This window comes from Erwinia sp. HR93, from assembly GCF_034555055.1.
Lineage (GTDB): Bacteria > Pseudomonadota > Gammaproteobacteria > Enterobacterales > Enterobacteriaceae > Apirhabdus > Apirhabdus apintestini.
In genome coordinates this window covers 1-52,818 of the sequence record NZ_JAXUDP010000002.1, presented here as the reverse complement: position 1 = coordinate 52,818, position 52,818 = coordinate 1, and the positions used below count along the sequence as shown (strand labels likewise).

At 51.6% G+C, this 52,818-nt stretch carries 70 protein-coding genes, 4 tRNA genes and 2 pseudogenes (1 of these 76 only partly in view); 45 read left to right on the top strand and 31 right to left on the bottom strand.

What is annotated here, in order from left to right:
* Positions 1-803: the 5' portion of an MFS transporter gene (locus SFA31_RS18680; RefSeq protein WP_322839468.1), read on the bottom strand. 412 nt of this gene lie to the left of the window's left edge; the window shows 803 of its 1,215 coding nt (coding positions 1-803); the start codon lies at positions 801-803; the stop codon falls past the left edge of the window.
* Positions 804-998: 195 nt separating this feature from the next.
* On the opposite strand from SFA31_RS18680, the gene ushA reads away from it, so the two are divergent.
* Positions 999-2,654 (top strand): bifunctional UDP-sugar hydrolase/5'-nucleotidase UshA, encoded by a 1,656-nt coding sequence (gene ushA, locus SFA31_RS18675; protein WP_322839467.1) that lies wholly within the window; start codon positions 999-1,001, stop codon positions 2,652-2,654.
* A gap of 224 nt (positions 2,655-2,878) precedes the next feature.
* On the opposite strand, the gene ybaK is transcribed toward ushA, so the two are convergent.
* Together ybaK and SFA31_RS18665 are read right to left on the bottom strand one after the other, a co-directional pair.
* Positions 2,879-3,358 carry a Cys-tRNA(Pro)/Cys-tRNA(Cys) deacylase YbaK gene (gene ybaK, locus SFA31_RS18670; protein WP_322839466.1) on the bottom strand — a complete coding sequence of 160 codons (480 nt, stop codon included), beginning with the start codon at positions 3,356-3,358 and terminating at the stop codon, positions 2,879-2,881.
* 105 nt (positions 3,359-3,463) lie between these two features.
* Complete coding sequence (locus SFA31_RS18665) at positions 3,464-4,273, bottom strand: TraB/GumN family protein (protein WP_322839465.1); 810 nt, start codon at positions 4,271-4,273, stop codon at positions 3,464-3,466.
* Positions 4,274-4,377: 104 nt separating this feature from the next.
* Between SFA31_RS18665 and SFA31_RS18660 the strand changes: the two genes are divergently transcribed.
* Genes SFA31_RS18660 through SFA31_RS18650 form a run of 3 tightly spaced genes read left to right on the top strand, consistent with a single transcriptional unit; the run spans position 4,378 to position 7,239 of the window.
* Positions 4,378-4,935 carry a hypothetical protein gene (locus SFA31_RS18660; RefSeq protein ID WP_322839464.1) on the top strand — a complete coding sequence of 186 codons (558 nt, stop codon included), beginning with the start codon at positions 4,378-4,380 and terminating at the stop codon, positions 4,933-4,935.
* Complete coding sequence (locus SFA31_RS18655) at positions 4,826-6,517, top strand: hypothetical protein (RefSeq protein ID WP_322839463.1); 1,692 nt, start codon at positions 4,826-4,828, stop codon at positions 6,515-6,517. The genes SFA31_RS18660 and SFA31_RS18655 overlap by 110 nt, the downstream gene beginning before the upstream one ends.
* Positions 6,487-7,239: a DUF3142 domain-containing protein gene (locus SFA31_RS18650; RefSeq protein WP_322839462.1), complete on the top strand. Its 753-nt coding sequence runs from the start codon at positions 6,487-6,489 to the stop codon at positions 7,237-7,239. The genes SFA31_RS18655 and SFA31_RS18650 overlap by 31 nt, the downstream gene beginning before the upstream one ends.
* 223 nt (positions 7,240-7,462) lie before the next feature.
* On the opposite strand, the gene SFA31_RS18645 is transcribed toward SFA31_RS18650, so the two are convergent.
* A complete protein-coding gene (locus SFA31_RS18645; RefSeq protein ID WP_322839461.1) occupies positions 7,463-8,656 on the bottom strand; it encodes a lysozyme inhibitor LprI family protein in 1,194 nt (397 codons plus the stop codon).
* 204 nt (positions 8,657-8,860) lie between these two features.
* A complete protein-coding gene (gene copA, locus SFA31_RS18640) occupies positions 8,861-11,371 on the bottom strand; it encodes a copper-exporting P-type ATPase CopA (RefSeq protein ID WP_322839460.1) in 2,511 nt (836 codons plus the stop codon).
* A 96-nt stretch (positions 11,372-11,467) separates the two neighbouring features.
* Here copA and SFA31_RS18635 point away from each other — a divergent pair, with 96 nt between their 5' ends.
* On the top strand, positions 11,468-11,722 hold the full coding sequence (locus SFA31_RS18635) for a hypothetical protein (RefSeq protein ID WP_322839459.1): 255 nt from the start codon (positions 11,468-11,470) through the stop codon (positions 11,720-11,722).
* A 38-nt stretch (positions 11,723-11,760) separates the two neighbouring features.
* A complete protein-coding gene (gene cueR, locus SFA31_RS18630; protein WP_322839458.1) occupies positions 11,761-12,171 on the top strand; it encodes a Cu(I)-responsive transcriptional regulator in 411 nt (136 codons plus the stop codon).
* Between the two features lie 419 nt (positions 12,172-12,590).
* Here cueR and SFA31_RS18625 read toward each other — a convergent pair whose 3' ends face one another.
* The 4 genes from SFA31_RS18625 to SFA31_RS18610 form a co-directional block, all read right to left on the bottom strand.
* Complete coding sequence (locus SFA31_RS18625; RefSeq protein WP_322839457.1) at positions 12,591-13,043, bottom strand: NfeD family protein; 453 nt, start codon at positions 13,041-13,043, stop codon at positions 12,591-12,593.
* Positions 13,040-13,957, bottom strand: a complete 918-nt coding sequence (locus SFA31_RS18620) for an SPFH domain-containing protein (RefSeq protein WP_322839456.1) — start codon at positions 13,955-13,957, stop codon at positions 13,040-13,042. Before SFA31_RS18620 ends, SFA31_RS18625 begins: the two co-directional genes overlap by 4 nt.
* Positions 13,958-14,542: 585 nt before the next feature.
* Entirely contained in the window at positions 14,543-15,397 is an 855-nt protein-coding gene (locus SFA31_RS18615) for a co-chaperone YbbN (RefSeq protein WP_322839455.1), read from the bottom strand.
* A 143-nt stretch (positions 15,398-15,540) separates the two neighbouring features.
* Positions 15,541-16,311, bottom strand: coding sequence for an SDR family oxidoreductase (locus SFA31_RS18610; RefSeq protein ID WP_322839454.1), 771 nt, complete (start codon positions 16,309-16,311; stop codon positions 15,541-15,543).
* 592 nt (positions 16,312-16,903) lie between these two features.
* Between SFA31_RS18610 and SFA31_RS18605 the strand changes: the two genes are divergently transcribed.
* Positions 16,904-18,073, top strand: a complete 1,170-nt coding sequence (locus tag SFA31_RS18605) for a porin (protein ID WP_322839453.1) — start codon at positions 16,904-16,906, stop codon at positions 18,071-18,073.
* A 226-nt stretch (positions 18,074-18,299) separates the two neighbouring features.
* On the opposite strand, the gene mnmH is transcribed toward SFA31_RS18605, so the two are convergent.
* From mnmH to ppiB, 6 genes are all read right to left on the bottom strand, one after another.
* Positions 18,300-19,430 carry a tRNA 2-selenouridine(34) synthase MnmH gene (gene mnmH, locus SFA31_RS18600; RefSeq protein WP_322839452.1) on the bottom strand — a complete coding sequence of 377 codons (1,131 nt, stop codon included), beginning with the start codon at positions 19,428-19,430 and terminating at the stop codon, positions 18,300-18,302.
* A 98-nt stretch (positions 19,431-19,528) separates the two neighbouring features.
* Complete coding sequence (gene purK / locus SFA31_RS18595; RefSeq protein WP_322839524.1) at positions 19,529-20,632, bottom strand: 5-(carboxyamino)imidazole ribonucleotide synthase; 1,104 nt, start codon at positions 20,630-20,632, stop codon at positions 19,529-19,531.
* A complete protein-coding gene (gene purE, locus SFA31_RS18590; RefSeq protein WP_322839451.1) occupies positions 20,629-21,129 on the bottom strand; it encodes a 5-(carboxyamino)imidazole ribonucleotide mutase in 501 nt (166 codons plus the stop codon). The genes purK and purE overlap by 4 nt, the downstream gene beginning before the upstream one ends.
* Before the next feature lie 132 nt (positions 21,130-21,261).
* Positions 21,262-21,507, bottom strand: a complete 246-nt coding sequence (locus tag SFA31_RS18585) for a DUF1158 domain-containing protein (protein ID WP_322839450.1) — start codon at positions 21,505-21,507, stop codon at positions 21,262-21,264.
* A gap of 62 nt (positions 21,508-21,569) precedes the next feature.
* Positions 21,570-22,292, bottom strand: coding sequence for a UDP-2,3-diacylglucosamine diphosphatase (gene lpxH, locus SFA31_RS18580; RefSeq protein WP_322839449.1), 723 nt, complete (start codon positions 22,290-22,292; stop codon positions 21,570-21,572).
* Between the two features lie 2 nt (positions 22,293-22,294).
* On the bottom strand, positions 22,295-22,789 hold the full coding sequence (ppiB, locus tag SFA31_RS18575; protein WP_322839448.1) for a peptidylprolyl isomerase B: 495 nt from the start codon (positions 22,787-22,789) through the stop codon (positions 22,295-22,297).
* 174 nt (positions 22,790-22,963) lie between these two features.
* On the opposite strand from ppiB, the gene cysS reads away from it, so the two are divergent.
* The gene (cysS, locus tag SFA31_RS18570) at positions 22,964-24,349 is read left to right on the top strand and encodes a cysteine--tRNA ligase (protein WP_322839447.1); all 1,386 of its coding nucleotides are present in this window, start codon (positions 22,964-22,966) and stop codon (positions 24,347-24,349) included.
* 939 nt (positions 24,350-25,288) lie between these two features.
* Complete coding sequence (locus SFA31_RS18565) at positions 25,289-25,978, top strand: DUF3592 domain-containing protein (RefSeq protein WP_322839446.1); 690 nt, start codon at positions 25,289-25,291, stop codon at positions 25,976-25,978.
* Positions 25,979-26,156: 178 nt separating this feature from the next.
* Here the strand turns inward: SFA31_RS18565 and ybcJ are convergent, their stop codons facing one another.
* Together ybcJ and folD are read right to left on the bottom strand one after the other, a co-directional pair.
* The gene (gene ybcJ, locus SFA31_RS18560) at positions 26,157-26,369 is read right to left on the bottom strand and encodes a ribosome-associated protein YbcJ (RefSeq protein ID WP_322839445.1); all 213 of its coding nucleotides are present in this window, start codon (positions 26,367-26,369) and stop codon (positions 26,157-26,159) included.
* Between the two features lies 1 nt (position 26,370).
* Positions 26,371-27,237 (bottom strand): bifunctional methylenetetrahydrofolate dehydrogenase/methenyltetrahydrofolate cyclohydrolase FolD, encoded by an 867-nt coding sequence (gene folD / locus SFA31_RS18555; protein ID WP_322839444.1) that lies wholly within the window; start codon positions 27,235-27,237, stop codon positions 26,371-26,373.
* A gap of 251 nt (positions 27,238-27,488) precedes the next feature.
* Between folD and SFA31_RS18550 the strand changes: the two genes are divergently transcribed.
* A tRNA-Arg gene (locus tag SFA31_RS18550) sits at positions 27,489-27,565 on the top strand.
* A 15-nt stretch (positions 27,566-27,580) separates the two neighbouring features.
* Here SFA31_RS18550 and SFA31_RS18545 read toward each other — a convergent pair.
* The 13 genes and pseudogenes from SFA31_RS18545 to SFA31_RS18485 all read right to left on the bottom strand — a co-directional run bounded on the left by SFA31_RS18545 (position 27,581) and on the right by SFA31_RS18485 (position 34,411).
* Positions 27,581-28,744 (bottom strand): site-specific integrase, encoded by a 1,164-nt coding sequence (locus SFA31_RS18545; protein WP_322839443.1) that lies wholly within the window; start codon positions 28,742-28,744, stop codon positions 27,581-27,583.
* A 131-nt stretch (positions 28,745-28,875) separates the two neighbouring features.
* A pseudogene (locus tag SFA31_RS18540) lies at positions 28,876-28,971 on the bottom strand (helix-turn-helix domain-containing protein); the annotation flags it as partial.
* A 2-nt stretch (positions 28,972-28,973) separates the two neighbouring features.
* Positions 28,974-29,147 (bottom strand): hypothetical protein, encoded by a 174-nt coding sequence (locus SFA31_RS18535; RefSeq protein ID WP_322839442.1) that lies wholly within the window; start codon positions 29,145-29,147, stop codon positions 28,974-28,976.
* Between the two features lie 158 nt (positions 29,148-29,305).
* Positions 29,306-29,473 (bottom strand): annotated as a pseudogene (locus SFA31_RS18530) (DUF2737 family protein); the annotation flags it as partial.
* Between the two features lie 66 nt (positions 29,474-29,539).
* On the bottom strand, positions 29,540-30,022 hold the full coding sequence (locus tag SFA31_RS18525) for a siphovirus Gp157 family protein (protein WP_322839441.1): 483 nt from the start codon (positions 30,020-30,022) through the stop codon (positions 29,540-29,542).
* The gene (locus tag SFA31_RS18520) at positions 30,022-30,912 is read right to left on the bottom strand and encodes a RecT family recombinase (protein ID WP_322839440.1); all 891 of its coding nucleotides are present in this window, start codon (positions 30,910-30,912) and stop codon (positions 30,022-30,024) included. Before SFA31_RS18520 ends, SFA31_RS18525 begins: the two co-directional genes overlap by 1 nt.
* Positions 30,909-31,205 (bottom strand): hypothetical protein, encoded by a 297-nt coding sequence (locus SFA31_RS18515; protein WP_322839439.1) that lies wholly within the window; start codon positions 31,203-31,205, stop codon positions 30,909-30,911. Before SFA31_RS18515 ends, SFA31_RS18520 begins: the two co-directional genes overlap by 4 nt.
* 63 nt (positions 31,206-31,268) lie before the next feature.
* The gene (locus SFA31_RS18510; RefSeq protein ID WP_322839438.1) at positions 31,269-31,466 is read right to left on the bottom strand and encodes a hypothetical protein; all 198 of its coding nucleotides are present in this window, start codon (positions 31,464-31,466) and stop codon (positions 31,269-31,271) included.
* Positions 31,467-31,768: 302 nt separating this feature from the next.
* Positions 31,769-32,428, bottom strand: a complete 660-nt coding sequence (locus SFA31_RS18505; protein WP_322839437.1) for a hypothetical protein — start codon at positions 32,426-32,428, stop codon at positions 31,769-31,771.
* A gap of 77 nt (positions 32,429-32,505) precedes the next feature.
* Positions 32,506-33,102 (bottom strand): hypothetical protein, encoded by a 597-nt coding sequence (locus SFA31_RS18500; protein ID WP_322839436.1) that lies wholly within the window; start codon positions 33,100-33,102, stop codon positions 32,506-32,508.
* 2 nt (positions 33,103-33,104) lie between these two features.
* Positions 33,105-33,296, bottom strand: coding sequence for a hypothetical protein (locus SFA31_RS18495; RefSeq protein WP_416208364.1), 192 nt, complete (start codon positions 33,294-33,296; stop codon positions 33,105-33,107).
* Between the two features lie 74 nt (positions 33,297-33,370).
* Positions 33,371-33,502: transfer RNA gene (locus SFA31_RS18490), tRNA-OTHER, on the bottom strand.
* A gap of 246 nt (positions 33,503-33,748) precedes the next feature.
* Positions 33,749-34,411 (bottom strand): LexA family protein, encoded by a 663-nt coding sequence (locus SFA31_RS18485; RefSeq protein ID WP_063855083.1) that lies wholly within the window; start codon positions 34,409-34,411, stop codon positions 33,749-33,751.
* Positions 34,412-34,529: 118 nt separating this feature from the next.
* Here SFA31_RS18485 and SFA31_RS18480 point away from each other — a divergent pair, with 118 nt between their 5' ends.
* The 20 genes from SFA31_RS18480 (at position 34,530) to SFA31_RS18390 (ending at position 43,499) form a co-directional block, all read left to right on the top strand.
* Complete coding sequence (locus SFA31_RS18480) at positions 34,530-34,745, top strand: helix-turn-helix transcriptional regulator (protein ID WP_063855084.1); 216 nt, start codon at positions 34,530-34,532, stop codon at positions 34,743-34,745.
* A 102-nt stretch (positions 34,746-34,847) separates the two neighbouring features.
* Positions 34,848-35,138 carry a CII family transcriptional regulator gene (locus SFA31_RS18475; RefSeq protein WP_322839434.1) on the top strand — a complete coding sequence of 97 codons (291 nt, stop codon included), beginning with the start codon at positions 34,848-34,850 and terminating at the stop codon, positions 35,136-35,138.
* Positions 35,139-35,181: 43 nt separating this feature from the next.
* A complete protein-coding gene (locus tag SFA31_RS18470) occupies positions 35,182-35,442 on the top strand; it encodes a hypothetical protein (protein ID WP_039266263.1) in 261 nt (86 codons plus the stop codon).
* A 62-nt stretch (positions 35,443-35,504) separates the two neighbouring features.
* On the top strand, positions 35,505-36,413 hold the full coding sequence (locus SFA31_RS18465; RefSeq protein ID WP_322839433.1) for a replication protein: 909 nt from the start codon (positions 35,505-35,507) through the stop codon (positions 36,411-36,413).
* A complete protein-coding gene (locus tag SFA31_RS18460) occupies positions 36,413-37,747 on the top strand; it encodes a replicative DNA helicase (RefSeq protein ID WP_151413775.1) in 1,335 nt (444 codons plus the stop codon). Before SFA31_RS18465 ends, SFA31_RS18460 begins: the two co-directional genes overlap by 1 nt.
* A 3-nt stretch (positions 37,748-37,750) precedes the next feature.
* On the top strand, positions 37,751-38,200 hold the full coding sequence (locus tag SFA31_RS18455; protein ID WP_322839432.1) for a transcriptional regulator: 450 nt from the start codon (positions 37,751-37,753) through the stop codon (positions 38,198-38,200).
* Positions 38,197-38,385 carry a hypothetical protein gene (locus tag SFA31_RS18450; protein ID WP_322839431.1) on the top strand — a complete coding sequence of 63 codons (189 nt, stop codon included), beginning with the start codon at positions 38,197-38,199 and terminating at the stop codon, positions 38,383-38,385. Before SFA31_RS18455 ends, SFA31_RS18450 begins: the two co-directional genes overlap by 4 nt.
* 27 nt (positions 38,386-38,412) lie before the next feature.
* Positions 38,413-38,694 carry a hypothetical protein gene (locus SFA31_RS18445; protein WP_322839430.1) on the top strand — a complete coding sequence of 94 codons (282 nt, stop codon included), beginning with the start codon at positions 38,413-38,415 and terminating at the stop codon, positions 38,692-38,694.
* A gap of 11 nt (positions 38,695-38,705) precedes the next feature.
* Positions 38,706-38,966, top strand: coding sequence for a hypothetical protein (locus SFA31_RS18440; RefSeq protein WP_322839429.1), 261 nt, complete (start codon positions 38,706-38,708; stop codon positions 38,964-38,966).
* A gap of 15 nt (positions 38,967-38,981) precedes the next feature.
* On the top strand, positions 38,982-39,431 hold the full coding sequence (locus tag SFA31_RS18435; RefSeq protein ID WP_322839428.1) for a DUF1367 family protein: 450 nt from the start codon (positions 38,982-38,984) through the stop codon (positions 39,429-39,431).
* A gap of 7 nt (positions 39,432-39,438) precedes the next feature.
* A complete protein-coding gene (locus SFA31_RS18430; protein WP_322839427.1) occupies positions 39,439-39,996 on the top strand; it encodes an NUMOD4 motif-containing HNH endonuclease in 558 nt (185 codons plus the stop codon).
* The gene (locus SFA31_RS19125) at positions 39,990-40,160 is read left to right on the top strand and encodes a protein NinF (RefSeq protein WP_416208363.1); all 171 of its coding nucleotides are present in this window, start codon (positions 39,990-39,992) and stop codon (positions 40,158-40,160) included. The genes SFA31_RS18430 and SFA31_RS19125 overlap by 7 nt, the downstream gene beginning before the upstream one ends.
* A complete protein-coding gene (locus SFA31_RS18425; RefSeq protein WP_322839426.1) occupies positions 40,141-40,602 on the top strand; it encodes a hypothetical protein in 462 nt (153 codons plus the stop codon). Before SFA31_RS19125 ends, SFA31_RS18425 begins: the two co-directional genes overlap by 20 nt.
* On the top strand, positions 40,599-41,171 hold the full coding sequence (locus tag SFA31_RS18420; protein WP_322839425.1) for a phage N-6-adenine-methyltransferase: 573 nt from the start codon (positions 40,599-40,601) through the stop codon (positions 41,169-41,171). Before SFA31_RS18425 ends, SFA31_RS18420 begins: the two co-directional genes overlap by 4 nt.
* The gene (locus SFA31_RS18415; protein WP_322839424.1) at positions 41,168-41,425 is read left to right on the top strand and encodes a hypothetical protein; all 258 of its coding nucleotides are present in this window, start codon (positions 41,168-41,170) and stop codon (positions 41,423-41,425) included. The genes SFA31_RS18420 and SFA31_RS18415 overlap by 4 nt, the downstream gene beginning before the upstream one ends.
* Positions 41,422-41,802, top strand: a complete 381-nt coding sequence (locus tag SFA31_RS18410; protein WP_322839423.1) for a hypothetical protein — start codon at positions 41,422-41,424, stop codon at positions 41,800-41,802. Before SFA31_RS18415 ends, SFA31_RS18410 begins: the two co-directional genes overlap by 4 nt.
* On the top strand, positions 41,802-41,987 hold the full coding sequence (locus SFA31_RS18405; protein ID WP_322839422.1) for a hypothetical protein: 186 nt from the start codon (positions 41,802-41,804) through the stop codon (positions 41,985-41,987). Before SFA31_RS18410 ends, SFA31_RS18405 begins: the two co-directional genes overlap by 1 nt.
* Positions 41,988-43,115, top strand: a complete 1,128-nt coding sequence (locus SFA31_RS18400) for an HNH endonuclease signature motif containing protein (RefSeq protein WP_322839421.1) — start codon at positions 41,988-41,990, stop codon at positions 43,113-43,115. It begins immediately after the preceding gene.
* Between the two features lie 229 nt (positions 43,116-43,344).
* Positions 43,345-43,419 (top strand) — tRNA-Asn (locus SFA31_RS18395).
* Positions 43,420-43,424: 5 nt separating this feature from the next.
* Positions 43,425-43,499 (top strand) — tRNA-Thr (locus SFA31_RS18390).
* A 494-nt stretch (positions 43,500-43,993) separates the two neighbouring features.
* On the opposite strand, the gene SFA31_RS18385 is transcribed toward SFA31_RS18390, so the two are convergent.
* Entirely contained in the window at positions 43,994-44,542 is a 549-nt protein-coding gene (locus tag SFA31_RS18385) for a helix-turn-helix domain-containing protein (RefSeq protein WP_322839420.1), read from the bottom strand.
* A gap of 184 nt (positions 44,543-44,726) precedes the next feature.
* On the opposite strand from SFA31_RS18385, the gene SFA31_RS18380 reads away from it, so the two are divergent.
* The 15 genes from SFA31_RS18380 (at position 44,727) to SFA31_RS18305 (ending at position 52,745) form a co-directional block, all read left to right on the top strand.
* Positions 44,727-44,963: a helix-turn-helix domain-containing protein gene (locus tag SFA31_RS18380; protein ID WP_088208398.1), complete on the top strand. Its 237-nt coding sequence runs from the start codon at positions 44,727-44,729 to the stop codon at positions 44,961-44,963.
* A 1-nt stretch (position 44,964) separates the two neighbouring features.
* A complete protein-coding gene (locus tag SFA31_RS18375) occupies positions 44,965-47,037 on the top strand; it encodes a Mu transposase C-terminal domain-containing protein (RefSeq protein WP_322839419.1) in 2,073 nt (690 codons plus the stop codon).
* Between the two features lie 10 nt (positions 47,038-47,047).
* On the top strand, positions 47,048-47,968 hold the full coding sequence (locus SFA31_RS18370; RefSeq protein ID WP_322839418.1) for an AAA family ATPase: 921 nt from the start codon (positions 47,048-47,050) through the stop codon (positions 47,966-47,968).
* Between the two features lie 243 nt (positions 47,969-48,211).
* On the top strand, positions 48,212-48,391 hold the full coding sequence (locus SFA31_RS18365; RefSeq protein ID WP_322838233.1) for a hypothetical protein: 180 nt from the start codon (positions 48,212-48,214) through the stop codon (positions 48,389-48,391).
* Positions 48,392-48,622: 231 nt separating this feature from the next.
* On the top strand, positions 48,623-49,267 hold the full coding sequence (locus SFA31_RS18360) for a DUF3164 family protein (protein WP_322839417.1): 645 nt from the start codon (positions 48,623-48,625) through the stop codon (positions 49,265-49,267).
* Positions 49,268-49,270: 3 nt separating this feature from the next.
* Positions 49,271-49,492, top strand: coding sequence for an ANR family transcriptional regulator (locus tag SFA31_RS18355; protein ID WP_322838231.1), 222 nt, complete (start codon positions 49,271-49,273; stop codon positions 49,490-49,492).
* Between the two features lie 261 nt (positions 49,493-49,753).
* Positions 49,754-50,005: a hypothetical protein gene (locus SFA31_RS18345; protein ID WP_322838230.1), complete on the top strand. Its 252-nt coding sequence runs from the start codon at positions 49,754-49,756 to the stop codon at positions 50,003-50,005.
* Positions 49,992-50,453, top strand: coding sequence for a hypothetical protein (locus SFA31_RS18340; RefSeq protein ID WP_322838229.1), 462 nt, complete (start codon positions 49,992-49,994; stop codon positions 50,451-50,453). The genes SFA31_RS18345 and SFA31_RS18340 overlap by 14 nt, the downstream gene beginning before the upstream one ends.
* A 206-nt stretch (positions 50,454-50,659) precedes the next feature.
* Positions 50,660-50,890, top strand: coding sequence for a hypothetical protein (locus SFA31_RS18335; protein WP_141177817.1), 231 nt, complete (start codon positions 50,660-50,662; stop codon positions 50,888-50,890).
* A gap of 2 nt (positions 50,891-50,892) precedes the next feature.
* Entirely contained in the window at positions 50,893-51,195 is a 303-nt protein-coding gene (locus SFA31_RS18330) for a hypothetical protein (protein ID WP_141177816.1), read from the top strand.
* Positions 51,188-51,364: a hypothetical protein gene (locus tag SFA31_RS18325; RefSeq protein WP_322839416.1), complete on the top strand. Its 177-nt coding sequence runs from the start codon at positions 51,188-51,190 to the stop codon at positions 51,362-51,364. The genes SFA31_RS18330 and SFA31_RS18325 overlap by 8 nt, the downstream gene beginning before the upstream one ends.
* The gene (locus tag SFA31_RS18320) at positions 51,351-51,554 is read left to right on the top strand and encodes a hypothetical protein (RefSeq protein WP_322839415.1); all 204 of its coding nucleotides are present in this window, start codon (positions 51,351-51,353) and stop codon (positions 51,552-51,554) included. The genes SFA31_RS18325 and SFA31_RS18320 overlap by 14 nt, the downstream gene beginning before the upstream one ends.
* A 47-nt stretch (positions 51,555-51,601) precedes the next feature.
* The gene (locus tag SFA31_RS18315) at positions 51,602-51,922 is read left to right on the top strand and encodes a hypothetical protein (RefSeq protein WP_322838228.1); all 321 of its coding nucleotides are present in this window, start codon (positions 51,602-51,604) and stop codon (positions 51,920-51,922) included.
* A gap of 130 nt (positions 51,923-52,052) precedes the next feature.
* On the top strand, positions 52,053-52,331 hold the full coding sequence (locus SFA31_RS18310; protein ID WP_322838227.1) for a hypothetical protein: 279 nt from the start codon (positions 52,053-52,055) through the stop codon (positions 52,329-52,331).
* A gap of 18 nt (positions 52,332-52,349) precedes the next feature.
* Entirely contained in the window at positions 52,350-52,745 is a 396-nt protein-coding gene (locus SFA31_RS18305) for a regulatory protein GemA (protein WP_322838226.1), read from the top strand.
* Positions 52,746-52,818 lie beyond the last annotated feature (73 nt).

Below are 52,818 nucleotides of genomic sequence, written 5' to 3'. Positions count from 1 at the left end.
ACAAACAGATGAATTTGCGCGTTCTGTATAGTCAGGCCAAATTTTTCAATTAAATAAAAGGTGTAATAACTGCTAATGCTGGCCAGATAAAAATATTTTGAGAAAATCAGAATTAATAAAACCGCAATGGCCTGAGCGACTTTTCGCCGGGATAACGGCGACTTCAGCGCGGGAGCCGGGCCCGAGGCGCGCGCGATGCGGTGCTGGGACGCATACCAGCGGCTCACCTGTAGCAGCACAATAATCGCCAGCAGCGCAGCCAGCACAAACCATGCGACATTCCCTTTGCCATAGGGAGCAATAATGAGCGCGGCTAATAGTGGGCCGAGCGAGCTGCCGAAATTGCCGCCCACCTGAAAAAGGGATTGAGCCAGGCCGTGGCGCCCGCCGGATGCCATTCGGGCGACCCGCGAGGATTCAGGATGAAACACAGACGAGCCGGTGCCTACCAGCGCGGCGGCCAGTAACACCGCAGGAAAACTGCTCGCCAGCGCCAGCAAAACTAGCCCGCACAAGGTGAAGCACATGCCGGCGGGCAGCGACCACGGCATGGGATATTTATCCGTGTAGTAACCCACTACTGGCTGCAGCAGCGATGAGGCCAGCTGAAAGGTTAGAGTAATTAACCCTACCTGCACAAAGCTCAGTGAGAATTCGGCCTGCAGGAGCGGATAAAGCGCCAGTAGCAGCGACTGAATCATATCGTTCAGTAGATGTGAAACACTGATTGCGCCAAGAATGCCAAACGCGGTGCGCGCTTTTGGCGGCGGCGTTAGCGTAGGGGATTGTTCACTCATTGCCATAGTCACCTGAAAAATAGGGGTATTCTCAACCAAAAGGTTGTGGGGAGATATCCGGTAATCGTTACGACTCTGCTACCATATACGTCATGTGGCGCGGAGAAAAGCGATAGTCAGTGCGCCCTTTCTATTTCGGGCGAGCCATTTTACACGAGAGCGCCGGGTGCGAAAGCGTATGTTTTGTCATAGGGAGAGTCTATGAAGCATTGGAGAATTACGCAGGCGATAACAGGAACGCTAATTGCGCTGAGCCTGTTCAGCGCGCCGGCGTTTAGTTGGGAACAGGATAAAACGTATTACATCACTATTTTGCACACCAACGATCATCACGGTCATTTTTGGCGAAATGAATATGGAGAATACGGTCTGGCCGCGCAAAAGACGCTGGTAGATCATATTCGTAAAGAGGTGAACGCTGAGGGCGGTTCGGTTTTGGTGCTGTCCGGTGGCGACATTAATACCGGCGTACCGGAGTCCGATTTACAGGATGCAGAGCCTGATTTCCGCGGTATGAACCTTATCGGTTATGACGCGATGGCGGTGGGCAACCATGAATTTGATAAACCGCTCTCGGTACTGCGCCAGCAGGAAAAACTCGCCAAATTTCCTTTTCTTTCGGCCAATATTTACCAGCAAAGCACCCAACAGCGCCTGTTTAAGCCCTGGGCTATATTTCGACAGCAGGGGCTTAAAATTGCCGTTATCGGCCTGACGACGGACGACACGCCTAAACTCGGCAATCCCGGTAATTTTAACGATATTGTTTTCCGTAAGCCCGCCGATGAAGCGAAGCTGGTTATCCAGGAGCTTCAGCAAACGGAAAAGCCTGATATTACGCTGGCCGTTACCCACATGGGGCACTATGACAATGGCGAACACGGTTCTAATGCTCCGGGCGATGTAGAAATGGCGCGCAGCCTGCCCGCTGGCTCACTGGCAATGATAGTGGGTGGTCACTCTCAGGACCCGGTATGTATGGCTGAGGAAAATAAAAAGCAGCCCAATTATATTCCTGGCACGCCCTGCGCGCCGGATAAGCAAAATGGTATCTGGATAGTTCAGGCCCATGAATGGGGAAAATACCTTGGACGCGCCGATTTCGAATTTCGCAACGGTGTTATGACACTGAAGCGCTACCAGCTTATCCCGGTAAATCTGAAGCGAGAAGTGGAGTGGGATAACGGTAAGCGCGAGCGAGTCCTGTATATGCCGCAGATCCCGGAAAGTCCGCAAATGCTGGCACTGCTTTCTCCCTTCCAGCGCAAAGGTCAGGCGCAAATTGCGACGAAAATTGGCAGCGTGAACGCACGGCTGGAAGGCAGTCGTAATAAAGTGCGCTTTGAGCAAACTAACCTCGGCCATCTTATCCTGAGCGCATTTATGGCACGCAGTGAGGCAGACCTCGCCGCCATGAGCGGCGGCGGCATTCGCGATAGTATGGAGGCGGGCGATATTCGCTACAAAGATGTACTTAAAGTACTGCCGTTTGGCAATACGCTTGCCTATATCGATATGTCCGGCAAAGACGTCAGTGAGTATTTACGGGCGGTGGCACAAATGAAACCGGATTCAGGCGCTTACCCGCAGTTTGCTAACGTCAGCTTTACGCTGCGCGGTGGCAAACTGGAGGCGCTTATGATTAACGGCGCCCCCGTTGAACCGGAAAAAGTCTATCGGCTGGCGACGCTGAATTTTAACGGCTCCGGCGGTGATGGCTGGCCCGCGCTGGATAAGCGCCCGGGATATATGAATACCGGGCTGATTGATGCTGAAGTCTTTAGGAAGTACATCAGCGAGCACTCACCGCTGGATGCCGCGGCCTATGCGCCTCGCGCTGAAGTAAACTGGCAGTAGCGCGGCGCTAATATTCACATATATATCGATGCGCAGTGGATACAGGCACTGCGCATCGGCTTTCAACCCATTTCCCTGCAGCCCGCTTCGCCACCGTAGCGGGCGCGGCTGATGCTGATGTTGCATCGTGGCCTGGTTTCTCTAACTGGCTGATGATAGAAAAGGGTTAATGCGCCTGCCGCGGGAACACGCGCCCACCTTGTCACGCTTTAGGGTAACCCCGCTTATTCGCTGCGGGCGATATCCGCAAAACGGGCATTGAGTAAGGCCGCGAGATCGGTTGCCGCCAGTTCAATATCCAGCCCGCGCTTGCCGCCGGAAACAAAAATCGTAGCGAAATTTTGCGCCGGTGCGTCAATCACCGTGGGCAGGCGCTTTTTCTGCCCCAGTGGGCTAATGCCGCCAACCAGGTATCCCGTGGTGCGCTGAGCGACGGCGGGATCGGCCATATCCACTTTTTTGACGCCGAAAGCTTTTGCGACGCGCTTCAAATCCAGCGGCCCGGCGACGGGCGTTACGGCAACGGCCAGATGCTTCATATCGCCATTTAAAGCCACCAGCAGCGTTTTATACACGCGGCTGGCATCCAGCCCCAGTTTGCGGACAACTTCATCGCCAAAATGGGTTTCCAGGGGATCGTGTTCATAGCTATGCAGTTGAAACGCGACTGCACTTTTTTCAAGTAGTTTGACTGCGGGTGTCATCGCAAAATACTCATGGAAAATAAATGGAGGCGCTGCCGCGCTAAGCGGGCGGAAGCGGTGAATTTCATCATCATAAAATACGGGGCTGGCGGGGGCCAGCGCTCATTAAATTGGCGGCCCCCGACGCAGTAGCAAGGGCAAGTTTCCTTCGCCGTAGAGGTGCAGCGCCCCCACGGCGACCACGTAGTACCCGGGAGGCAGTGCATATAAAAATCTATGCCACTGGCGATTCCTTTCTGTCATCAGCGTGTCGTACAAATCCTGGCTAAAAGTCACGGGTAACGCTGCGAGCGGCCTGCGCGGCGGGGCGTTAAGCCACCAGCTCATTAACGTTTGCAGCAGTCGGGCATTGGTATGCCAGTGGGTAAGCGTATCTTCCAGCAGGCGAAAACCTTCGTCAGGCAGTGTTTTTAAGAGCGATAATTGCCGCTGTGCGCCCTCCAGTTCGGCGACCGGACAGTTCGCTCGCTGCGTATACTCAAGCAGTTGATAATCGATACCGAACTCCGGGCGTAAGCCAAGATGCTGCGCCTGACGCGCCTGCAGCAGCAGCGCTATCTGCCAGAATGGCAGAACATCAACCGTTTCGGTCGCCAGACCTATCTCCTGCGCCCGTTTGGCGGTCTGGAGCCACAGCGCCTCGTCAAGACGCGCTTGCAATGGCGCTCGCGGGGGTTCTTCGGTAAATGGCGATGCGCTATCGCGAATATCGGCCTCAACAATCAGTGCGTCGGCTTGGTGCAATTTGCGCAATAGCCCTGCCGGCAACGGCGCCATATTGGGCGTCCCCATATGAATACTGCCCACCAGATGCAGTTTGCGGCGGCCGGGTAGCGTCATATCTAGCGCAGGCCAGCCGTAACTGGAGGTGAGCGGGCGGAAAATGGTCAACCACAGGCGTTGAATCAGGCGCATATATCTTTCCGCAGCGGAAAGTTCTATGCTAACGCGGCAACGCTGTGCGGTGCAAATCAGGGACGAGCGCCGGGATGCGGCTGTTAAATTACATAAGGATAACGATGAAACCACGTGTCTTTTTCTTGATGGCGCTGTTGGCGGGTAGTATTCCCATTAACGCTCAGGCATCAGGCGACTCAAACTACTGTCTCGGCGGCGGTTTTTACTGTTCAAACGTGGGGGAGCCCTGGCTTAGACCTGAAAATGACTCCCGCACCAATCTGCTACTCTACGCTGCCACGCGTAATCAAATAGAGATGCTGGCATCGTCTGCTCAGGCCAACTGGCCGATATCGCGCGATTATTTCTTTACCCCCTGGCCTGAGCGGTTGGACTACATCAAACCCGAAGAAAAAAGCGACAACGGCGTGCGCGATACGCTGGTGCAGCAGATCCAGAGGCTGGGTCTAACGCTATCACCGGATGAACTTACGGCGACTCGCTATACCCAGGGGCGCTTTGTGTCCAATTCCACCGCTTCTGTCATGCAGTTTTTCGCCGCGCTATTAGATGACGATGCACTCAGCGCCGACGAACGTCGGACTCCTTGCCAATCTGCGGGCGGCGTCATTTATACAGCAACACGCACCGGGGCAATCTGCCGCGATTCCACCGATTGAGATTCAGCCCGGCTCGCACGCCGATGATTTTGTGCGCTATTTGCAGGGCGCGCGGGCGTTTTACCAGGGCGATTATCCACTGGCAGAGACGGAGTTTTCGGCGCTTCGGCAAAGCGCACAGCCTTGGGTTGCGGAAACTGCAAGCTATATGCAATTTCGCGTGGCGCTAAATGCAAGCAGTGAACGGGCGACGGATGAATACGGCTGGCTTGAACGACGTAACATTGACGATGCACAACTGCAAACGGCGCGCCGCTACCTCAATGATTACCTCGTACGCTGGCCGCAAGGGCGCTACGCGCCATCGGCTCGTGATATGCAGCGTCGCGTGGACTGGTATCTGGGCGACTGGGCATCACTAATGCAGGCCTATGAAGCGAAAATTCTCGCTGCGCGCGAGCCGGCGATGCTGCTGGACAGCGTTATTGAAGCTGACAATGTTTTGCAGGGCAGCTATGACGATAATGGCCGGGCTGCTTTTCACGGTGATAAAAATGCGCCGTTAATTACTTTTACAGAAGCGCTGCGCGCGTTAAGAGGAGACGACCAGGAGAGCGCTTCACTTGAGACATTAAAGCCAATGATTTCAGGTGAATATGCGTCATTTTGGGATTATCTCTCGCTGTTGCAACAGTTCAAACGCGGTGATTACGCGCGGGTTGTTGCCAGTATAAACCCTGCCCAGACGCTGTCCGCCACCGATATTCTTGCCTTTAGCCGACAGGTTATATACGGCTCAGCGCTGGAAAAACAGAAAAAACTATCGCAAGCGGAGGCGCACTGGCGTCATTTATTGACCATCGCACCGCGTGCGGAACAGAAGCACTATTTACAGATGCGCCTTTCGCGCGTACTGGTCTGGCGCGGAGAAGCGGCAAAGATTTTTGCGCAGGATAGCCCGGTAACAGCGCTTATTTGGCGAGCTCAGGCGTTAAAAATGGTCGCTGATGATGCGCTACTGCGCCGCCAGGCGGCCAGCGCGCCGCACGATGAAGAAAAAACCATCGCGCTGTACACGCTGCTGCGCCGGGATTTAGAAAGAGGAGACGCCCGAGCGTTTCTTAGCGATGTCGCGCTGAGAAATGGAATACACAAACTCCCTGATAGCACGCAATTTGAGGATGTACCGCTGGATATTTTTGACTGGCAGGGCGGCGGCGTCGAATCGGGATATGCCTGCGCATCGCTGATGAAGAGCGCGCAGGCGTTGGTTAATTCGCCTCACGACGGTCACGCGCTGAACTGCATTGGTGAATTTTTCCGGATAAAAATGTTTGCTCACTGGGGCGGGCCGGAATATCAGCTTTCCCCCTCGATAGTCGAAATACAGTATGACGGCCGGGACTGGATGAATATTCCCGACAGGTTATCGCTTTATCAGCGCGCAATCGAAGACGCAAAAACTGAGCCAGAAGATCGCGCCTATGCGCTTTACCGGGCGGTGAAATGTTTTGAGCCATCGGGCAGTAACGATTGCGGTATGCAACAAGTGCCTGAGACCCAGCGAAAGCGCTGGTTTATGCGTTTGAAAGAGGAATTTAAAGGCAGCCAGTGGGAAAGAAAGCTCAAATATTACTGGTAGCAGTGCTGCTACTATTGAGCGGTGCCAAACTACCAGACGCTGAGCACATCGTGGCCGCCAGCGCCGGCGGCGAGTTTTGGCTGTGGGCCGGCGTGCATCCGCAGCCGGCGCTGCGCAGTGCGCATACTGTCTATCTGCATCAGGGTGAGGTGACGGCATTGGCTTGCCCTCAGCGCGCTTGCTTTCGCGCACTGGGCATCCCCGTGGCCAAATTAACGGTGCCGAATCTGTGGCTTACTCTGCGCATTGAAACGCTGGATCTACCGCCCGACACGCTAAAGCGCGTCGCTGTATTAATGGAGCACTGGCGGCGTGCGGGGAATCACGTAGTGGGCCTGCAATTGGATTTCGACGCCGCTACCCGCAGCCTCGGCGAGTATGACCATTTCTTACGCCAGGTGCGCGACGGGCTGGATAGCCGATATCGGCTTAGCGTCACGGGCCTGCTGGACTGGGCGCAAAACGGCAGCGTACAGACGCTCAACCAATTGCCCGTCGATGAATTGGTTATCCAAACATATCAGGGACGGCAGACCGTCACAAAGTACGCTCGCTACCTGCCCGCGCTAATGGCGCTCCGCGTGCCGTTCAAACTGGGGCTGGTGCAGGGAGGTGTCTGGAATGACGATTGGGAACGGCGGCTTTCTCGCAGCGCTTATTATCGTGGGCGCGTGGTGTTTATGGTAAATGCGCCGCGTCGGGCGAACGCCGGGTCCGGCTAAAACGCAGCCCGGCTGATAGCTCGGCGGGAAAGGTATGAAAAGGCCGCCCTGAAAGGCAAAGGCCTCGGTAGGGCTATTAGCATTGATGACAGTAAAAGCCAAGTATTAGTCCTCCTGAGGCAAGACGCCACACCAGAAGTGACGGGGTAATTCGCGGGCGGCTTTCCTGCTCTGCGATGACAGCGCATCCAAAAGACCGCCCTGAATAGCACGCCGAATGAGATTATTCGTCCATGTCTTCGCCCATCGAATCAATAAAATCAAGCCGCATCTGCAGCCACATATTCACAATATGCGTCGCCGCGATTTTCGCTTTTGCCGGGGAAAAGGCGCGCGCGCGCTGTAGCCAGTTCGCGGTGTCGCTTTCGGCGCTATCAAGCGCTTTTATCACCGGTGCGCCCCGCGCGGTTAATGCTTTAAGTCGCTGCAGGATTTGCGCGGAGGTTGCGAATTTTCGGCCGCTGATTTCGGAGGATAAAAAAAGCTCAGGGGAAACGGTGGCCTGTAAATTGAGTAATCGCCACTCGGCATAGCTGGAAAAACGGATGGTACCGGCCTCCTCGCCGATACTGCCGGTGAGCGGCCCCATTGCCTGATTGAGCGCCAGCCAGCCGGAACTTTCAAAAAGCCCTTTATCCGGCGGGCATATGGGGGCGCCGGCATCGCGCGTAGAGCCATAAAGTGCACCAAAGGTATCGTACGCCAGGCGGCCCTGGCGTTGGAAAATGAAGCAGTGGACGAAGGGGCGATACCCGTCGCCGGGCGCTGACTGATAATTAGCGCTTTCGATGCTCATTCTGAGCAATAGCATCACGCTTTTATCCCGGCTGGTCTCCGGGTCGTTTTTGATATCGTCAAAGAGCGAAGCCATAAACCCGTCGCCTTCGCGCAGGGCCGCATAGGCAACCTCTTCGCGATGTTTGGCTTCGGCGTCGGTAACCCCGCTGGTCGGCTCAAACTGATGCAGATAGAGCAGCCAGGCGGAGGCCAGCCCGTTATCGTAGGCCATTAACCCCTGTGCGGCAGATTTAGGCTGGCTGGCAATTGAGGCGATGAGCGTGTCAATACCGGCTGCGGCGTTAGCGCCCTGCTCATTAAGTTGAGCAATGCGCTGCTGTATCCGTTCGCCAATGCAGCGTTCACTGGTGCCACAGGCATCGCGCTGGCTCAACCATAGCTTTTGCTGATGATATAGGCGGGTTCTTTGCGCTGGCGGTACATCGGCTATCACCGCTTTGAAGCTTTGATTCAGGATATCGTCAAGCTGGCTTAACGCCGGTTTTGCGCAGATGGCGCTTTCCGTCGCAGTCAGCGACGCATCGCAGGGAAACCCCGCGCCCGAGGCAGCGGCGGAGATCAATATCAGAGTAAGAGATAAATCGCGCAAAAGCGCGCGCTGTCCGTAGCGTAATCGCATAGTTTGGCATCCGTTTTTACAATTCAGGTGTATCGGTTCAGTGAGTACCGGGTAACTGAAACCGAGTAAGCTAACGGTGCTGTCGCCCAATCCATAGACGGCAGCGCTATAAAGAGGCCCGCTGCGCATATCTCTTTTGTTCAGCGGGGCCGATCTCTTAGCGTTATACCCTTTAACGGTGCAAAAACATTGATATGCGTCGCATTATGTTTGGGACGGCGGCGTATAGCGTAGTAGCCGATTGGCGTTACTGACTACGGTAATAGAGGATAACGCCATCGCGGCACTGGCGACGATCGGGTTTAATAGCGTACCGGTAAACGGCCAGAGAATACCGGCGGCTATCGGAATGCCGAGCGCGTTATAAACGAACGCGCCCGCCAGGTTTTGCTTCATATTACGCAGCGTGGCGCGAGAAATCGCCATCGCATCGGCGACGCTGGTGAGATTATGGCGCATCAGCGTTATCGCAGCGGTTTCGATGGCGATATCGCTGCCGCTGCCCATGGCGATGCCTACATCAGCCAGGGCCAGCGCCGGGGCATCATTAATGCCATCGCCTATCATTGCTACGCGTCGCCCCTGTTGCTGCAGTTGCGTAATGGCCTGCGCTTTCCCGTCCGGCAATACGCCGGCAATGGTTTCATCGAACCCCACTTCCCTGGCAATCGCCTGGGCGGTGGTTTCGTTATCACCCGTTAGCATCACCAGACGATAACCTTCCTGGCGCAGGCGTTTTAGCGCACTGGCGCTTTCTGGGCGCAGCGGATCGCGAATAATGAACAGCGCTGCGGCGTAGCCATCGATAGCCACTAGTACCGGCGTGGCGCCGAGTGCGGCGCAGGCTTCTGCGCGCGGAGCCAGTTCCTCGCAGCTGATGTGGTGCTTTTTTAATAGAGCGAGGCTGCCGAGCAGGAGCTGGTGGCCTTCGGCCTCTCCGCTTACGCCTAGCCCACGCAGAGTACGAAACGCGCTGATATCAGGCAGTGCGTAGTTGGCGGCACGCGCCGTTATCGCGTGTGCCACAGGATGCGCTGAGCCTTGTTCCAGAGCGGCGGCGAAGCGCAGCGCCGCATCGGCGTCCACGCCGGTGGCGGTTTCAATGGCGGTGACCTGCGGCTTACCTTCCGTAAGCGTGCCGGTTTTATCAAACACCAGCGTATCCAGTGCGCTTGCGCGCTGGAGTGCGTCGGCGTCGCGTACCAATATGCCGTATTCCGCCGCGCGCCCGACGCCGGCAATAATAGACATCGGGGTGGCCAGCCCAAGCGCGCACGGGCACGCAATAATCAGTACCGTGGTGGCAATCACTAACATATAGGTGACCTGCGGCGCCGGGCCGAAGAAATACCAGATAGCGGCGCTAATGAGTGCGATGGTCACCACCGCGGGGACAAAAATCGCAGAAATGCGGTCGGCCAATTGCCCAATCTCGGGCTTACTGCTTTGTGCCTGACGTACCATATAAATGATGCGCGCCAGAGTGGTCTGGTTCCCGGTGCGGCTGGCGCGAAAGGTTACGCTGCCGTCCTGAACTATTGTCCCGGCGTGAATGGTTTGCGACGCCGTTTTCCCCAGCGGCACCGGCTCGCCGGTAAGCATGGATTCATCAAACCAGCCTTCACCGTTGATAATATCGCCGTCTACCGGAACTCTATCGCCGGTCACCAGGCGCAGCGTCATCCCGGGCTGGACTTCGGCCAGAGGAATACTGCGCTCACCGTCGCGGGTTACCAGCCGCGCTGTGGGAGGGGTAAGCCCCAGCAGCCGTTCCAGCGCCTGAGAGGATCGCGCCCGTGCGCGGGCTTCCAGCATATGCCCAAGATTGATGAGGCCGATAATCATCGCGCTGGCCTCATAATATAAATGTCGGGCCGGGGTGGGGAAGGCCTGTGGCCAGAGGTTGACACTCATCGAATAAAGCCACGCTACGCCGGTGCCAAGCGCTACCAGCGTATCCATGGTGGCGCTACGATTAAGCAGGCTTTTCCAGGCGCTACGGTAGAAATGGCCGCCGGCAGCCACCATGACGACGAGAGTAACCCAGCCAATCGCCAGCCAGAGCGTGCGATTGGTCGCGGTCACAGTCATATTATCGCCGAACATACCCCAAATCATTACCGGGATGCCGACTGACAGCGCGAGTATTGCCTGCCAGCGAAAGCGGCGGGTTGCCGTCTGCGCTAATTGTTGCTGGCGTTCGCGGCGTGCGATGTCATTATCAATGGCCTCGGCGCTGTAGCCAGCGGCGGCGACGGCATTGAGCAGCGCCTCGGGCGCCGCGCACCCTGTTACCAGCGCCGTGCGCTCTGCCAGATTTACCCGGGCGGCAACGACGCCGGGAACATTTTGCAGCGCGTTTTGTACGCGCGTAACGCAGCTGGCGCAGCTCATGCCGCTTATCAAAAGCTGCTGACTGTCTTCGCCAGATTGCGGCTGTGCCGGAAGCTCAGAGTCTACCGCTGTCGGTGCTTCCGGCGGAGCGTTCGATGCCGCCAGCGGTTTAGTCTTTGGGGAGGCGATTCGGGCGTCATAGCCCGCTTCTTTAATTGTGGCGATAAGCGCATCTGCGCTGGCGCTGCCGGTAATACTGGCGTTCTCAATTGTCACCTCGGCGCGTTCAACGTCCGGGCGGTGTTCCAGACTTTCTTTGACGCGTTTTACGCAGTGGCCGCAGGAAAGTCCTTCCAGTGCCAGGGTCACAGTATGAGACATAGCAGACTCCTTAGTGGATGGGGGAGGGTTAACCCCGGTGTGATGTGATTAAGCTTAAACCCTCCCTCAAGGGGAAGGTCAATAAAAGAGTGCGCGATGGAAGGTAGCGCTTCAGCGCCAGGGGGATTTGTAATAAAAAATAGCCGGGTCTGGCGCCAGTCTTTTAATGATGTGAATCAGGGGGCGCGCGTGAGTAAAAGTTTATTATGCTACGCCTTCCTGATGGTGGCTGATGCAGGGGATTTTGGTGTGAAAAGGGCGAACGCATACGTTAACCTGATTATTATTTCGCTAGCGCGTGCCAGAAAAAACGCACGGCGGGTCAGCGCCTGGCCGCAGCGCTTTCAGTAATGCCTGATGTCGGCGTTATGCCAACAGGAGAGACAATAATGAATATTAGCGATGTAGCCAAAAAAACCGGGTTGTCGAGCAAGGCTATCCGATTTTACGAGCAAAAGGGGCTGGTCACCGCGCCCGGTCGCAGTGAAAACGGTTATCGCCTTTATCAACAGCGACATATTGAAGAATTGACGCTGCTGCATCAGGCGCGTTTGGTCGGATTTACGCTTGAGGAGTGCCGTGAACTTATTGCGCTATTTCATAACCCCGCACGCCACAGCGCTGATGTGAAAGCGCGTACGCTGCAAAAAGTGGCGGATATCGACCGGCAGATGGAAAAACTGGCGCAGATGCGGGCGCGCCTGATGCAGCTTGCACAATCCTGCCCGGGAGATGAGAGCGCCGAATGCCCTATTATCAATAACCTGGCGGGCTGCTGTCACCAGCGGCGCGAGGCGTAGCGCCATTTCTCAGTTTCTTAAAGCATGCGCTATTACTTTTGCGCCGCAGCAACTAACGGCGACGATGATAAGCGCCGTTCCGACAGCGTCTGTTTTCGTGGCGCGGAGCCTTCTTCTGCGAAGGCGGTGATTAATCCGCCAGAGGTATAGCCGGAAGAATGCTTCTATGTGCTTCTTACCAGAAGAAAAGGGATTGAGATAACGGCCGGTGTCGCAAATGAAATTATTGGGATGCCTGCGGAAAAAGATAATCATCCTGCTGAAAACTGAAAACTGAAAACTGAAAACTGAAAACTGAAAACTGAAAACTGAAAACTGAAAACTGAAAACTGAAAACTGAAAACTGAAAACTGAAAACAGCATTTAAAAAGCCATCGCCGGAGAGGATGGCTTTGCGTTATCGGGCGGTGCTGCGCCAGTCATGAACAAGGGGCTACGCGCAGAGTAATGCCTTCCAGCGCGATGACCCGCACCCGGCTGCCGGCTGGCAGGTCGTTGTCCGCGACGACCGGCCAGCGCCCATCTCCTACAGGCGCGCTACCTCGCCCGTTGATAAGCGGGGTGTCCAGCGTCAGGATGCGGCCAATCATAGCCTGGCCGCGCTGATTAAGCGTAGTGCCGGACGCGCTGGCAGCGCGCCGACTGGCTAGCCAGCGCCACCAGAAAAATGCGCTGGCGACGGTGAGTAGCGCAAAACTTACGCCCTGCCATTCCACGTTGAGCGGTAAAACCCACGTCAGCAGACCGGTCACCAGCGCTGCGATACCGCTCCACAGGAGATATCCGCCTGCGCCCAGCATTTCAGCGGCGAGCAAAAGCCCGCCCAGAGAGAGCCAGAATACATGAGGATGGGCGGCAATAGCGGCTATCATGAAGGCGAGCGCTCACGCTTACCGGCGTTAATCAGTTCGCTGATGCCGGCAATAGAACCCATCAGGCTGCTGGCTTCAAGCGGCATTAATACCACTTTGCTATTGTCTGCGGCGCCGATATTTTGCAGGGCGTCGGTGTATTTTTGCGCGACAAAATAGTTAACGGCCTGAATATCACCGGCGGCAATCGCTTCTGATACCATCTTCGTAGCCTGCGCTTCTGCCTCAGCGGAGCGCTCACGGGCTTCTGCCTGCAGGAAGGCGGACTGGCGCTCGCCCTCGGCTTTTAATATCTGCGCCTGTTTTTCACCTTCCGCTTTCAGTATTTCCGCCTGACGGATCCCTTCGGCTTCCAGAATGTAGGCGCGCTTGGTACGTTCCGCCTTCATCTGTGCGTTCATTGAAGAGACCAGCTCTGCGGGCGGGCGCACGTCGCGAATTTCGACGCGCGTGATTTTGATTCCCCACGGGCTGGTAGCCTCATCGACAATATGCAGCAGGCGGCTGTTAATGCTATCGCGCTGCGAAAGCATTTCATCCAGCTCCATTGAACCCAGAACGGTACGAATATTGGTCATTGTAAGATTAATGATGGCCAGATCGAGATTGCTGACTTCATAGGCGGCCTGCGCAGGATCGATAACCTGAATAAAACAGACAGCGTCTATGGTAACGTTGGCATTATCCCGCGAGATAACTTCCTGAGACGGAATATCCAGCACCTGTTCCATCATATTAATTTTGCGCCCGATGCGATCCATAAACGGGACCACCAGATTCAGACCCGGCGTAAGCGTGTGTGTGTAACGTCCAAAGCGTTCAACCGTCCATTGGAATCCCTGAGGAACGATTTTTACGCCGGCGGTGACGATAACCAGCGCGACCACAATAAGTACGGCAATCACCATTAACATTAAGCAACCTCCTTGGTTTTTCTTTTATTGGCTCTGCGGGGAACAGATTATCATCGAAGGCGCCGAAATATCGCATTATCTACGAGGATTCTTGACGAGCTATCGCAAAAAATAGGTGGCAGCGAGAAGATTTAAGCGTTGGGGCAGAAGCAGCCGCTCTATAAGGATATATATTTTCAATTCCAGCGCATAAAACTGCAGAAATCTATCTGCAAAATAGGCTATTTGATAAAGCGGGAAAATATGAGGCGCTTTTATACAGGTGCATAAGAGCGCATTCGTTAGCGCAGCGTGATTTCGGCCGTTGCGCCCTGGAAATAATGAATGCAATGCCTGCACGTTTTAGAGGGCGCTGGTGATTTAACAGGCCCGGGCAGCGTTTTGAGTCGGCGAGGCGTGAGTCGTGGAAGTAGCGAGGTAAGAGTGTGCGGCGACGCGCGACGCGGCACTTCTCACCCACGCCTTTGCTGAGTTGATATTCATAAACGCCGATGACCGCCTGCCTGGCACGCTGTTATCTGCGCCGCCTCATTGTATTGCATCATGCCGCCGCGTATAGGCGTCTTTGCCGCCGATGTTGTGCAATTAGTAAAGCAATGAATACAGTTGGCGGCGATATTTAGAGGCCAGCGCATCGCCAGTCCCTAATGCGGCCAGGATTTCCTGGAACACTTTACGTACCTGGCCCTCGCCTGCGCCCAGATCGCCTTTTAAATGGCTAAACAGCAGCTCTAGCGCCTCTTCGTTACGCCCGACCTGATGGAATTGCAGCGCAAGCTGTGCGGCCAGCGCGGTATCATTTGGGTTTTGCTCTACCTGCCGCTGTAACTGCTGAATTTCGGGCATATCCGCGGCCTGGCGTAGCAGATCAATTTGCGCGACCAGCCCCTGATAGCGGGTATCCTGATCCTGCAAAGGGATCGTTTTTAACACGCCCTCGGCGTCATCGGCGCGCTGTAGGGCGATTTGTGTTTCAGCCAGCAGCAGGCCAATTTCGCTATCTTGCCCGGAAAGCTGCCACGCTTCCTTTAACAGGGGCAGGGCTTCATCATATTTATCATCCTGCATGAGCTGCATTGCTTCACGCGCTTTCAATTCTTCTTCGCGTGGTAGCACTTTTTCAAGCAAGGCGCGAATCGCTTCTTCCGGCTGCGGCCCCTGGAAACCATCTACCGGCTGCCCGTTCTGGAACAGATATACCGTGGGGATTGCCCGCAGACCGAACTGGGCGGCAACCATCTGCTGAGCGTCACAGTCGACTTTAGCCAGAATGAACTGCCCATGATACTGCGAGGCAAGGTTTTCCAGCACCGGCGTTAACTGCTCACAGTGCTGACTACGCGCAGACCAGAAGTAAAACAATATTGGCGTGGTGACCGATTGTTCCAGCGTTTGCGTCAAATTAGCTTCGGTGATATCGATAATCGTCTGTGCGGTCATGAATAGCTCTCTATTGGCTTTCGATTGTGGCCAGGCCGGGCGCGGCAGCGCCGCTGCCTACAAAAATACGCTCAAAGTGCCTGGCTTACAGGATTTTACGGATGACGTTTATGTTACATGGGGGCGTTGTTCCGAGCTTCAACTCAGCCCTGTAAAATTTTGTCCAATGCTCGCGCTGGCAGCAAACGGCGCAGAACGCTCATTATATGCGCGACCAGCGTTACCGGATAACGCAGGCGCGGGTGTGAGCTTTCCAGCGCGTGACAGACTTTGTTTACTACGGCTTCTGGCCCCAGCGTGAAGCGGGCAGCAATGCCGGGGTTGCGGATCGGTTTATCGCGCTCGGTCTGATTCACATTTTCAGTGAACTGCGTATGAATGGGGCCGGGCTCAATAATACTTACGCGAATGCCGTATGAGCGTTGCTCCATGCGTAGCGTATCCGACCAGGCTTCAAGAGCATATTTACTGGCGGCATAGGCACCGCGTCCTGGGGTTGCGATAAAACCCATTACGGAGCTGGTCATCACAATGCGCCCCGCGCCGTGCACTTGCAGGGCAGGAAGTAACAACATAGTGAGCTGGTGCGTGCCAAAAAGGTTGGTGGAGAATTGTTGGTGAAGCTGCTCTCTGCTGAGTGTTTGCAGCGGGCCATAGACGCCGTAGCCGGCATTATTAAAGAGCGCGTCCAGCCGATGGTTTGTCAATTGCAGTACGCGTTCTGCCGCCCGGGAAACGCTATCAGGTGTATCCAGATCGAGTTCTATTCCTTCATAGCCCAGTTCCATCATACGGGCAACATCCTGAGGTTTTCGACAGGCGGCGAGCACTCGCCAGCCGCGGCGGCGGAGTTCGCTGGCGCAGGCAAGACCGATGCCGCTGGAACAGCCTGTAATTAAAATTGTTTTTTGCATGATTAATGTGCCGAATAAGTCTGATGCAGGCGCTGGAGTTCAGTGATAATAGAGGCGGCCGCTAACGCCTGGGCCGGGAAGCATCGGATTAAGGGAGCGCTCGTAAATTAATGGTCAATAACCGCATTTATATCACAAGTTTGCCTCAGAATCTGTCTTCAGCGTTTGCGTTAGCAAGTGAATAAATGATTTATCAACGGACAGTTTAGCTGCGCGCAGGCGTATTACTCAGAAGCCCGTCAAGAATGCGCCGATTTTTCCCATCGCCCGATGTCTATTGCGGCGAATGACAGTGCCCGAATATGAGATAACGTTAAGGAGCAGAGGCGGGCCACGGTGGTTTTTTGCGCGTGGTGAAGCAGAAACAGACAGACTAATATACCAGCGCCTGCCGGGCTGTCACGTCGGGAAAAAATAGGTAACCTTATGAATAAAAGGGGTTATACCTAAGGCACGGTTTTCTTTGTTACATTTAGATATAATTTCATAGCCTTTTAAGCGCACGTATCGCTAATCGAACGCCAAAAACCGATACAAATAAACGCTAACATGCGCGTGCTATTAGCAAGCATTGGCAAACAAAGGATAAGAAATGAAAACTAAAATAAATGCGCTGGCTAAATATGTTGGCGCAGCAGTGGTACTTGGCGCAATTTCCTGTGCAGCACAGGCCGAAATCACCGTTCTTAAACAAGACCCTCAGGCAGGCGACCCGCTCAGCCGCCTGAATTTCACCGTCGGCGGTAGCATTCGTCCGCAGTTCAATAATATGACCGGCGATAGCGATAAAGGTTCCTACAAGCGTAACGGATTCGACGGTGGTTCGCGTTTCCGTTTTACCGCCGATTATTATCTGTTTGATGACATTAGCTGGATAAGCTACTACGAGCTGGGCGTGAATTTCCCGGCGCTGTTTAACTGGGATCATCACTATGCTGATGGCGCTACCGATACCACCCGCCGTATGCTGTACACCGGTTTGAAAAGCGATACCTGGGGTCAGTTAACCTTCGGTCAGCAGAACAGCGTATTTTATGATGTGGTCGGTGCGAAAACCGATATCTGGGATTATGACATGCTGGGCCAGGCGCCGGGCAACGGTATTAACGGCGATTACGATGGTTCATACCGCACGCGTAAATCTCTGAAGTACAAGAAAACCGTGGGCGATGTGGATCTGTACGCTTCTTACCTGTTTGATGACGACCTGAATCGTAACGACGGGAAAGGTATCTACAAGCGTAAAGGCGGCGGTTCGCTCGGGATGAACTACCATATCACTGACGATCTGCAGTGGGGCTCGGCGTGGAACTACACCAAAGCCAAAATGCGCAACTATGAAGGCCGTGATGCATCTACCTATAACCAAAATATCTGGGGCACCGCGCTGAGCTGGACGCCGGATAACTGGACATTAGCCGCGGGCCTGGGCTGGTATCAGAACTATATTCCGCTGAAGGGCGGCTATAGCGCGCAGCCTATCGACAACGGCAACGCATTTGCCGATGACGCATGGGGCTATGAATACTTTATCGGTTACGCCTTCCCAATTAACCAGTATGCGCTTCAGGCGATTCAGCCTTATGTTATGGGCGACCGTATGGAGTTTGTTAATGGGGCTAACTGGAAGCGTATCGACAACGGCGTGGGTATCAACTTCAAGTTTGACTACGGCTTTTCTATGCAGTATGAGCACGTGTTCACTTCCAGCACCGACGATCAGGGCGATATGAACCTGGTACGTCTGCGTTACGATTTCTAAATCGTCACGTTTAATCGCGGCGGGCTCAGTGTAGCCCGCCGTTTTTATTTCCAACCAAAAACCACATTCTGTGAGCGTGGTTTTCAATAGGTTTTGGCTCTGGCTTATTGTTTTGGGATTTAAATCTCACAAGGCTGGCAGAGACTTGTTTTTAAGGGATTTGGTACCCCCCTTTGGCGTGAAATCAATGCCGTCTGCTATGAAGGCAGGTTGTATTTCCGGCGCGCTAGCGGGGATGCGCCGTTGATTGCACTTCTGAAAGCCACGCCTGGACCTGTTCAAACGTTCCGCGATAGAGAATGCGATCTTGCTTTTTGGCAAGCTGGTAGCGATACATAGGATCGTAATATTGGCTGAGTAAAGGCTCAAGCCAAAGCAAATGCGCCGACGCGTCGCCCTGAATGCGATGGCGGATAAGCGCCCCTTCAAGCGCCCGGTGAAGCTGCGTATACTTTTCCAGACCAAGGCGCCGTTGAATGCCTGTCAGTCCATGGCGTAGGTAATCAGCAAACCTTATCCAGCCAGCCTCTTCACCATAGTGTTGCTGAAATGCGCAGGCCATATGGACGAAATACTCATCCTGCAGACGCGCTAACCGACGCGGCAGAGGATCGTCGATAACAATGATATTCGCCTGCGCCATCTTTTGCCGAAAGACGGCTGGAATATGCCGCGAGCCAATCGAGGCGCTTTCATCTTCGACTATCCAGCGGAACTCTGCGTATTCGCCTGACCCGGGAGCTTTACGCATCATCGTGACTGCCAGTTGGTTTTCAAAACTCGCCTGGGAGGGTTGAGGGACCAGGGTTGCGCCGAATGAAGAGCCGCGATGCTGCGCCAGGCCTTCCAGATCGATGCCCGCGGGCAATGTGCGCAGCAGCAGCGTTTTACCGCAGCCGGTGTTGCCGCTAATCAGTAACATTGGAAGGTTTATCAGCCGGTTTAGCGCTTCCAGCGCAAACCGGCGCAGCGCCTTATAGCCGCCGGCAATGAGCGGGCAGGCGGTTCCGGTTTCAATCAGCCACTGCTGGGCAATATGCGAACGCAGGCCGCCACGCGAACAGCATAAATAGCCTTCGGGATGCGTGCGATGCCATGCCTGCCAGCCAGCGATGCGCTGAGTTTTAAGCGTGCCGGTGACCAGCGACTCGCCGAGCGCGATCGCCGCCCGTTGACCGCTGGTTTTATAACAGGTGCCGACGGCGATTCGCTCTTCATCGTTCATTAGAGGAAGGCTGGTGGCCTGGGTGAAGGAACCCTGCGTGAATTCCACCGGTGCGCGTACATCCAGAATTGGGATACCGGAAAGCAGAATATGTTGATAGTCCCGGCTATCCGCGGGAAGTGGGTGTTTCAAATGCATAACCTGTGAGGCCGCCAGCGCGCGCGCCAGCATTGAACTATAACGGGAAATCTTAGGGGCTATAGCGCCCCTGCGCCATGATCCTAAGCGGATTACCGGCTATTTTGCGCCATTTTTATCGCCCCGTCTTGCCTCAATTCTTTGCGCGCCCATGCAATCGTATCTGCATAGTCTTCCGGCAGAAGCGGCGCCAGCGCGCTTAGCGTTGCGCTCAGGCTATTTGCGTCCCCAGGATGAATATTAAGATGGCCGACTTTGCGGCCGGGGCGCACTTCTTTGTCATACCAGTGTAAATGCACCCGTCCCAGCCGCAGCCATGCCGCCTCTTTCGGCGTGCCAATCAGGTTAATCATCGCCGTTGGCGCATCGACGATGGGGGTAGGTAGCGGGAGATCGAGAATCGCGCGCAGGTGAAGCTCAAACTGGCTGAGCGATGCGCCGTTTTGCGTCCAGTGCCCGCTGTTGTGTACGCGCGGTGCCAGTTCGTTAATAAGCAACCCATCCGGTGTGATAAAACACTCCATTGCCATGACGCCGACATAGTCCAGCTCGGTTAAGAGGCGGCCCAGCAGTTCCTGCGCCTGGCGCTGCAGCGTGGCGTCAGGAAACGGGTGGGCGACGCTGGCGCGCAAAATACCGTCCTGATGGAGATTCAGCGTGAGCGGATAAAAAATGAGCTTTCCACCGCGCCCTCTGGCCCCGATAAGCGACGCTTCGCCGCTAAAGCAAATCGCCTTCTCGACGATAGATGCGCCGTAGCAGTCATGAGGTAGTAATGATGCCCCGGAGAACTGTAGCCGCCACTGGCCGCGTCCGTCGTAACCGCCAGTGCGCCGTTTAACCACCACCTGTTCGCCGAGCTGGCTGAATATTTGCGGCCAGTTATCGCCGCTATTTAGCGGCAGCCAGGGGGCGGTTGGCAAGTTCAGTCTCTCAAAAAGCCGTTTTTGCGTGAGACGATCGGCGATGATGGGGAAGACATCGCGGTTAACAAAAGCGCTATGCGTCACCAGTTCACGGGTCAGCGCGGTTTCCGGCCAGCGTTCAATTTCAGCGGTTATCACGCTTTGCCGCCAGGGGATAGTTTCTGCACGGGCGTCAGGACCAATCGGCCAGACGCTAATGCCAAGCGGTTCGCCCGCCTGACGCAACATGCGGCCTAGCTGACCGTCACCCAGGACACAAACCTGCATTATCTCTCCTCGCGCGGATCGGGATGATTGAGGACTTCATCGGTTTGGCGCTGGCGCCATGCGGTCAGGCGCTGATGCAGTTTATCATCGTGTAGCGCCAGAATTTGCGCTGCCAGCAAGGCGGCGTTAGCCGCGCCGGCTTTGCCGATAGCAAGCGTACCGACCGGGACGCCGCGCGGCATTTGTACAATGGAGTACAGGCTATCTACGCCGCTGAGCGCCGCGCTTTGTACCGGTACGCCCAGTACGGGAATTAATGTTTTAGCCGCCAACATGCCGGGCAAATGCGCCGCGCCGCCGGCGCCGGCGATAATAACTTGGAAGCCTTGCGCGGGTGCCTCTTCGGCGAAGCGAAAGAGTTTGTCCGGCGTGCGATGTGCTGAAACGATTTCAACGTGATGGGCAATATCGAGTTCATTCAGAATGTCAGCGGCGAAACATAAGGTGCTCCAGTCGCTCTGTGAACCCATAACGATAGCGATGCGTGGATGAAAAGGCATGCGTCCAGTAGCTCCTGTATGGCAAAACAACAGCGGCGGATCGTAAAAGGGCAGGCGGCAGAATACCATGACATAATGGCAAGGAAAACGGTTGCGTGAATAAATATCACCCTAAAAGGCGCCGTTTATTATTCAGGTTAAGGCAAACCAGCGGCGCCAGATAAAGCGAATAACTAGAAATTCAACCGTACCAAGTAGCAAAAACCAGACGCAAAACAGCAGCGTGTAGAGTTGATTCATATCCATTAAATGGAAGAAACCGATAAGGCGCTGCGCAAGGGCCGGCGTGAGGGTGGGCGCTGGCAGCAGCAGGCAGGAAAGAAACGCCAGCAGGAGAATGCCGCCCGCGCTGAGTAGCGTTTCCGACGCGGATTTCATAATGTTATATCCCGGTTAAAAACGCTATTGTAGGGGAAGGCCTAAGGCGGCGCAAAAGCATTCTAGAAAGGAAATTCGAGCAGTTCGATATCCTGCGGCGTGACTTTAATCATCGATCCCCGCTGGTGCCACGCGCCGAGGACCGCGCGTTGATATATCTGCTCGTTTATCTCCAGCCTGTGTATTGCCGGGCGGTGCGTATGCCCGTGAATCAGCCACTGCACACGATTTTTCTCCATCGCGTCGATGACCGCCTGTTGATTCACGTCCATGATGGCCTGCGTTTTTTCGCTATTGGCCATTTTGCTTCCGGCGCGCATGCGCGCAGCGATGCGGCGACGTATAAAGAGCGGCAGTGAGAGAAAGAGTTTCTGCAGCCAGCGCTGATTCACGCGGGCGCGAAAAGCCTGATAGCCGATATCGTCGGTACACAGCGTGTCGCCGTGCATGATGAGAATACGGCGGCCATAGAGATCCACGACTTGCTCCTGTGGCAGAAGATGCATGCCGCTTTCACGGGCAAAGCGTCCACCCAACAGGAAATCGCGATTACCGTGTATAAAATAAATAGGTAGCCCGTGCAGTGCCAGCGCTCTTAGCGTGTCGGCAACTTCACGGTGTAAGGGATTAGGATCGTCATCGCCAATCCAGGCCTCAAATAAATCACCCAGAATGTACAGCGCGTCGGCACTTCCCGCCTCACGCGCCAGAAAGCGTAAAAAACCGGCGGTAATCGCCGGTTCTTCCACGCAGAGATGAAGATCTGCGATAAACAGCGTCGCCACGATTATTCGCTAACGGTAACGCTTTCGATAATCACGTCTTCTTTAGGCACGTCCTGATGCATACCGCTGCGGCCCGTGGAAACCCCTTTAATTTTATCGACGACGTCCATGCCTTCCACGACTTCGGCGAACACGCAGTAGCCCCAGCCCTGCAAACTTTCCGCGCTGAAGTTCAAAAAGTCGTTATCAGCTACGTTGATAAAAAACTGCGCGGTTGCAGAGTGCGGTGCCTGAGTACGCGCCATTGCCAGCGTGCCGCGCGTATTTTTCAGGCCATTGTTGGCTTCATTCTGAATAGGATCTTTAGTGGATTTTTGCTTCATACCCGGCTCAAAACCGCCGCCCTGAACCATAAATCCATTAATGACGCGATGGAAAATGGTGTTGTTGTAAAATCCTTCGCGGCAATAATCGAGAAAGTTCTTCACGGTGAGCGGTGCTTTGTCATCAAAGGTTTTAATGACGATGTCACCATGATTGGTGTGAAAAGTAACCATTTTATGCATCCTGTGAGTTGTTCAGTACACTGGCCCCAAAGAGCAGGGCGCGTCAGGAAGTTGTTATAGCATAACTCGCTGTTCGGGTTAACCTTGCAACGCGTGCTGCTTCCCGAGTGAATTATGGGTAAGATATAGCGTTTGGTTATCCACCGTTTAACATGGAATCTTCAGATGTTGAAAATTTATAATACCCTTAGCCGTCAAAAAGAAGCGTTCAAGCCCATCCATGCGGGTGAGGTGGGTATATATGTATGTGGGATAACCGTTTACGATCTTTGTCATATCGGACACGGACGCACGTTCGTCGCGTTTGATGTCGTGACGCGTTATTTACGCTATCTCGGTTACCGTGTGAATTACGTGCGCAATATTACTGATATCGACGATAAAATTATCAAGCGCGCGAATGCCAACGGGGAGGCGTTTACCGCCCTTGTCGACAGAATGATTGCGGAAATGCACGCGGATTTTGATGCGCTAAATATTTTGCGTCCGGACAGCGAACCGCGCGCCACGCAGCATATTCCTGATATTATTGCCCTAGTTGAGCGTTTGCTCGCCCGCGGGCACGCCTACGTTGCCGAAAACGGTGACGTGATGTTCTCTGTTCCTACCGACCCACAATACGGAAAGCTATCGCGCCAGGATCTTGAGCAGCTGCAGGCCGGCGCGCGCGTGGAAGTCGCCGAAGTTAAACGAAACCCAATGGATTTCGTGCTGTGGAAAATGTCTAAACCCGGAGAGCCGAGCTGGCCGTCACCGTGGGGAGAAGGCCGCCCCGGCTGGCATATCGAATGCTCTGCCATGAATTGTAAGCAATTAGGCACTCATTTTGATATTCACGGCGGTGGCTCTGATTTGATGTTCCCGCATCATGAAAATGAAATCGCGCAGTCTACCTGCGCTCACGATGGCGAATACGTTAACTACTGGATGCACTCCGGTATGGTGATGGTCGATCGTGAAAAGATGTCGAAGTCATTAGGTAACTTCTTTACCGTGCGCGATGTGTTAAAGCATTACGATGCCGAAACGGTGCGCTATTTTTTGATGTCCGGCCATTATCGTAGCCAGTTGAATTACAGCGAAGAGAATCTGAAACAGGCGCGCTCTGCGCTGGAGCGTCTGTATACGGCGCTGCGTGGAACGGATGTGAATGCCGCAGCCGCAGGGGGCGAGAGCTTTGAGGCGCGTTTCACTGAAGCAATGAATGATGATTTCAACACGCCGGAGGCTTATTCGGTGCTGTTTGATATGGCGCGTGAAGTGAATCGCCTTAAAGCAGAAGATATGGCTGCGGCTAACGGGATGGCGGCCCACCTGCGTAAACTGTCCGCCGTGCTCGGGCTGCTGGAGCAAGCGCCCGAGCTATTTTTGCAAAGCGGTTCCCTGGCGAATGACGGTGAGGCGGCTGAAATTGAGGCGCTGATTGCTGCGCGCAATGCCGCACGCAGCGCTAAAGACTGGGCGGCGGCCGATGCGGCGCGCGATCGTTTGAATGAGATGGGCATTGAACTGGAGGATGGCCCGCAAGGAACGTCGTGGCGGCGTAAATAACGGCGTTCTGCCACCGCGCCAGGCCTGCGAAAATGCGTGCGCATTATCCAGTAAGCCGGGGGATATATCCCCCGGCTTTTATCAGAGAGCGGGTGCCTATCTGCCGGTGGCATAATTATTATCTTTGGCTCTGCATTAGTGCTGTAAAGTCGCATCAGGCATCAGGCATCAGGCATCAGGCATCAGGCATCAGGCATCAGGCATCAGGCATCAGGCATATATTGCGGTTCAAACTTTCAATCCGGCGTTTGTGGCGCAAGCCGCATCATCTGCCGCAGGTTCCTTATCAGTTAATATAAACCCCTGCTAACGGCGCTCATTCGCGCGCTAAGGCCCGTTTACGCGTGAAAGAAATAGCGTTCCCCTGCCAAATGGAATACTGCTGAGCCATCGCTGATATTTATCCTATAGAAGGTCTTTTGCACTGTCCTGAGCTGCGCTGGCGTTAACTTACCAGAGCGGGAGGCCGCCACCAAAACGCATTTTGAGCAGGTCGTGGCCCGTATAGGTATCTCATTTTTATTCTTATAAACCCCGGCAGCTACTGATGTGCCCATGCGCAATCATGCGTTAACCCTGTAAAAGATTAAGCCATTTAAACTATACAAGCTCCCTCATGAATAAGACTTTTTTATATGCGTTTTTTCTTATGTAGATGACAAATTTGGTAAACAATTTGAGTCAGAATATTTCCCGATTTCTTTTTCATTAATATATGTGGCGGCGGTTTGCCGGGGGTAACTGCAGGTCGTTATCTGCTTTGTTAGGCTATCGCAAAAAAAAACATAAAAAATGTAATTGTAGGAATTTTCCATTCAGGTAAAGTGGGATTTCGCTATTTTTGTTTAAGAATTTACTTATTTTTTCAGGCCGGCTTACGTTTTTTTTAAATAAAGCATGTCATAATTCCACGATTTTTGATTACACAAGGATGTTTGTATGAAAAACGCGTTGTACGCCTTTTTTATTACAGGATGTATGTTTTTAGCATTTGCCGCGTTTACGGCCTGGTCGCACTGGCATTTCGTTGAAAATGCGCGTCAGGACGAGGGGACCGTTATCGATCTTGAGCATGAGCAAGGCGAACACGGTAGTACCTGGTATCCTGTGGTGCGCTTTAAGGATAATAGCGGCAAAATTCGCGAATTTAGCGCGACCATTGGCAGTAGCCACTATCGGGATCGGGTAGGGGAGCCAATTAAAGTGCTGTATCCTGAGAGCAATCCTGAAAATGCAATAATCAACGACGCTGCTGGTATCTATACAACGCCTATTATCATGAGCCTGCTGGGCGCCTTTTTTGCCTGCGTTGGCGCGCTGCCGCTGGGTTACTTTCTGGTTCGCCGTATAGAGGCCTCCCGATTATTGCGGGAAGGAAGGCCGCTTAAAGTTGATATTGTCGGCGTAGAACTAAATACAGAGGTTGAAATTAATGGGCGTAACCCGTGGCGTATCGTTTGCCATTGGTTTGATAGCGCAGAAAATAAAGTTCATCAATTTCATAGCGCTAATTTATGTTTTGATCCCACGCCGTGGATAATAAAACGCAATAGAACTACGGTGTATGTCGATCGTCAAAATATTCAAAAATATCATCTGGATATTTCCTGGCTGCCGGAAATGGCTTAATTTTTACAGTGCAAGTTTCTTCAGCGGCGGTAGTCAGCGCTTAAACGTGAAGATGTCTGCATATGCGCATTGCATACAGATAATAAGGGAAAGTTAACGGCCAGGGGCGCCGGCCACGGTATGTAACCCACCGGCGCTAATGAGTTACCGCCGCAGTGAAAGCGGCGGTTGAAGGTTGTTATGCTATGACGGTAATATGCAATCCATTAAATGAAACGCTTTCTCCGGCGATGACTTTACGCCGCTTTCGGGTTTCAGTTTCCCCATTAACTTTTACGCTGCCTTCGCTAATCACGATTTTTGCCTGAGCGCCGCTTTCACACCAGCCTTCAAGTTTTAATAGATCGCATAATTCCACATAAGGATGCCTGCCAAGGGAAAATGTATTCATCTTAAGTACGCTCCGCGTCGTGATATTCTTCGCAGGCCTGCAAAGTATTTTGAATTAATGTTGCTACCGTCATAGGGCCAACGCCGCCGGGAACGGGAGTGATAAATGCAGCGCGTTCGCTGGCTTCATTAAAAATAACGTCGCCAACGACTTTTCCGCTTTCGAGCCGGTTAATGCCGACATCAATCACGATGGCACCTTCTTTAATCCAGCCGCCGGGAATAAACCCGGGCTTACCTACAGCAACAATCAGCAGGTCTGCGTTTTCAACGTGCTGACGCAGATTTTTTGTAAAGCGGTGCGTAACTGTCGTTGTACAACCTGCCAGCAATAATTCCATGCTCATGGGCCGCCCGACGATGTTTGAAGCACCAATAACAACGGCGTTAAGGCCGTAGGTGTCAATGTGATAACGCTCCAGTAGCGTCACAATGCCGCGCGGAGTGCAGGGACGCAGGCGCGGAGAGCGCTGACATAAACGACCAATATTATAAGGGTGAAAACCATCAACATCTTTATTGGGAGAGATGCTTTCCAGCACTTTAACGTTATCAATGCCTGCGGGAAGGGGAAGCTGCACCAAAATACCATCGATTGAGGCATCCTGATTTAGCGTATCAATCAGTGTAAGAAGTTCAGCTTCGGTTGTGGTTTCGGGCAGGTCGTATGAGCGGGAAATGAAGCCAACTTCATCGCACGCGCGTCGCTTACTGTTAACGTATATCTGCGAGGCCGGATTGCTGCCCACCAGAATAACGGCAAGCCCTGGCGCACGTTTACCTGCGGCGATGCGTGCGGCTACTTTTTCCGCTACCTCAAGGCGCACTTGATGCGCAATCGTTTTACCATCAATTATTTTTGCTGCCATAGACGTAGGGATTCCATCCATATCATGTCGCTGGGTAGGCGCCTATTCTGGCAGAACCGGCACGCGCTGTCAGTCGCGGTTTACATTTTAAGGTAGAGTACAAACCTGGCGGATACTATCTTTCTGAATCATTATGGCAAATTGAACCGGTGTTAGCGGCGACTTAGTGAGCAGCCTGACTGAAAGCCATTGACTCGATGTGCACTGAACGTATAATTCAGCCACCTTGTAAAGCAAGGCTTTCTTTCAGCGCGCCCTTAGCTCAGTTGGATAGAGCAACGGCCTTCTAAGCCGTAGGTCGTAGGTTCGAATCCTACAGGGCGTGCCATTAAGAATCATGTACTTACGCCTCCTTCGCTTCCTCCTGATTTCCGTTGTGGGACATATTTGGGACATCAACACCGAAAATTGAGTCAATTTGCTTTGCATGCTCAGTTAAATGATTAGGTGCCAGGTGGGCATATCGACGGACCATTTCGATACTTTCCCAGCCGCCCATTTCCTGAAGTACGGATAACGGAACTCCGGACTGAATTAACCAGCTAGCCCATGTGTGTCTCAGGTCGTGAAAACGGAAATCCTCAATACCTGCACGCCGACATGCAGCATTCCATGCGCTCTGGTCATCAACCCTCATCTTCCTCACTGATGGAGTCTTTGAGCCATCAGGTCGAACACCGGCTTTCATATGGACGAATACCCATTTATGATGATTGCCAATCTGATCGCGCAGTACCTTACAGGCCGTATCATTCAGCGCTACGCCAATAGCTCTGTTTGATTTACTGTCTTCAGGATTCACCCAGGCAACACGACGCTGCATGTCGATTTGCTGCCATTCCATATTGATGATGTTCGAACGACGAAGGCCGGTTGCCAGCGCAAACTTAACAACCGATTTCAGTGGTTCAGGACACTCCTCAATAAGCCTCTTCGCCTCATCATGCTCCAGCCAGCGCACCCGCTTATTCCTTACCGCGGGAACTTTTATCACTGGTGCCTTCTCCAGCCATTTCCAATCACGTTCTGCCGCACGCAGAATAGCTTTCATCAGTGCCAGATGTTTGGCCTTGGTTGAAGTGGTGACGGGGGAGGCTGAATATACCGGTGCTGGCTGTCCATTCTTCTGCGCCGCGGCTGCCTGAACCTTCCATATCTCAAGCAACTTGCGGTTGCTCATCTTGTTTACTGCTGAGTAAATCTTTTGCTCGGTAACATCCTTTAATCTAATCCCCTCGAAATGCGCAAGCCAGAACGCCATGCGGCTACGGTCGTCTTTCAATGACTTCTTCTCGGCCTTTTCCTCAAGCCACCGCATGCATGCATCATCAAACGTTACATCAGGGAAATCACCTAAACGTTCTACTCGCCACAATTCAGCTTTGCGCTTGTCATGTAGCTCAGTAGCGAGCCGTTTGTCGGAAGTCCCAAGGCTTTCCTTAATTCGCTTCCCGCCCGGGAGCGAGTACGATGCGTACCATATTTCACCTCTGCGGAAGAGTGACATTGCGTTTCCTCTTTAATGCCATCACCCGCGCTCACGCCGACAGTATGCAGCGGAGACTGAAGCGCCGCAATGCAGGCTTGCCGTGTAGTGAGGTATGGGGATTTGGGTTTGGAAGGGTCTTTTCGTGTTGCCTGAAGGCGGCCTGTGCGAATCCAGTTGGTGGCGGTAGGTCTGGATATCTTTAGAAAGGCACAGGCTTCATCAAGTGTGATGCTGTGTGATTCCATGGTTACTCCAGATTGAGAGCGTTAAGTAAGTCCATCAATGCGTCGTAACATTCTGGAGGAACGACGACATCATCAGTTGAAAGCATCGCCTCTATAGCATCGAAACACATGCTTGCATCCTCCTCCGTCATGCTGATGAACAAGCATCCTTCTTCCTGGTCATGGTTAGATTTCATTATCTATCTCCTTACGCTAATTTCTTATACACGCGAGGCTTATCAACAGTGGCCGCGCGAAGTTCGTGTTCTGCGTGAGAACTGTAATCACCGAAGTCCCACTCGATGCGATACCATGTCGGCCTGTTCTCCTGCTCCGTAACGCCATCAACCACTCCTTTGCGAATTTGCTTAAGCCAAGCTGTCAGGAATTTGTTCTCGTTAACGCTCTGGAAGCTATTGCGCTTCAGCATCTCTTCGCGTGGGATATCGTTTATGGGTTTGAAGCGGTGTCCGGCGATAAGCTCGTTGGGAGTGATAAAAGGGTCGTAATAATTTCCAATCATGATGGCAGCCTCGATAATTTTGCTCTGACTGAATAGATTGAACGGGAGGTATGTCATGCTGAATCCTTACTTGATGAGGAGGGTAGGCTTGCCGAGCTTGAGTGATGCACCAGGAATTGAATTACCGGCCTTGAGTTGATGCTTGATGGCTAACTTGTCAGCCTTTATTGAGGTTACGTATTCGACGTACTCAGGAGGTAGGGAGCCTTCGTCTGTGATTTCAACTGACTCCACAGGAGCACGAACAGTTACCTGATGGATGCCAGCTTTGAGTGATTTTTTCCCTGCCGTTTCGAGAGATGCGGCAACATATTCCTTCATGCTAGCAACGCGGTTTTCTGCAGCCTTTGCGCGCTCTGCAAGGCGCTTACTTTCTTCTTTCAGCGCCTCAGCATAAGCAGATTCGTTTTTGCAGACAGCGAGGATTTGCTCCACCTTTGCTTCCAGCTCCCACTCAATTCCATCAAGCGTGTCGGCAATCATTTCCGGTTCCATGCCAGAATCTGAGAGTTTGGCAAAATCATTTGCAATCTGATAAAGGGCGGTCATTATGCTGCCTCCGGGAATTTTGGTTTGCATTCGTGATAGATGGCCTGAACGTTCTGCTGCAATTTCATCCCCATGGTCAGCTTGAATGCTTCCTGGAACTTAATTTTCAGGTCAAATAACGTCCCAGCATTCGCCATTTCATCGCATAGCACCTGAACGCGCTCGATGATTTCCTGCTGTCGCTTGCGCTCATCCTCGCGAATATCTTCCTCTGACTTATGCGGCATCACTGGCTCCTGATGCATGCCTTCATCTTCATTGAGCAGGTGGATTGCATTATCCAGACGTTGCGCCCTAGGCCAGTATTTCGAAGCTCGCTTGACGATGGTCTTACGCGCCATTTCTTCCCAGAACGTCTTCCATGGGCCGTTCTTTGCCTTGCTGGTAGCTTCCACCGACTTAATCTCTGCCAGGTTCATTTCTTCAGTCAGGTAGTCACCATCAGCAGTCTTAACCGTGCAATAACCACCGACAACCTCGCCACGCTCACCAAACGCGTTGTATTTGTGCGTAGGAGCGCTATCAAGCCCGTTTGATTCATATGTGTCAGCTGAGTACACCAGTTTGCACTGACCCCACTTAATGGAGCCTGTAGACTGCGCAAGGTGCAGCAACCCCATGTAGCTGATATCGAGGCACACCATGCCGTCGCGAGGAACCAGATAGGCCAGTTTGCTAGCCGGGTTCAGCGTAATGCCAATGGCTGCTACGTTGATGATTGCGTTCTGTGCGCTGGTAGGGTTGGATAGGGCTGTTTTGGCGAGGAAGTCATTCTTCTGGAAATACTGAATTGCGAATTGGCTTTCCTTTGCCCAATTAACTGTCTGCTCAGTTAATGCCCCGCAGAATAGCGGCTCCTGCTGCTTAACAAACTCAACGATATTGCTCATGCTTCGTCCTCAAATGTATGTCGGCTCAGGAATATGCCGATCGCATACTCCACCTCTACGCGCGGCCTGAATATTTTCCACATAACTTCGCCAGCGAATTCCTGATAGTTGCAGTCGTCTTCGCCAAGCCATTCAACAGCTGCTTTCGTGTGGTCGTCAGGTTTATGTGATTCCAGCATATTGAGTACCGGCCGCATGGTCGCGCACAACATCTCAGTCTGCTTATCAATTTTCGCGTGGTCTTCATCGCTTAGATGCGCGATGATTTGCTTAATCTCTGTTTTGTCTGTCATCGTCAGGCGCATCTTCTGCATCCTCTTTCTGCTGTTCCGCCCGGTCCTGCATCGCGTAGGCATTCATCGCATCACCTCCGGTTGTCCGAAACCATCCAGAACCACGTCAACAACGCTGTCCCGAATTCGTTTAACCTCGCTAACTGTTTGCAGATACAGATAGCCGTTTGTATTAGCTGACGCTCGCCAGGTGCGGCCGTCATGGATAACCAGCGTTCCCGGTTCAACGTTTTGTGTTGTTACTGTTTGGGTGCCATACATAACGCCTCCATTGCCCGGTTAATTGCGTTTTTCAGTCGCGCTACAATTCGGTCTAGCTGTGATTCGTTGTGCTGGAATACGCCCATAGCGGCGCACCCAGCGGCAAATGCATAATTCCGCATGGGGGTGACTCCTGTTATTAGTTGGCATAGCGAAAACGTCTCTCGAGTGAATGACGTTATGGATATGCAGGCATAAAAAAGGCCGCTTATGCGACCTCGTTTAATGGCCGCTGTAATTTATTCGGCAATGAAGATGGTGTCATATTCACCTCTGTGGCTTGCTGCCAAAAGAAGGCCGTGTTACACGGCCTCTATAAATTCACCATTTTCATTAAGCTGATACCACTTATCAGGCTCAACTCCGTTTTCGCCGACCTTGCTGGCGCGAATATGGATAAGCGCACCGTCCTCATCGCGGTAGCAGAGCACAATTGCACCGCTTTCAGAGGCTCGAGCCTTGCCTTCAATGCCTAGTGAAGCAGCCACGGAGTATAATCCTGAAACCTCTGCCGCTGACCGGTAGCCAGTGTTGGTTGCCGCTGACTGGTAGCCAGTGTTGGTTGCCGCTGACCGGTAGCCAGTGTTGGTTGCCGCTGACCAGTCGCCAGTCATGATCTGCTGTTCAAGCGACTTATCAATCTTGCTCCAGATCCATTCGATGCCTCGCTGGATGAACTGAGGCAGCGTTAATTCGGCTTTAATGGTAATGCTGGCACTGGCGATTTTGGTGTCGCCACCTTCTCCACGGTCAGTAACACCAAAAGAGATTGTTTCCGCATAGCGGCTGTCCGCTGGCGGATAATAACCAAAAACACCGAAAGGGCATTCACAGGCATGAAAACCAGAGCCACAAGCCTCTACTTTTCCTTCGTGATGGAAGGTTTTGCCAATTTCAAACTGGAAGTCACGACACTTGAGGTCTTTATTGAATCCCTTGAATGTAACAATCTCTTTTGTCATTTTGTTATTCCTGAAATTTAGGTGATAAAAAAGGCCGACTTAGCGACCTGATTAAATAAGTGGCTTACTGCTCAGCTTCATGCGCTGAGGTCTTTTAGCTTCTGAATTGCTTTATTCATCTCGTCCATGCAGTCGATGAACTCGTCCAGTTTTCGCTGCATCTTTCCTGCTGCCTGGCATATTTCCAGCTTCACTGGCTGGAGCTTTTTGTTGAAGAAATCATTCTCATTGCGCTTTTTCTCAGCTTCTTCTGCGGCTTTTAGTAGCTGTTCAGCCTGCTTCCTCAACGCTTCAGGAGAGGTTGGCAGAGATAAATTTTCCATTGGTTTCTCCTGCTGTTTTGGAGGTTCTGCGGTTGCTACTGCTTTCTGTACTTGCGGCTGCTTCAGTGGGTAGACGTAGCCAGGAATTGTCGTCGGATATCCGTATTTTTTGTGTCGCAGGAAAGTCATCATGTTCTTTCCGTTAAGCGGTCTTGCCTGGAGCACCAGAATGCTCTCTCGTTGCTCCAGAAATTCGATTAGCGAGTCCTTTTCGCGCTTACTAAGCGACCCGAAAGCTCCGACCTTATTGCTTAGCTTGGTGAGCGTCACGCCTTCAGGCATCTTCTCTACAAAGCTCTTAACTTCTGCCAGCGGCCGGTAAAGCTTCGATGGCAACGTTGCTGGAGTCATATTTACCTCGCTGTAACCTGTTTACTCTTACGATGACCAGCTGCGTACAGCGCCACTTCCGGCAAGCAGACTGCGCCACCTTCAACTTCCTTCTGACGCGCTACGGCAAGCGAAATGGCTTTGGTTACGCGCTCACTACAGCCTTCCGACAGCCGTGAAAATGCACGGTCAATCTTTTTACAGTAGGCTTTCATCTCTTTGTGCTGACGAGCACGTTCGAGTTTACGAATCTCTCTGGCTTTCATTGGATACCTCCGATGATTGACTTTGGTGGTGTGCAGTGGGACTTGAACCCACATACCGAGCGGCCGCACCGGATGAGATAACCCATGTTGCGAACATTGGTTAGCGCTCAACTCCCTCTGCTGAGGGCGCTCTATCCGTTTGAGCTATGCACACCCCAAAGCCAACTACTCTTTGGCGGGGACGAATCATCCCCATATCATCTTGTTAAAGAGCTGCCAATCAGTTCCGTTTGGCTACCAGCGTCCTGCTGATGGCTTAACAATACAAAATGTACTGAGTGTCGTCAATACAATATGTACTTAAAATTTGCGAGAATGTACGAAGTGTATGAATGAGAAGGGAAAATAAATTTTGGGTATTAAAAAACCCGCCGAAGCGGGTTGAAGGATTGGAGGCTAAATTACAGGCCTTGCCATTTGGCTTCTATCACGACACCAATGATGCGACAGTTCCCATCTATTGGAAACATATGGTAGCTGGGGTTAAGCGGTTTGAGGTATTTCTGCCCGGCGTCTACTACGTATTTCTTGAAGGTTGCCTCGTTCTCTGAATCCAGCTTTGCAACTACAAGTCGTCCGTTCGTTGCCTCGATTGCTGGATCAACCAGTATCTGCATTCCTTCCGGAATGCTTAGGCCGGTGGGAGAAGTCATCGAATCACCCCTTACCGTCAGCCAGAACGACCGCTCGCTCGCATGTGCTGTTGTCTCAGGCCATACCTCAATCTCTTGAAGTTGATAAGGCTCAACAGCCTCGCACCAGTTTCCTGCGCTAACCCAGCTAATCAGGGGGAATCTCCTTACCTCAGTATTAGGACGTGGATTAGTGACATTACCCATATCAGAATCTGGATAGTCAACCATCCCATCAGAACTCAGCACCAACTCCTTCAGGCCGATCTGCTTCATGATTGAGGCGATATCCTCAATGCTAGGTTCGCGACGACCATTTAGCCAATGACCAATCGCCCCCTGAGTCTTTCCGAGAGCTTCGGCAAGTTTATCCTGGGTAATCCCAATCTGTTTCATCCTGGCCTTAGCCAGTTCATTCCACGGTGTTTTCATACGACGATTATTACGGGTTGTATTAACTGTCACAATGCACAAAATGTATTAATCTCCTTGCATTATCTCAGTACAGTTTGTATTATTGTTTTACGTACCATCCTGAGGAGATGAACCGATGAGCAATCTTCGGAAAATCCGGGAAACCATGAAGGTTTCTCAAGCCATTCTGGCTGAAAAGGTTGGGTGCACACAGGGAGCAATTGGGCACTACGAATCGGGTCGACGACATCCGGATTTGAAAATGTGCCGCCAGCTCGTTGATGCCCTCAACAGTTTTGGCGCAAAGGTTCAGTTGGATGATGTGTTTCCTCCTGAACTGAACGCAGCTTAAGCAGTACCGCTCTTTACACAATCAGGCCAGGGATGTTTCGTCCCTACAACCAACGCATCAACCGATGCGTATTTACTTATTAACTAAGGAATATATTAAAAAATGGAAATAGCAAAAGACAGCAAAAAGGTACGCGAAGTGGAAACAGAGCTTCGTGCCCGACTCGTTTCAATGGGTCAGACAAATTTCGCAAAGATGGCGGGATGGGCTGATTCAAAGGTGAGTCGATTAAACATTCACGATATGGCTGTGACGTTCGTTCTTCTGGAGAAAGTCTGGGAGACAAGCCTGATTCGGGAAGTGGCAAGACAGGCTATTGCAGCTGTGATGCCAGAAAGCAAAAAACGCCCAGCGGTAACTGAGCGTTTAGAGCAAATCACATTGGATTTTTGAGTCACTGTGTTACGTCAACAACACATTCAACAGGAGTAATTATATGCGAAAAAATACCGAATTGCACAAAGAAGTTAAGCGATCTCGCTTCCTTCAATCCATTGAACCAAACACCGCAATGATGTTTTCCAGCGTAGCTAAGTTTGAGCTGATGAAGTCTGAAGCTAAGGCTCTCCTGAAGGATTTGCCAGTTGAAGACGGATATACGTTCATTCCAAATTCCTTCCTCGAAAGGCTTCTCAAGCAGGACTTCTCTGTAGAGCAGTTCAACGAGATCCTGAAAGTATTCCGTGAGGGTCGATAGCCATGGAAAGCACTGCAATTGTTTACGATTTCAGCGCCGCACACGAGCGCAGGAGTTCCCGGATGGAAAACCAAAAACAGGGTCACTTTGCTCTGTTCAGGAGTCTTCTGTCAAAGGATTGGGCGACTGATACAGCCAAGTTTGCATTGTGGGTAAGGATTATCGGTCTTGCTCAGTACAAGCCACGTAGTGTTGAATTTGACGGCGTGAAATGGGACCTACAGCCTGGGCAGCTTGTGACGAAAATCTCCTATCTGGCGAGGAAACTTAAAGACTCTCAAGGGAATGAGAAGTCCGCTAAACAGGTTCGCGACATGCTCGAATTCTTCGCAAAAGAGAAGATGATCACCTTCGCAGGGAACCGTCATGGAACCGTGATTTCGGTCATAAATTACACAGATTATCAGGCCGATTTTGAGGTAACAAAGCAGGTAATTAACGAGGTAACAAACAAACCGAGCAATCATGCGGCCTCAGAGGTTGTTGAGGTAACAAAGCAGGTAATTAACGAGGTAGAACAGAGTAAGAAGTTATTAGAACAAGAATATAAAAACATTACCCAAACCCACGAAGTGGGATTGTCTGGTGATGATAAATTAACACCACGTCAGAAAGGTACTAACCCTCGAGCTAAGAAAACCAACAAGCGATCAGAGCTACTGACATTCGACCGCGAGCGTTTCAAAGAGACGTGGAACTACAAAGCAAAACGTCTCGGAATGCCAACCATCCTGAGCATCACTAAAACCACTGAGGCCGGAATAAATCGCCTCTGGTCATCCTACCTGAAGCAGTGCAAAGAGCTTGGCAAGGAGCCACGTGATATCGACAGCATCCTGAACGGATACATCGAGCATGGTTATAAGCCGACTCAGTGGGCGCTAGGTGGCAACCCTGAAGGAAAGGTATACGGGATTGATACAGCCCTGACGCAGAAGAAGATTGACGAGATTTTAGGAGCGGGAAGCTGATGGAAAGTTACGACTTTGAGCACCAACTGGTTGGCTCGATGATGGTCAAAGGAGATCACATCGACTGCCGCGAAATCGCCGGGAAACTTCCTGCTGAAGCATTCGAGAACTTCCACCTGAAAAGCATGTACCAGGCGATTGTGACACTGCTCAATAAGGCTGAGCCGGTTGACATGTTCACTGTGAAGGATGCGGTGCCAGCCGCGACGAAGGACTTTGTGGTTGAGGTTGCATGCAAATGCTCATCGGCGGCAAACATCCGCGGTTGGGCTAAACGTGTCAGGCAGTGCTGGATGTTACGCCGTGGCGAGGCTGAGCTTAAGCGAGCGGCAGAGCTTCTGGCAGGAGCAGGAACGCATGACCTGAATGACCGGATCGCAGAGGTTAGCGGAATCCTGTCAAAGCTTCAGTTCGAAACCAACGACAAGCTACCGCGGCGCATTGGTGACCTTCTGGATGATTACATGGTTGTTCTGGAAAATAGAATGCGCGGTGAAGAATCAGGAATGTACCTGCGTACCGGTATTCAGCCAATGGACGATGCCTACGGAGGATTTGACCGAACAGACCTGATTATCATCGCAGGACGCCCGGGAATGGGTAAAACGGAACTGGCAATCAACATCGCCAACTCCATTGGGCAGCAGAAAGGGAAGGGGTTGTTTATCTCGATGGAAATGTCCGATATGCAGGTGGTGGAGCGCCATGTCGCAGACCGCGCTGGATTGTCGGTAGGCACTCTTCGCAATCCCCTTGGGATGATTCAGGAGCACTACACGCGACTAACCGCGGCAACAGGAACACTGCTCGAAGAGGACAACTACGTAATCGACGGAGCGTTTACCGTGGACGAATGCATTGCCCATGCTGAGCGACTTAACATGGACGGCGGGTTAAGCTTCCTGGCCATTGATTACCTTGGACTCATTGAAAAGCCGAAAGCAGACAGAAATGACCTGGCTATCGCTGAAATCACCCGCAAGCTGAAGCAGTTTACCCTTCGCAATAAAGTGCCTGTAATCCTCCTTTCGCAGCTTAACCGCGGCGTAGAAGGGCGACAGGATAAGCGACCAAACCTTTCCGACCTGAAGGACTCAGGTGCTATCGAGCAGGATGCAGACGTAATCATCTTCCCGTATCGAGATGAAGTTTACGACGAGAACAGCAACATGAAGGGAATCGCGGAAATCATCATTGGTAAATACCGCTCTGGCCAACCGCAGACGTTCTACATGGGATGGAAGAATGGCCACTTTGTGAATATTGACCAGCAGGAAGCAGCCAAGCAATTTTCAGCCAACCAGACGGAGTCGAAATCAAACGACTGGAGATAATCCATGAACACACGAGACAAAATACTCAACCACCTTAAAACAAACATTCCCACCTCAGCAGCACAATTCGCAAAGCTTCTCAAATGCCAGAAATCACATATCAACCTGCTACTGCGTGACCTTATCGCAGACAAGCAGATTGAGATTGAGCGCATCAGCAATAGCGTGAAGTACTACCGGTTAGCATCGCTGCATCATGAGCGCACGGAGGCTGTCCTGAGCTATCTGGATGAGCATGAAACCGGAATGGCCGTTGAGATATCCACTGCAACAGGAATCGACAAACGCCTCGTCACGAAGATGCTCAAGCACCTTCATGAAAACGGTGAGCTTCATCGTGACTGGTGCCACAAGAACGCATGGGTATACAGCAAGAAGCCGGTATTTAACTTTGGCTGTGCAAACCCGTTAACTGATTTATTCAACCAGAGATTGAGAGAGGTGCGTGCATGAGCAATAGCGATTATGCATTTTACGCAATCATCGACGATGAGGACGCGATTGTTTCTGTGGGTCATGAGAAGTACGGCGAAGTTAAGGCTGTATTCCGCACCAAAGAGGATGCTCAGCGAGTCATTGAGCTACAAGATGACGCGAAGGGCCTACGCATAAAAAAATGCGAAATCGTACAGGCCTAACACCCAGCACGCTGATGGAGAGGAATAATGGAAGTAAAAACATACGCAGTAAATTGCAACGACGCCTGGCTCAACACTAAAGGCGATGACATCTCTGATTCATACGTTAAGTATCGCGACTTCAAATCGCTTCAGGACAGATTCCAGGCTTACTGCAAGCATGATGGTGGCATGTTATACGGTCCTAATGTTACAAACACCATTTGTGCAATCTGCTACTGGGATACAGCGAATTGCCAGCACCGCAGAAGCAATCCTGATGATAACTATTGCATCGATTGCGGACAAAGACTGAAAGAGGAAGAGTGATGGAGAGGAATATGGACGAATCAAGAAAGCAGTTTGAAGCAGAAATGGCAAAACTTGGCGACTGCGTAGATATGCGGCGAGCAAAGAATGGCGATGAAGAGTACATGGCATGGGATGTGCGTCTGGCGTGGAAAATGTGGCAGGCATCTCGCGCAGCTATCGAGATTGAGTTGCCACAGTGGTTTTCTCCGCATGACTGCGGAGATAAGGTTATGTGGTCAGACGCTGTAGAGCAGGCCATCCGCGCAGCTGGAATCAAAGTGAAGGAGTGAGTATGAGGCTAACTTATGCAAATAGAGATGATCAAGACCGCAGGTGGAGTATTCGCTCCGGCATTTGAGCATGACCTTCCCCGCCTTACTAAGTTCCAAAACGGCGAGATGTACACAGCCGAATTAAAGTTAACCCGCAACCCAGCATTCCATCGAAAAATGTTCGCGTTCTTCAACTTCTGCTTTCAGCACTGGGCTGCTGACAGGGCAGGGCTTGAGCATGCCGACGAAACCACTCAGTTCAACCGGTTCAGGAAAGACCTGACGATACTGGCTGGCTTCTACGACATGGTGACGAACATTCGAGGAGAGGTTAGGGCAGAGGCAAAAAGCCTGTCATACGGAAGCATGGAGGCAGATGAATTCGAGCGCTGCTACAGCGCGATGATTAACGCAGCTATCAAGCATGTGTTCGGCAAGACGAAAGACCAAAACATTCTCAACCAACTGTATAGCTATTTCTGAGGTGCATATGGAAGAAATATGGGCTGTGGTAGAAATATGCCCTGATTATGAAGTGAGCAATCTAGGCAATGTTAGGTCAGTAGACCGCTATGTAACAGTATCGGCGAGCAATAGGACCAAATCTTACAAAACGTTTTACAAAGGGGTGAAAGTAAATCCATTCATTTGCAAGCAAACAGGTTATTTACAAATAAGAGTTAAGAAAAAGAAGTGCTCTGTCCACCGGTTAGTTGCATTTGCCCATTGCGATGGATATGCGGAAGGGATAGTCGTAAATCATAAAAATGGCATCAGGAACGATAACAGAGCTGAAAACCTTGAATGGGTTACACAGGCTGAAAATAACCTTCATGCATTCCGTGTAAACGGAAGAAGGCCGAGCTCACTCGGAAAATTCAGTGGGGAACACCCAACAAGTAAGGCTGTTATATCAACAGATATGAAAACCGGAGAGGAAAGGTTTTACGAAGCTGCGATGGACGCAGTAAGGGAGGGCTTTGATAGCTCATCAATCAGTCGATGCTGCCATGGAGGTATTTCTGATGATGAGAGATTCCGATGCTAACAACTGAACAATCCCAACAGTACGAGCGTAACAGCGTCAGATGCGTTGTATGCGATGACGAGTTGAAAGCAGATGAAACGTATTGCTGTGGATTCTGCGAGTCAGAGATGTGCGATCCTAATTTTGCGATGGTGGAGGTGATAAATGGCACTAAAGAGGGATAAATTTGATGCCGTGTTCTCTGCCCTGGTCAGGGAGCGGACAAACTGGCAATGCGATTACTGCGGGCGAACATTCCACCACGAAAAACAAAAACTCCACTGCTCCCACTTCAAATCAAGACGACACAAATCAACCCGATACCACCCATACAACGCCTTCGCTCACTGCGTAGGATGCCATCGCAAGCTGGAAGAAGACCCATACGAATTCACGACTCACGCCCAACTCACCTACGGCGAGATGACCATCGACCGCGTAGCGCATCTGGCAGCCATTCCTGTGCGACTGAAGCCGTGGCAAATGGATGAGCTTTACCAGCACATGAAAGCCGAACTAAAGCGCATGGAGGCTCTCAGGGGGCAAGGTGTAATGGGGCGCATAGAGTTCACATTACCAGACTGGTATCAGGATGAGATAACCATGCGAATGGGGGAGGCAGCATGACGGACAAATCAAACACCCCGGCAGAAATTAAAGACCTGTGGCGCACACCACCAGAGATTTTTGCGGCACTTGACGCTGAGTTTGGATTTCAAATTGATGCGGCAGCATCGGCGGAAAATGCATTGTGTCGTCGCTATATAACAGCGGAGCAGAACACACTGGTAACACCGTGGCGCGATTATATCACGATACCGGGTCATGTATGGCTAAACCCTCCATACAGCGACATTACGCCGTTCGTGGCTAAAGCGGCAGCCGAGAAATCAAACGGCGTGGGCTGTGTAATGTTACTGCCCGCCGATACATCAGTAGGTTGGTATCGGCGGGCTATCGAGACTGCCAGCGAAATCCGTTTCATCACCGCATCTGTAGATGATACAGGTCGTGTGACAGGCGGGCGCATTAAGTTTCTCAACCCGCTAACCGGCATTCCGCAGGGTGGCAATAACAAAGGATCAATGCTCATCATCTGGCATCCATATCCACGCTCAGGAGAGTGTCGAATGACGGCGGTCGATCGTGATGTGCTGATGGAGTACGGGCGCAGATTCATGAGGAAAGCAGCATGACAGACATAAGCAGAGAGGTCTGTGAAGAGTATCTGGATGCTCTGGTCACAGTGGAGTTATCCGTGAGATTCGCACAGCTAGAAGACAGGAAGGTTAACGCCACCATCCGCGCAACAGTAACCGAGTTACTAAAGCGCATCCGCGACAAGAAAATTCGCGCCATCTTCGCAGGCTTAGCACGTCAGCCATTCCCTGATGGAGCGCTCAAGATGATGCGTCGCCAGTTAGACAGCTTAGTAGGAGAGCCGGCATGAGCATTGAAACCGAGATAGAGCTTGGACAAGTTGTCGCATTCCCAACCAAGAAAGAAAGCCTAGAGGATGGCCTAGTCATCCAGCGCGAAGGACAGAAAGTTATGTGCCTGCATTCTGCGGTTTGGGTCAACGAAAAGGACAGAACGCTACGCTGTCGCAAGTGCGAAACGCTTATAGAACCCTTCGACTTTTTAATGACCCTATGCGACCAGGAATCTCGTTACATGGAGAGAGTTAAATATCTTCGTCGAGAGGAAAAGCAGCGCCGACAGAATATCGAGAAGCTTATTCAGATTGAGAAGAACGCTAAATCTCGAATAAGACGCGCAGGTAACAAAGAGCCTTTGCCACTATGGCAGAACGAGAGGGTTGAATAATGTGCTCAGTAACTAACATCCAGCAAGTCAAATGGCAGCTTCAGCGCGATATGCATACCGAGCAGGTGCTGATTGGCAAAGAACATGAGCTAGAGCGCAGTCTTGAGTATGTACGCGAGCAGCTGCGGGAAGTGCGTAATCGGCTCGGAACTAATAAGCCAGACCATGACCCGGAGGCAGCGTAGATGATCACAACCAAACTGATAGAAATCGATGACGAGCAGAAGCTTGAATTGGCTAAGGTCAGGGAGGCTTTCTACTACAACCCTGAGACAGGAAATTTTAGTTCAAGGCAGCATAATGGCATCCGTACAAGATGCATGATCGGCGATAACGGTTATATCTACGTAAGCATCAAAGGGAAGAAGTACGCAGCCCATAGGCTGGCATGGTTTTACTTCCATGGCAGATGGCCTAAAGAAGATATCGACCATATCAACGGAAACCCATCTGACAATCGCATTCTCAACCTCAGAGAAGCTACGAGAAAGCAAAACGCTCACAACCGACGTCTTGGCAAAAACAATACCTCAGGCATGCGTTGTGTCAGCAAGAACCGCGTCAATGGAAAATATGCTGTAAAGATATGGCGATTTGGGCAATGTTTCTCTCTTGGCGAGTATTCAGAGAAATTTGATGCTGCGAGAGTGGCTAACGATTTTCTCAGGAAAACAGACGAAGAGTTTTTCAGCGACGTTAGAGCTAAGCATGACCTACCTGATGATCAGCTTGCACTTCTCGCCACCATTAAACGAGCAAAAGACCTCGGGTTCAAACCAAGGCTTTTACCTGAAAATAGAGTGTGGGTGTCTCACATGCTTAATGCTTGGGGGCGCTGGGCATATGATGGCATGAGCGAGAAGTCTCAAATCAGTCCAATTGCCAGATTCATGGAGTCAGTGTCAGGTCGGGGGGCCATAACATCTGATGGAATCGTGGCAATCATGGAGAGTCTTCACAATCGCGGTTACAACGGTGAAGAGCTTATCAAGAAACTTGCGCAAGTCATCGCAAATCTTAAGCACTCGAATACTGATCGCTGCACTGATGAGGAAGGCATGTTTATGGACAGGCTCATTCTCAATGTGCTTGGAAACAAGACTGTGCTCACTAAGGTTGCGGTTAATTACTACGTATATGGTCATGCAGTAGAAACCATAGCGCAGTACCTGCAGCGATTAACAAGGGGATCACTAACGATGCCACAATCACGTGACAGAGTTAGATGGTGCATTAGTTTAATTGAGGCTAAGCTTTACCATGCAGCTATGAAGGAGTTAGAGCGTGATGAAAATGCAAAATTTGTCGCATAAATAAATTTTATCCGAAAAAGCTTGCAAAAAAATTATAGCCTGGTAAATTCTCTGTATGCTCGGAGCAAAAGCGAACTGAGCAGGCGATGAAGTACAAGATGACAGTGCTGATGAATCGGGGACATCGAAACCCTTGAGCCGGGTCTAATGGGGACGGCAACAACGCGACTTCAGCCATCGCCAAGAACAAACAAGCCCTGAGTTAATAGCTCGGGGCTTTTTGCATTTAGGGTCAGAAGCACAGCGGTTGTGCGTTCGGCTGTTAACCGAATGGTCGAAGGTTCGAATCCTTCCTGTCCCGCCAAATTCGCCGGTCTAGTTCAGTGGCAGAACGGCAGCCTTGTAAGCTGCGCGTCAGAGGTTCGATTCCTTTGCCCGGCACCACGACCTTTCTGAAAGCGTCCTATCACCAATCACCAGAACACATCCAGATACCCTTGCACATTCGTGGCGACGGGGTAGGGCGTTTTACAAAAAAGAAAAACCCAGCGCTTGGCTGGGCTTCGTGAAGATGGGTGGCAAGAGACTGCGCTAACAGCCTCTTGCCTGATTTGCTCATGCGTTTAGTCACGAACATGTGGGGGGGTAATCATTTTGATACTGATCGTACATACCTTAAGAACGCCGACAGCCTTTGACTGGCGCGGCATTGGTCGAAATGTGGGATTTGATACCCGCCGCGAAAAAATGATTTAAAACTGATTTTTTCGAACGGTATTTGATACTCGAATGATTGTTACTTGTGTGAGTTTTAACTGCATTTAAATCGTTTTTGATTTTCGTTTGAGCAGGCGGCTAGAAAAGTTGGCCGAACTCAATAACCTCATAAAAAATATGCATTACACCTGACAGCAAGAAGCTGCCTACGCTTTCCTAATCTATCCTGCTCGCTTAGCTTCCTGAGCTAGGCTGTCCGTGCTGCTCACTTCACTTCCTTCAGATGCCCCTTTTTTAGCCTCATGCAATGCTAATAGGCGTTCCTTTTCCTCCTTAGGCAAAAGAAGCAAGGTGGTATCGATGTCCTCGTCAGTTCCAGCCGAGGATAGAATGCCTCTGGCCCCTTCCTTGTGGATCAACCTAATCAAGGCTTCGGCATCTTCTTTACTAAGAGATTCATAGATCATTTGCCATGTAAATTTGAGAGGATCACTCACATCGCTTGGGCTATTTGTAGTCCATTCAACTTTATCTAGTCCAGTTGCTAACCACTCCAGACTTACTCTTTCTGCTTTGGCTATCGCTAGAGCGACTTTGAGTGCGGGTTCAGTGCCCTTATGTAGGTAGTTGTTAATTGTCGATGGAGGAAGATTCCAAGCTTGTGCTGCGCTTCTTACACTTCTATTGCCAATCAGGTTTTCAAGGCGCTGGCGAAAGCTTTCTTTTTCCTCACCCTCAATAGCAAATTTGTTTTCTTTTTGCTTGCTCATTTTCTTTACCACATAAGTTATTGAAATGTAGTGTCCTTTAGCCTCCCCACGGCTTGCGTGGCTATAAATACAAAAGAAAGAGCTATTTTTGCTTTACATGGGCTACATATGGATCAATACTTTTATCCAGACGGATAACCCGCAGGGCTTATCCGCACGGTTAACTTTGTAGGGTAATCGAATGATGGAAAGAAAAGAAGTATCCAGTGCTGACTGGCACCGTCTGGACATTGTGGCTGCGATCCACAAACAAGGCACTACCATGCGTGAGCTGTCTGTTCGTGCAGGTCTTAAGCCCGACACGCTTAAAAATGCGCTTAATCGCTCTTACCCAAAAGGTGAGCGAATTATTGCGAGTGCTCTAAATATAGAACCGGCCTGTATCTGGCCCAGTCGTTACATGATGCGTAAGGCGTCCTGATATGTTCGTTACGGTGAATGAGTTAATTGGCCTGCCGGGGTTGCCTGGTACGGTTCAGGGAGTGCGGTACACCCTGAATAAGTGTGCTGCTGGTTTACCGGAAATGATGCGCCGCCGCCAGGGTACGAAGGCCTACGAGTACAATGTTGATTGCTTGCCAGACGTCGCGCGTGAAGCTGTTCAGGCCCGCATGGCGCGTCAGCTGCTGGCACAGTCTGCTTCCCTTCCGGTAAAAGCGACCGCCAGAGGCGAACTGGTCACGGGAGCAGGTGGCGAAAAGGTACAGCGCGATCTGGCGCTTTACCGCAAGTGCCCGGCCCTGCAGGAGAAGAAACTGCGCGAGCTGACCGACAGCCAGAAAGCAGTCGGTGATGCGCGGATGGTGCTGGTTCAGGAGGTGTTACGCCTTATGGACAGCAGCGAAAACGGCGGTCTCAGCATGAAGCGCAAACAGGCGGTCGAGTTTATTGCCGACGCTTCCGTCGCCGGGACGCTGCCGGATTATGTGCAACGGGCCGCCGATATCGCCAACGCCCGCAAGGGTGCCACCCGCACCGGGGTCAGCGTGCCAACGCTTCAGCGCTGGCTGTCAGCCTGGATGGCGGCAGGTACGGTTGGTGAACGTATGGCGCTGCTGGCACCGGGTAAGGTCAGCAAAAAAGAGGTGTTCCAGTATTCATGGATGCCGGACTTTATGCGCTTCTGGCGCGATACCAACAAACCCACCGTCATGATGGCGTACGAGAAGTTTGCGAAGTGGTGGGTTGAACAGTACGGAGACAACGAGATCATGTTATCCATGCTACCGAAGGTAGATACAGTGCGCTATGCACTGGACAAGCTGCCCGTAGCCGAGCGCGAGCGCGGACGTGCAACCGGCTCCGATTACAAGAAGTATCTGCCGTTCGTGCGCCGCGACTGGTCTGTTATCCCGGTTAATGGCGTATGGGTCGGCGATGGCCACGGCATGAAGATGGAAGTGATTAACCCTGAGACGGGCAAGCCGTTCCGGCCTGAGATTACGCTGGTGATCGACGCCCGCACTCGCGTGGTGGTCGGCTGGAGTCTGGCCATGTCCGAGAGCCAGGTCGCCGTAGGCGATGCCATCCGTAACGCAGTGTCACGCTATGGCGTACCGCTGATGTATTACTCCGATAACGGTGGCGGTGAGAAAAACGCCGTATTTGATGCCGATATTACCGGTATTTTCTCCCGCCTCGGTATTGAGCACCCCACCGGTATTCCGGGTAATCCACAGGGGCGCGGTATTATCGAACGTCTTAACCAGGAAATACCGAAGCGTGCCGCGATGGCCTTTGGTTCCTGGGTGGGTAAATCTGGTGACCGGGAAGCGCAACGTAAGTACCGCAAGGCGGTGGATTCAGCGGTTAATGCCCTGGAGAAAGGGAAGCCCCTGAATGAGGTTCAGGCCTCAGCCATGCGTAAGGTGCCGACGATGGAGCAGCTGGTCGCTGAGATTGAGCGCCAGATAGAGCGGCATAATAATCGTCCACACAGCAGTCTGCCGGAGCGTAACAACGGACAACACTGGTCGCCGCTGGCCTACCGTAACCACGTTATTAAGCAGGAGCAGGAAGAAATTCAGTACCTCACCAGCTCTGAACTGCATGAAATGTTCAGACCTGAGCAGGTCTGTATAGCGCGACGCGGCGAAATAAAGTTGTTTAAAAATATCTATTTCAGCACGGAACTTGCCAGCGTCGAAGGCGAAGAGGTTCGCGTCTGCTTTGATATTCATGACCCCCACAGCGTTATCGTGCGGCGTATGGACGGCACCTGGATATGTGACGCCATCTGGAACGGCAACAAAGTCGATGCCTTCCCTAAAGCCCGTATCGAGCAGCTTAAAGAGAAGCGCGTCAAACGTAGCGTCAGGAACCTGGAAGACAAGGTGCGTCGCAAGCAGGAAGAGCTGCGGCCAGCGCTGGAACAGCGGCCTGAGATTGACGTTACGATGTTTGCCCCGCAACGGAATAACAGCGAGCCTGAAAAGGTTTATTTATTCGAATCGGAATTTGAAAGCGATTTAAAGAAAGCCAGTAATCATCAATAAGGTTATTTAAATGAACATCAAAGATAAATTAATCCACTTGCTGGAGGGGACTGGCTACACCCAAAAAAAGGTAGCCACTAAAACGGGGCTGAGTACTGCGGTTATTTCTCAGTATCTGAAAGGCGTCTATAACGGCAATATCAGTAACGTCGAGTCGGCTATCGCTGACTTTATCAGCCGCGAGGAAGAACGCGCCCGCCGCCGTGAAGTTAAAGAGTCCTTTGTTCAGACCCAACTGGCCGGGCTGGCGCTGGGTTTAATCAGCAACACCCATATGGACAGCGATATCGGCGTTATTTATGGCCCTGCAGGCATGGGTAAAACAATGGCGCTGAAGCGCTATGTGGAGATGAATAAGGGCGCGATCCTGATTGAGGCTGACCCCGGCTACACCGCCAAAGTGCTGCTACAGGAGCTGTGCGCCCGCCTCGGCGTGAAGAAGAACGGCAATATCCATGAGTTAAGCGAGGAGTGCATACAGGCGCTGACGGGCACCGGCTGGGTTGTCCTGGTGGATGAAGCCGAACTGCTTCCCTACCGTGCGTTGGAAGTACTACGCCGCATCCACGACCGTTCTGGCGTCGCCATCGTGCTGGCGGGCATGCCACGCCTGCTGATTAACCTCAAGGGGTCTCGCGGTGAATTCGCACAGCTTTACAGCCGTGTAGGTATGGCGCTGGACCTTGAGGTGCATAAGGGGAAATCTGAAATTGATGATTTTAATGCCATTTTAGCCAGCTTATTGCCCACACATGACGGCAGAAACGTTATCTCAGCTCAGGGGGTCGCAGAGGCCTTTCTGAAATATTCGAAAGGTAATTATCGTCGAATGTTCAAACTGGCGCGAGGCGTGGTTCGCGCTAGCGCTATCGGTAATCAAGGTATCAGTGTGAAGCTAATTGAAACCTATGCACAAATGCTAATTCATTAATAGAGGGTAAAAATATGGATAGAACAGCGATGTCAGCGGCCCGCTCCCGCGCAAAAATGCAAATCCAGACCCACGGTGGGCGTGTTACTGGGTGGCACCGTCACCTACCGGTAGTGTACGCCTTACCCCCGCTCAACGGCCCTGTGTGGCCCGTCAGTGAGGTTTTGGAAGTTTCAGACGGTGTTCGACAAATGACTCGGACATCCTATATCGGCGGCTGTACGGTTATCTGGAGTTGAATAAATGGCTGTAAAATTAATTTTGACGCTTTCAAGTAATAATAATGGCATTAATTTTAATGCTGAAATCGACAATGCAAATAAAAATGAAGATATAGAAGAAACGCTCATTCAATGTTTATTAGCAGCCTGTTTGGGTGAGTTAAATCGTTTAAAAAAAGAAAGTCATGATGGAGATAGTTAAATGGCGATAGTGATGAAAGTCTTTATTGAGCAGGATGATACTGGTGTTGGTACGCTTATTCAAGCTAGTGGTCCCTGCACCTCTTTATTGAGGAACAGGAGGCGGCACATGCCGCATTTATTCACCAGTCAATACTGACCGCGATGGAAACGATGAACGGGTTTAAACATATCGACACCAGCATTTGTGAAACAAAAGAAATCATTAAATCCACTACAGAAGGAAATAAAAATGTCCATTAATAATCAAACTGCGGTTGTTCCTGAAGGTTATATGAAAGACCGTAAAGGTCGCTTGGTGCCGATTGAGCAGGTTTCTGATTATGATCGTGAAATGGATGCCTTTGTCCGTTCTCGTGTTGCTGAAGCTAAAGCAGAGAGCCAGCGTATAGCCACCTTTAAACATAACTCATTTGGGGATTGTTATGCGTGGTTGGAATTATGTGCTGAGAAATTCGGGCGTAAGCTAGGTGGCGTCAAAGGCAACGTGACCTTCTCAAGTTTCGATGGAAGTCAGCAAATTAAGATAGCCGTACAAGATAGGCTGACATTTGGTCCTGAAGCTAGGTGGCGTCAAAGGCTGCAGGTTGCCAAGGATATGATAGATGACTGCCTAAAAGCTTGGTCTAAGGGCGCGGATGAGAAGCTACTGACGATTATTACTGATGCTTTCGATGTGGATAAGGAAGGCAAGCTGAATACGGGCCGTATTATTTCTTTACGCCAGCTTAATATTCAGGACGAACTCTGGCAGCAGGCGATGGAGGCGCTAAATAAAGCACTGGTCGTTTCCGTAACATCGACTTATATCAACTTCAAAGAGCAAGATGAAAACGGAAAGATGGTCAATATTCCTCTAGATATTGCTGGGGTATAAAAGATGAATATGAACGTCGAGAATGCCGCGCGTAATAACTATGGGCTGTATGCGGTTGGGGCGGGACGCGCAGAGCGTAACGGGGAATGGGGTAAGGCTGCTGAACTATGGCAATCCGCCCTGAGATATGCCCGCACCAGTCACTGTCGCCAGTGGGCTGAGACCCGTATCGCTTACTGTTCTAATGCTGCTGCACGCGGCTGGGGCGGGGTCAATGAAAGCTAAGGCTTTTAATCAGGCGCATGCGGTAGGAAGTCATTTTATATACCAGCCATGCAGAGCGCTCAGGGGCGGTTATCCGGTCAGAACCAGAGATAAAGCGCGGGATTTTAAATGTGGTTGTATTGTTGAAATAGATCGCGCTCCTTATTTTGTTAAAACAGAAACACTGACGCCTGCGGGCTGAATTTAAACCGAAATTAATCATCGTTTAATTATGGCGTAAACCGTCAGGGGACTGCTTACGCCTGAAACAAGGTAATTCATATGAAGATAGTTAATTCCGAATTCGCTGAATTTATTCAGGATTTAACGTCCTGGCATGAGCAAAAAGTCGCCGACCTGCAGCTCGTCCTGGCTAAACCTGATGCATCCATATCTTTAGGTAACGGGCTGCCAGATATTCAGGCCGGTAGCGAAAAAGCAAAGGGTGTTCGTATCGGTATTATTTTGGCATTGAGTGTATTAGGTGAACTGCCATTTTCATTTGATGAGGATGATGACGATGGCGATTACTAAACCGCAATGGACTGGTATCGAAAATACGCTTAAATCTGGTGCTCCTGTGCGCTTCCTGTATCAGGGGCATGAAATTGAAGTGATGAAAATCACCGTTCGCGAAACCAAAATGGCCTACATCGTCGCGGAGGGCGGCCATGCTCTGGTGGGTTTTCTGAAAAAGGATGATAAGGCTTATAACCCTCTTTCTGAGGTGTTTCTTCGCAAGAAACTGATTAACCCTCACGCGCGAATCACGCGGTCTATTGCTAAGGAGCGCGGCGGTAAGGCTTACCTTAAGCGCAAAGAGAACCGATATATGACGGAGAAAACGCTGGAGGTAACAGATACGTTCTTCCCTACGGCGCGGACGGTGGTAACACACTTTCGCAAAATAAAAGGGCTTGAGCTGGCTCCCGGTGGGTTCGTCAGCGCTGATGTAGTTAAGGGGGGCGATAGTGCTGCTTAGAGTCACCGAAGCAATTTACCCTCAGCCCGGCGAACGGCACGAGTATTGTCTTAATGATGGAAGTTCTGTCGTCGAGTGCCCGGCTCTGCCAGCCGTTTCGCGTTTGAGGTTCTACGACAACCGTAATCACCGGATTCTGAATAAAACAGTCCAGGCATCAATGAAGGCTGCTGTTAATCAGCACAAGAAAAGATGGGGTGGAAGTCATGGCCAGCGCTAATCCGTATGCTGAACACGTTAAAACCGCCCGCAGCCACCTGCGTCGTCTGGCGACGATCGAACGCCATTTGCTCGAAATGGCAGAGTGCTGGGGTGAGCTGGATACCTGGGTGATGTCACTGCTGGAAAGACAGTCGGAACAAATTGGTGAATTATCGAAAGAGCTGGACGGTTCAGTGGATGACTGGAAGCGCGGCACTGAATGGGAGGAAAGTTAATTATGGGTAAGGCTACTTATCTCGATGAACTAAATAAAGCGTGGCAGAAGGAATACCGTTTCCGCCGGAAACGTTGTCACTCCCCGTATAAAAATAGCGATAAAAACCGCTGGATTGAAGTCTGTAATGCGCATAATCGACGCGTTATGCGTAAAGCTCGCCGTTCGGTTGGTAAGTCCAATAAGCTTGGTTGCCGGAGAACGGTGCGAGGTATGTGCGCATTTCTCAATGAGATCCAGATGTGGTCGACAATATGCCGCCATAACCGCAAGGTGTCATCCGCTAAGGAGAACTGTCATGGGTAAAATGACGTTCGTGGTCGATTATCCTGATGGTCAGGAGCCACCAGTAAGCGCTGGTAGCGATATCTACGGTGGAACGTTGGTATCCGCGTCGTTTCATGATGCTATTGAGTCTGGGGATTATATCGCCTTCGTTCTTGAGTTATCTTCAGGGCGGATTGTTTTGGCTTGAGGCATGGCTTGAGGTTGCAGAGGATAATGGCTGGAAATTCCAGGAGATTACCCGAAGTTACGCTAAAATCGTCGTCCCTGAGGATCAGGTCTGTAGCGTAGAGAAACTGGTCAAAGTCAGTGTCCCTGTTTTATTCCAGATGGATGTTGTAGCGTCGAAAGCACCTAGAATAGTGGAAAATTTCCGTTAATAGCATAATGGCCTTCTTCGGAAGGCCTTTTTTTGAGGGGTTTTTATATGTCTGATGGATTAAAAACGTTTAGAAATTGTGCGATTGGGGGCGTTCTTTTCTCGACCGTGACATCTATGATTCGTGGGGCTTTTGTCGAAAATCAGTTAGAGAGAATTGCCAACGGCATAGAACTTATAGCCGGAGTTGCCGTGGTGTGTGTGATTGTCTGGTTATACTCGCTAAAGTATCAATACCCTGAATTTTTCAGGAAAGCGGATAAAGCTCCTCGCTCGCACCTGACGCCCCCGAAACGTGAGCCGGAGCAGAAAACCCTATCAGCCGTTGAAAAGGCAGAAAATGCAGAGCTATGGGGCGGTAAAAAGTGATTCTGTTTAATTGACGCCATGCTGTTTTTGTGATCCAATCAAATTGTTAAAACTGTTCACCACAATTTGAAACTGGCTCAAGCCCCGCCCTGTGCGGGGTTTTTTCGTTTGAATCCCCGGAGAATTTCCCATGACCAACTATGCCAAACTCGGCGAGTACACCGCCTATAAAAAACAGGCTCAGGACGCGGCAGATCGTCGTCGCCTCAGTCTTGCCATGCTGGAACGTAAAGCCGGTGATTTGAAAAACCTGTGTGCTGTGACTATTGATGTGCCGGAATTGACCGCTCTGCAGCAGGATGCCGTCAGGGCTGAAGAGGAGATGCGGGCCGCAGTCGAGGCGGCTAATCAGGCTGCACCACTGTGCGGTGAGCACAAGATTGATCTCAAGCTTCTTATGGACATCTGAATCGGTTACGGGATACCAATGAAAGCAAATCTGATCCGCATTATTCACACAGGCAAATCATCCCTCGGCTGGGACGATGACACTTATCGCGATGTGCTGGCCCGCCAGACCGGCAAACGTTCGGCGCGTGACTGTACCACCGCCGAACTTGAAAAAGTGGTGCTGTACATGCGCACTCAGGGCTTTGCGCCGTCTTCCCGTGGTCGCCGTCCCCGCGTGGCGACGGGTCGTAAAGCTATGCTGGGTAAGATTGAGGCCATGCTGGCGGAGGCTGGCCGTCCGTGGGGTTATCTCGATGGTATTGTGGAGCGCATGCTGGGCGAGGCGAAGCCGGTAGAGTGGCTGAATGACGATCAGGTGCGTAAGCTGATGCAAATGCTGATTGTTGACGCGAAGCGTCACGGGAGGCTGTAATATGCGCGAGTTTGACCTTGAATCTCTCGAAGCGCTGTTGCCGGATACCGCCCGCCAGATAGCCGATGTGATT

Bases quoted from the DNA above. Each gene is read 5' to 3' on its own strand.
- SFA31_RS18415 (WP_322839424.1), top strand. From the start codon at position 41,168: ATGACAGACATAAGCAGAGAGGTCTGTGAAGAGTATCTGGATGCTCTG.
- ybaK (WP_322839466.1), bottom strand. From the start codon at position 3,358: ATGACACCCGCAGTCAAACTACTTGAAAAAAGTGCAGTCGCGTTTCAA.
- SFA31_RS18325 (WP_322839416.1), top strand. From the start codon at position 51,188: ATGGGTAAAATGACGTTCGTGGTCGATTATCCTGATGGTCAGGAGCCA.
- SFA31_RS18615 (WP_322839455.1), bottom strand. From the start codon at position 15,397: ATGACCGCACAGACGATTATCGATATCACCGAAGCTAATTTGACGCAA.
- SFA31_RS18330 (WP_141177816.1), top strand. From the start codon at position 50,893: ATGGGTAAGGCTACTTATCTCGATGAACTAAATAAAGCGTGGCAGAAG.
- SFA31_RS18380 (WP_088208398.1), top strand. From the start codon at position 44,727: ATGGAAAGAAAAGAAGTATCCAGTGCTGACTGGCACCGTCTGGACATT.
- SFA31_RS18315 (WP_322838228.1), top strand. From the start codon at position 51,602: ATGTCTGATGGATTAAAAACGTTTAGAAATTGTGCGATTGGGGGCGTT.
- SFA31_RS18435 (WP_322839428.1), top strand. From the start codon at position 38,982: ATGCAAATAGAGATGATCAAGACCGCAGGTGGAGTATTCGCTCCGGCA.
- SFA31_RS18485 (WP_063855083.1), bottom strand. From the start codon at position 34,411: ATGAAAACACCGTGGAATGAACTGGCTAAGGCCAGGATGAAACAGATT.
- SFA31_RS18510 (WP_322839438.1), bottom strand. From the start codon at position 31,466: ATGTATGGCACCCAAACAGTAACAACACAAAACGTTGAACCGGGAACG.
- SFA31_RS18475 (WP_322839434.1), top strand. From the start codon at position 34,848: ATGGAAATAGCAAAAGACAGCAAAAAGGTACGCGAAGTGGAAACAGAG.
- SFA31_RS18465 (WP_322839433.1), top strand. From the start codon at position 35,505: ATGGAAAACCAAAAACAGGGTCACTTTGCTCTGTTCAGGAGTCTTCTG.
- SFA31_RS18310 (WP_322838227.1), top strand. From the start codon at position 52,053: ATGACCAACTATGCCAAACTCGGCGAGTACACCGCCTATAAAAAACAG.
- SFA31_RS18525 (WP_322839441.1), bottom strand. From the start codon at position 30,022: ATGACCGCCCTTTATCAGATTGCAAATGATTTTGCCAAACTCTCAGAT.
- SFA31_RS18505 (WP_322839437.1), bottom strand. From the start codon at position 32,428: ATGACAAAAGAGATTGTTACATTCAAGGGATTCAATAAAGACCTCAAG.
- SFA31_RS18355 (WP_322838231.1), top strand. From the start codon at position 49,271: ATGAATATGAACGTCGAGAATGCCGCGCGTAATAACTATGGGCTGTAT.
- SFA31_RS18625 (WP_322839457.1), bottom strand. From the start codon at position 13,043: ATGATAGCCGCTATTGCCGCCCATCCTCATGTATTCTGGCTCTCTCTG.
- SFA31_RS18375 (WP_322839419.1), top strand. From the start codon at position 44,965: ATGTTCGTTACGGTGAATGAGTTAATTGGCCTGCCGGGGTTGCCTGGT.
- SFA31_RS18655 (WP_322839463.1), top strand. From the start codon at position 4,826: ATGACGATGCACTCAGCGCCGACGAACGTCGGACTCCTTGCCAATCTG.
- SFA31_RS18425 (WP_322839426.1), top strand. From the start codon at position 40,141: ATGGCACTAAAGAGGGATAAATTTGATGCCGTGTTCTCTGCCCTGGTC.
- SFA31_RS18440 (WP_322839429.1), top strand. From the start codon at position 38,706: ATGGACGAATCAAGAAAGCAGTTTGAAGCAGAAATGGCAAAACTTGGC.
- SFA31_RS18445 (WP_322839430.1), top strand. From the start codon at position 38,413: ATGGAAGTAAAAACATACGCAGTAAATTGCAACGACGCCTGGCTCAAC.
- SFA31_RS18515 (WP_322839439.1), bottom strand. From the start codon at position 31,205: ATGACAGACAAAACAGAGATTAAGCAAATCATCGCGCATCTAAGCGAT.
- SFA31_RS19125 (WP_416208363.1), top strand. From the start codon at position 39,990: ATGCTAACAACTGAACAATCCCAACAGTACGAGCGTAACAGCGTCAGA.
- SFA31_RS18585 (WP_322839450.1), bottom strand. From the start codon at position 21,507: ATGAAATCCGCGTCGGAAACGCTACTCAGCGCGGGCGGCATTCTCCTG.
- purE (WP_322839451.1), bottom strand. From the start codon at position 21,129: ATGCCTTTTCATCCACGCATCGCTATCGTTATGGGTTCACAGAGCGAC.
- SFA31_RS18455 (WP_322839432.1), top strand. From the start codon at position 37,751: ATGAACACACGAGACAAAATACTCAACCACCTTAAAACAAACATTCCC.
- SFA31_RS18365 (WP_322838233.1), top strand. From the start codon at position 48,212: ATGGCTGTAAAATTAATTTTGACGCTTTCAAGTAATAATAATGGCATT.
- SFA31_RS18635 (WP_322839459.1), top strand. From the start codon at position 11,468: ATGGAAGGTAGCGCTTCAGCGCCAGGGGGATTTGTAATAAAAAATAGC.
- SFA31_RS18370 (WP_322839418.1), top strand. From the start codon at position 47,048: ATGAACATCAAAGATAAATTAATCCACTTGCTGGAGGGGACTGGCTAC.
- SFA31_RS18565 (WP_322839446.1), top strand. From the start codon at position 25,289: ATGAAAAACGCGTTGTACGCCTTTTTTATTACAGGATGTATGTTTTTA.
- SFA31_RS18385 (WP_322839420.1), bottom strand. From the start codon at position 44,542: ATGAGCAAGCAAAAAGAAAACAAATTTGCTATTGAGGGTGAGGAAAAA.
- copA (WP_322839460.1), bottom strand. From the start codon at position 11,371: ATGTCTCATACTGTGACCCTGGCACTGGAAGGACTTTCCTGCGGCCAC.
- SFA31_RS18340 (WP_322838229.1), top strand. From the start codon at position 49,992: ATGGCGATTACTAAACCGCAATGGACTGGTATCGAAAATACGCTTAAA.
- SFA31_RS18420 (WP_322839425.1), top strand. From the start codon at position 40,599: ATGACGGACAAATCAAACACCCCGGCAGAAATTAAAGACCTGTGGCGC.
- SFA31_RS18500 (WP_322839436.1), bottom strand. From the start codon at position 33,102: ATGACTCCAGCAACGTTGCCATCGAAGCTTTACCGGCCGCTGGCAGAA.
- SFA31_RS18360 (WP_322839417.1), top strand. From the start codon at position 48,623: ATGTCCATTAATAATCAAACTGCGGTTGTTCCTGAAGGTTATATGAAA.
- SFA31_RS18535 (WP_322839442.1), bottom strand. From the start codon at position 29,147: ATGAAATCTAACCATGACCAGGAAGAAGGATGCTTGTTCATCAGCATG.
- SFA31_RS18470 (WP_039266263.1), top strand. From the start codon at position 35,182: ATGCGAAAAAATACCGAATTGCACAAAGAAGTTAAGCGATCTCGCTTC.
- SFA31_RS18345 (WP_322838230.1), top strand. From the start codon at position 49,754: ATGAAGATAGTTAATTCCGAATTCGCTGAATTTATTCAGGATTTAACG.
- SFA31_RS18305 (WP_322838226.1), top strand. From the start codon at position 52,350: ATGAAAGCAAATCTGATCCGCATTATTCACACAGGCAAATCATCCCTC.
- ybcJ (WP_322839445.1), bottom strand. From the start codon at position 26,369: ATGAATACATTTTCCCTTGGCAGGCATCCTTATGTGGAATTATGCGAT.
- cysS (WP_322839447.1), top strand. From the start codon at position 22,964: ATGTTGAAAATTTATAATACCCTTAGCCGTCAAAAAGAAGCGTTCAAG.
- SFA31_RS18460 (WP_151413775.1), top strand. From the start codon at position 36,413: ATGGAAAGTTACGACTTTGAGCACCAACTGGTTGGCTCGATGATGGTC.
- SFA31_RS18665 (WP_322839465.1), bottom strand. From the start codon at position 4,273: ATGCGCCTGATTCAACGCCTGTGGTTGACCATTTTCCGCCCGCTCACC.
- SFA31_RS18450 (WP_322839431.1), top strand. From the start codon at position 38,197: ATGAGCAATAGCGATTATGCATTTTACGCAATCATCGACGATGAGGAC.
- SFA31_RS18480 (WP_063855084.1), top strand. From the start codon at position 34,530: ATGAGCAATCTTCGGAAAATCCGGGAAACCATGAAGGTTTCTCAAGCC.
- SFA31_RS18610 (WP_322839454.1), bottom strand. From the start codon at position 16,311: ATGCAAAAAACAATTTTAATTACAGGCTGTTCCAGCGGCATCGGTCTT.
- SFA31_RS18335 (WP_141177817.1), top strand. From the start codon at position 50,660: ATGGCCAGCGCTAATCCGTATGCTGAACACGTTAAAACCGCCCGCAGC.
- SFA31_RS18605 (WP_322839453.1), top strand. From the start codon at position 16,904: ATGAAAACTAAAATAAATGCGCTGGCTAAATATGTTGGCGCAGCAGTG.
- SFA31_RS18660 (WP_322839464.1), top strand. From the start codon at position 4,378: ATGAAACCACGTGTCTTTTTCTTGATGGCGCTGTTGGCGGGTAGTATT.
- ppiB (WP_322839448.1), bottom strand. From the start codon at position 22,789: ATGGTTACTTTTCACACCAATCATGGTGACATCGTCATTAAAACCTTT.
- ushA (WP_322839467.1), top strand. From the start codon at position 999: ATGAAGCATTGGAGAATTACGCAGGCGATAACAGGAACGCTAATTGCG.
- SFA31_RS18520 (WP_322839440.1), bottom strand. From the start codon at position 30,912: ATGAGCAATATCGTTGAGTTTGTTAAGCAGCAGGAGCCGCTATTCTGC.
- folD (WP_322839444.1), bottom strand. From the start codon at position 27,237: ATGGCAGCAAAAATAATTGATGGTAAAACGATTGCGCATCAAGTGCGC.
- SFA31_RS18405 (WP_322839422.1), top strand. From the start codon at position 41,802: ATGTGCTCAGTAACTAACATCCAGCAAGTCAAATGGCAGCTTCAGCGC.
- cueR (WP_322839458.1), top strand. From the start codon at position 11,761: ATGAATATTAGCGATGTAGCCAAAAAAACCGGGTTGTCGAGCAAGGCT.
- SFA31_RS18645 (WP_322839461.1), bottom strand. From the start codon at position 8,656: ATGCGATTACGCTACGGACAGCGCGCGCTTTTGCGCGATTTATCTCTT.
- SFA31_RS18545 (WP_322839443.1), bottom strand. From the start codon at position 28,744: ATGTCACTCTTCCGCAGAGGTGAAATATGGTACGCATCGTACTCGCTC.
- SFA31_RS18495 (WP_416208364.1), bottom strand. From the start codon at position 33,296: ATGAAAGCCTACTGTAAAAAGATTGACCGTGCATTTTCACGGCTGTCG.
- SFA31_RS18400 (WP_322839421.1), top strand. From the start codon at position 41,988: ATGATCACAACCAAACTGATAGAAATCGATGACGAGCAGAAGCTTGAA.
- SFA31_RS18410 (WP_322839423.1), top strand. From the start codon at position 41,422: ATGAGCATTGAAACCGAGATAGAGCTTGGACAAGTTGTCGCATTCCCA.
- SFA31_RS18620 (WP_322839456.1), bottom strand. From the start codon at position 13,957: ATGTTAATGGTGATTGCCGTACTTATTGTGGTCGCGCTGGTTATCGTC.
- SFA31_RS18430 (WP_322839427.1), top strand. From the start codon at position 39,439: ATGGAAGAAATATGGGCTGTGGTAGAAATATGCCCTGATTATGAAGTG.